The sequence below is a fragment of the Martinezella lusitana genome, from assembly GCF_900094565.1.
GTDB classification, from domain to species: Bacteria; Pseudomonadota; Alphaproteobacteria; order Rhizobiales; family Rhizobiaceae; genus Rhizobium; species Rhizobium lusitanum.
In genome coordinates this window covers 1-57,671 of sequence record NZ_FMAF01000004.1, presented here as the reverse complement: position 1 = coordinate 57,671, position 57,671 = coordinate 1, and the positions used below count along the sequence as shown (strand labels likewise).

Here is a 57,671-nt window from a genome sequence, read left to right as displayed (position 1 = left end):
CGCCCATTCCCATCAAGGCGCTGCCGGCAACAACGGCGCCGTAGCGAACTTTCATCGGGTTGACGCCCTGGGCTTCGGCGGCATGCGGATTTTCGCCTGTCATCCGGATGGCAAGCCCGACCGGCGTGCGAAAGATGATGTAGGCCATTACGAGCGCCAGGAGGATCGCAAGATAAGTCGGCGCGGTCTGCGTGAAAAGGGCAGGGCCGATGAAGGGCAGGGTCGAGAGCCCCGGAATAGCGATCGGCTGGAACGGCGTGATCGTCGGCGGCGTCCCGGCGACCGGCACGATCAGCCGGAAGACATAATAGCTGAAGCTGGAGGCGAAGAGCGTCACACCAAGGCCGGACACATGCTGCGACAGGCCGAGCGTCACCGTCAGCGCCGAATGCAGCAGGCCGAAAATGCCGCCGGCGAGCGCGGCGATCAGAAGTCCGGTCCAGAGATCGGCGCCGTGATAGACCGAGAGCCAGCCGATCATTGCGCCGAAGGTCATGATGCCCTCGATGCCGAGATTGAGGACGCCGGCGCGCTCGCACAGGAGCGCTCCGAGCGTGCCGAAGATCAGCGGCGTGGCTATGCGCAGTACGGCTGCCCAGAGCCCGGCGGAAGCGATGATGTCGACCAGCGTGCTCATCGGCGGATCCTGTATTGCGTGAAGAACAGCGCGATCAGCATGGTCAGCAGCGACAAGGCAACCGTGACGTCAGCGATATAGGTGGGAATGCCGAGGCTGCGGCTCATCCCATCGGCGCCCACGAACATCATCGCCGTGAAGATCGCGGCCAGCACCACGCCGAGCGGATTGAGATTGGCAAGCATGGCGACGACAATACCGGCATAGCCGAAACCCGGCGACAGATCCGTCGTGACATAACCCTTGACGCCCAGCACCTCGATCGCGCCGGCAAGGCCCGCGAGGCCGCCCGAAAGGCAGGCGACCTTGACCAGCGTCGATCCAAGCCGGACGCCGGCAAAGACGGCACCCGACGGATTGAGGCCGGCGGCACGAGACTGCATGCCGAAGACGGTGCGTGACTGGATGAAATAGACGAGTGCTGCAAGCGCGATGGCGATCGCAAAACCGATATGCAGGCGGGAGCGGGCGATCAGTTTCGGCAGCATGGCATGATCGACGACGGCCTGGGATTGCGGCCAGCCGAAAGCGGTCGGATCCTTCAGCACGCCATCGATCAGCATGGACACGAAAAGCACGGCGATGAAATTGAGAATGAGGCTGGTAACGACCTCATCGACGGAAAAGCGAAGTCTCAGCCACAGGGGAATGAGGATCAATACCATGCCGGCAATGGCGCCGATGACCAGAAGCAGCGGAATCAGGATCGGAGCCGGCAGGCTGGCGAGCAGTTTCGAGCCAAAGGCTGCGACCGCGATCGCGCCGAAATAGAACTGTCCCTCGGCGCCGATATTCCAAAGGCGGGCGCGAAAGGCGACTGCGGCCGCCAGCCCCGTCAGGATCAGCGGCGTCGCGCGTGTCAACGTCTCGGTCGCGGAAAGCCGCGAGCCGAAGGCACCCATCAGGATGCGCCAATAGGCTTCGAGAACGGGCGCGCCGGCAATGGCGATGAGTATCCCCGCCAGCGCCAGAGCCGCGACGATCGCCAGCAACGGCGCGAGGACCATCATGTAAAGAGGGCGATGTTCGCGCCGTTCAAACCGCATGGCCGGCCTCGCTCCCGCTTTTCCATTCTCCGGCCATCATCAACCCCAACGCGCGCGCATTCGCCTCGTCCGCATCGATGGGCGCTGAGAGCTTGCCGCCGACGATCGCCTGAATGCGGTCGGCCAGGGCAATGACTTCATCCAGGTCCTCAGAAATCAGAAGCACGGCCGTGCCCTGCCGGCGCGCCTCCAATATGCGGCCGTGAACGGCCGCCACCGCCCCTTCGTCCAGGCCGCGTGCCGGCTGGGCGGCGACAAGGACGCGCGGCCGTTCATGTAGATTGCGGCCGAGGATCAGCTTCTGCATGTTGCCGCCGGACAGAAGCCGGGTGCGGCTCGCCGGGTTGCCGCCGCGCACATCGAATGTATCGATGATCTCCTGCGCAAAGGCCATGCCGGCCCTGCGGTCGACCAGCCCGTGCTTCGAGAAAGATGGCAGGCGCTCCAGCACGGCATTTTCCCAGATCGCCATTTCGCCGATCGCGCCGTCCCGGTTTCGGTCTTCGGGAATACGCCCGATGCCGGCGCCAATGATCTCGGCCACATCTGGATTATCGATGGGCTCGCCAAAGAGCAGAAGCTCGCCTGCTGTGCGGGCCAGCGTGCCGGACAAGATTTGTCCCAGCGCCGCCTGGCCATTGCCGGATACGCCGATAATGCCGAGAATCTCGCCGGCGCGCAGGCGGAAACTGATCTTCTTCAATCGCTCGACATCGCCGATCTTCACGGTGATATCGCGCGCCTCCAGCGCAATTTCGCCCGGCGTGCTCGCTTCGCGGGTTGGCCGAGTGACCCGGTGGCCGACCATGAGTTCCGCAAGCTCCGCCTTGTTGGTCTCGGTCGCCCGTCGTTCGGCCTCAACCTTGCCGCCACGCAGGACGACGATACGATCGGCTGTCGCCATGACTTCATCGAGCTTATGCGAGATGAAGATCAATGACAGGCCCTGTGCTGCCATCTCCTTCAGCGTTGCGAACAGCCGTTCCGCTTCGATTTGTGTGAGCACTGCCGTCGGTTCGTCGAGGATCAGGATACGCGCATCGTTATAGAGCGCCTTCAGGATTTCCACTCGCTGTTGCTCGCCGACCGAGAGGTCACCGAGGCGTGCGTCCGGATCGACCTTCAGGCCGAAGCGCTCGGCAATCGCCATCAGTTTCTTGCGCGCGGCTCCGGTCTGCGATCGCAGGGACCAGAGCGTCTCCGTGCCGGTCATGACGTTTTCGAGCACGGTCAGATTGGGTGCGAGTGAAAAATGCTGGTGCACCATGCCGACCCCGGCGCGAATTGCGGCGCGAGGCTTGCCGCGCGGCAGCTCGGCGCCATCGACAAGGATGCGCCCGGAGTCCGGCACATAATGGCCGAAGAGAATGCTCATCAGTGTCGTCTTGCCGGCACCGTTCTCCCCGAGCAGGGCGACAATTTCGCCTTTGGCGAGCGTCAGCGAGATATTGTCATTGGCAACGGTATTGCCGAACCGTTTGCTGACACCTTCGATCGTCAGAACAGGCGTGTTCATGCGGCCAGCCCCGCGATCGGATGGCGGTGTTGCCAGCGCCCATCGGCTTCAAGCTGAGCCGCAAGCGAGAGAAGCAGCGCGTCTTCGCCCATCGGCGCCACGAGCTGGATCGGCAATGGCAGGCCATTGGCATCGGCGCCGAAGGGAAGCGTAATGGCCGGAAAGCCGGAGACGTTGGCAAGCGACGCAAGCGGCGCGAAAGCCGTCATCCGCTCGAGATGCAGGTCCGTATCGCCATGATCCGTTGGAAAGGATCCTATCGGTGGAGCTGCCTTAGCCAGCATCGGCATGACGATGACATCGACCTTCTCGAAGAGGTCCCACAATGTGCGGCTTGCTCTTACCGCGCCATTGAGGGCGCTCCAAAGTGCCGTCGCCGGCATGGCGCGTCCGCGCATGATGAAGGCCTGCGTCATTGCCTCTGTCGCCAGAATATCCAGTTTGAGGTCGTCCATCAGGCCAGCGATATTGACGGAAACGATGTGGCCGAAGGCGCGGGCGCCGGCTGCGACCGCTTCGTCGACATCAGCCCAGGCGAGCGGGACAAGCCGGTGCCCCTGCTTTTCGAGGAAGCCGGCGGCCGCTTCGACCGCCTCCAGCCGATCGGCCGCGGTCGGGTAACGCTCGCCGGTATCTGCGAGCAGACCGATGCGAAGGCTCCCCGGCTTGGCGGCAGGCTCCGCGATGTCGGCAAAGGGTCCCTTCGTCATGCCGCGCAGGGCAGCGAAGATTCGGGCTGTATCGCGTACGGAACGGGTGATGGCAAGCTCGCTGGCAATGCCGCCGAGATGATTGCCGAAGGCCGGGCCGGCGGGCATAGCACCCCGGGTCGGCTTCAGGCCAACCAAGCCGCAGCACGCGGCAGGCACGCGGATCGATCCGCCCGCGTCCGTGGCATGGGCAATCGCCACGATGCCGGCGGCAACGGCGGCCGCCGCACCGCCGGAGGAACCGCCTGCGGTGCGGCTCGGATCCAACGGATTTCGGCAGATCGGACCCATGGCCGGCTCGGAGGCGAGCGATAAGCCGAACTCGGGGCTGGTGCTCAGCCCGAACGCGCAGAGGCCAGCCTCGCGAAATCGTCTTGCCAGATCGCTGTCGGCCTCACTGCCTTTACGCTCGAAAAGACGTGAGCCGGCCGTCACCGGCAGCCCTGCAAAGGGGCCACCGAGATCCTTGGCGATGGTCGGCACGCCCGCGAATGATCGCGCCGCAAAACGCTCGGGCCGCTCCAACGCTTCTCCATCCATCACTTGCGCGGCAGCAAGACCCATCCCGGCGTCGAGATAGGCTATGGCACCGAGATCCTCATGGACTGCGCAAGCGGCAAGAGAGGCCTGCATGGCTTCCGTGCAGGTGAGCTTGCCGGATTTGATGGCGTCGGCGAGGTCCGTGGCGTCGGCCGATGACGGGCTGCTCATGACCAGGCCGAATTACTTCGGCTGATCCATCATCTTCGGCACTTCAAAAGTGCCGGCCTTGATGTCGGTGCGGACCTTCTCCATCGCGGCTTCGGCGTCCGCCGGCGCGACACCCTTGACGTAGACGATATCGCTGCCGCCTTCCTTCATAAGGCCATAGGCCGTGTAGCTGCGGCCGACCGGCTTGCCGGCGGCGGCATCGGCGATGGCGGCATTGAGAATGGGACGGAAGTACCACATGGCGTTGGCGAAAACCGTGTCCGGATAGCGCGGCGTGTAGTCGATGAGCGACCCCACGGATTTGATGTGGCGCTCCTTGGCGGCGTCGGCTGTGCCGATGCGCTCGCCGAAGAGAACGTCGGCGCCCGCATCGATCTGCGCAAGGCCTGCCTCGCGCGCCTTGGGTGGATCGAAGAAGGTGCCAATGAAGGAGACCAGATGCTTGCAGTCGGGATTGACCGCCTTGACGCCTGCTGCAAAGGCGTTGATCAGCATGTTGACCTCGGGGATCGGGATCGCGCCGACGGAGCCGACGACGTTGGATTTGGTCATCTTGCCCGCCAGCATGCCGGCGAGATAGGCACCGTCATGGTTCCATGTGCCGAAGACGCCGAAGTTGCTGCCGGCCGCTTCGCCGCTCGATCCAAGCACGAAGGCCGTGTCCGGGTAGTCTGCGGCGACCTGGCGTGCTTCCTTCTCCACCGCATAAGCCTCGCCGATAATCAGCTTGTTGCCCTGCTCGGCATATTCGCGCATGGCGCGAGGATAATCGGTGCCCGAAACGCCTTCGGAAAAGACGTATTCGATAACACCCTCCTTGGCCGCGTCCTGGAGCGCCTTGTGAAGACAGGAATTCCAGGCGTTTTCGACGGGAGAGGCATGAATGCCGGCCACTTTGAGCGGCGCGGCGGCACGAGCGGCCGGCGCAAGCGCGCTTACCCCCAGCGCGATGCCCGAAGCGATGACGGCACGACGTGACAGTATGATTTCATTGGTCATTTTTTTGATCCCCTGCTTTTTGATCATTTGGTAAAAATCATAGGTGGGGGCTAAAAATGTGTCAAGCAATCGGCATGCTTAAATAATATGCGCGCAACCAGCGCCTTCTTGTCACGATCAGTTTCCGACCCTCTGAGACAGCTTATATCCACCCGGCACTGTGGTATCCGATGGGACGGCCGACGCGAGTAAAGTCAGCCAGTTATATGCTCGATCATATGGGCAATGGCGGCACGATAGCGCGCCGCGTCCCCGCCGGCATCCACGGCGAGGGCCGCACGATCAAACGCGGCAGAAAGAATGTCTGCCAATGCATCGACGGGAATGCGCGAGCCGTTCCCCGGGCCGAGCGCGGCTTCAAGGCCATGTTTCAAGGTGAGGGCGGTGGTTTCCTCGTCCAGCTGCTTCATTTCCACAAAGCCAAGCACGGTCGGTCCCTCGATCAGGAGAAGCCTGGTGCGGCCGACAACCCGCATCGCGTCGAGATAAGCGTTGCCGCCGGCAATCAGCGCGTCGAGCGGCGCGAGGCGCTTCGGGGCGGCCCGCTCTATCTCACGAGTCACCGCAAGGGCTTCCTCCCGCACGACGGCGCGAAACAGCGCGCGCTTGTCTTCGAAATGATGATAGAGCGCGCCGCGGGTGATGCCGGCCGCGGTGACGATCTCCGGCGTCGATGTTTCGGCATAGCCCTTTTCCACGAAGAGCGTCCGCGCGGCTGCGATCAGCGCCGCCTTGGTCTTCTCGGTTCTTTCCCGATTGGAGCGATAGTCTTGCATGCATGCAGCCTGTATGTTATTTGCTGAAATACAGGCAGACTGTATGTTATTTTAAGGGAGATGGGAAGCATGAAGGTGACGAGCTATTATCCTGTCATCATGACGGAGCGCGTTGAGGAGACCGCAGCCTTCTACATCGAGCATTTCGGTTTCCAGCAAAATTTCGCCAGCCACTGGTATGTGCATCTGCAGTCAGCGCAGGACAGTGGTATCAACCTTGCCATCCTGGACGGGCGGCACGAGACGATCCCGGCGGAAGGGCGTGGTCGGGTCGCCGGGCTATTGCTTAATTTCGAAGTGGAAGATGTGGACGCTGTTTATGAGCGCACACGCGAAGCCGGCCTGCCGATCCTTCTTGCCATACGCGACGAAGCTTTCGGTCAACGCCATTTCATTACCGCCGATCCGAATGGTGTGCTGATCGACATCATCAAGCCTATACCGCCGAGCGCCGAGTTTGCGGCGCTCTATGCGGATGACGCCTTGCCGAAGGGGGAATAGGGCGGGTAAACCGCAATGTATAAAATCCGTCGAAGCAATTCTATCTTTCGTTAACTAGGTCATTTCACTCAATGTTTTCAGTTTTTGTGCAACAAAGCGAAACAAAGGTAGGTGACCCATGCAAGAGCTTCCAGTTTCGTCAAAGATCATTAAATCCGTCTTCTTCCGCCCCGATGACGGGCGCCTTTTCATTCGCTTCAAGAATGGCGAGGAGCGCCAGTTCACCGGTGTGCCGCAAAAGGCTGTGGCCGCCATGGTGAAGGCACCTTCGCCCGGCCAGCACTATATCGAGCATATCCGCACGCAGTTCGAGCGCGTCGCTTAGGCTTTCCTGCCGGTATGGACGATGGAACCATGATGCGTTCGCCGCTTCATGAGCGTGGTACTCTCGGTGGACTTCTTTCGGATGGCAAAGCATGGGCTGCCGCCTGTTGGCGGCCAATGCTTCCATAGCGCTCTTGCCGACTTTTCGCCGAAACCTGCATTGATAAACGCTGAGTTGCACTATCTACATCCCTCAATATCGTCTTGCAGGGAGGAAGAGACGTGGTTGATGAGAAGCAGCTTATCTCCAAGATTACCTGGAGGCTCATGCCCTTTCTGGGGATCCTCTATCTGATCGCCTACATCGATCGCCAGAATGTCAGCTACGCAAAGCTGGAAATGGTCGGTGACCTTGGGATGAGCGAATATGCCTATGGCCTTGGCGCGTCGCTGTTCTTCATCGGTTATTTCTTGTTCGAAGTCCCGAGCAACCTGCTTCTCGACAGGTACGGTGCCAGCAAATGGTTCGCCCGCATTCTGGTGTCCTGGGGGATCGTCACGGTCGCCTTGGCCTATACGCAGAACGCGACCATGTTTTACATCCTGCGCTTCCTGCTCGGCGCCTGCGAAGCGGGCTTCTTTCCCGGCGTGCTCTATCTGCTGACCCTCTGGTATCCCTCGGCCTATCGCGGCACCATGGTCGGCCTTTTCATGATCTTCAGCGCATTCGCCAATGCGATCGGCGCGCCGCTCGGCGGCGTCCTCCTGGATCTGAATGGGCTCTATGGCCTCGCCGGATGGCAATGGGTTTTCCTCGTCACCGGCATTCCCGCCATCATTGCCGGCATCATCACGTTTTTCTATCTGCCCGATCTGCCTCTGAAGGCTTCGTTTTTGAGCGATGCGGAAAAGACCTGGCTCAAGGACAGGCTCGCGGCGGAAAATTCAGGCATGGAGCAAAACGCTTCCGACGGTTTCCGCGCGCTCATCAATCCCCGCGTGCTGCTGATGGCTCTTTGCTATGTCGGTTTCCCGCTGGCCGCCTATGGGCTAAGCTACTGGCTGCCGACCATCGTCAAGAATTTCGGCGTCAGCAACACGACCAACGGCTTCCTGAACATCATCCCCTGGCTCCTCGTTGCCATTGCGCTCTATGCCGTGCCAGCTGCGGCTGACAAGGCGACCTCGAAGACGCCGTTCATCGTCATTCCTGCTCTCGTCGGCGCCGCGTGCCTGGTTCTCTCAGCTGTTGTCCCCGACCATACATTGCAGTTCACCTTCCTGTGCATTGCAGCAGCCGGCATCTTCGCAGGTCAGCCGGTGTTCTGGAGCCTGCCGTCGCGCTTCCTGCAGGGCGCAGGTGCCGCGGCAGGCCTCGCCGCCATCAACTCCGTCGGCAATCTCGGCGGTTTCGTCGCCCAGAACGTCGTTCCCTGGATCAAGGATTCCACCGGGAGTACCATTGCGCCGATGTTCTTCCTTGCCGCCTGTCTGTTTGCGGCGGCTCTGTTGGTTCTCGTGATCGGGCGCATGGCGCCAAGCACGCCGAAGTCGCACGACCTTGGCAGTCCAGGTGCCGCACGGGTCAAGTAATCGCAGTGGCTGCACTGCTTGTTGACTGAGACGGGCGGCCATAGAGCCGCCCGTCTCGTTTAAGGTGAGCGAATTGTCGTCACTGCATCCGAAGAGCCGCTCTCCGACGAACGGTCAGGCGAAAGCGTAGGAGCCGTCCGGGCGCTTGGGCACGCGCCGCTGCCAGTGAATATAGCCCTCTTCCTCCATCGCCTTCTCGTCCATGTCGACGCCCCAGCCGGGCCTGTCGGGGCGCAGCTCGAGGTAGCCGTCCTTCGGCAGATAGGGATCGACGACATAGCGGGTCTCGCCCTGGCGCTTTTCGATATCGTTGCCGCCATAGACATAGGCTTGCCCCTTCGGCAGTCGGTATTCGAGGATCTTGAAGTTCTGGGCGGCGGCCGAGAAGTGGACGTTGACGGCGGTTGCCAGCGGCCCCATCGGATTGTGCGGGGCGACGCCGACGAAGTGAGCCTCGGCAAGCGTTGCGATGCGCCGCATCTCGCTGATGCCGCCGACGACGCAGATATCGGGCTGGATGAGATCCGCACCCTTCACCTGCAGCAGGCGCAGGAACTCGTTGCGATTATAGAGCGACTCGCCCGTCGCCAACACGCAGTTGAGCCCCTGTTTCAGCTCGCCCCACATTTCGATGTTTTCCGGACGCAGCGGCTCTTCGTAGAAGAGCGGATCGTAAGGGGCCAGCGCATTGCCAAGCTGGCGCGCGGCAACCGGCTCGAAGATCTTCGCATGGGCGTCGAAGGCGATCTCGTAGTCGTCGCGCACCGTTTCGCGAAGCGAGCGGAAGTAGTCGGCCGAAGCCTTGACGACATTGCCCCAGCGATGGGCATGCATGTCGATGCGCCACGGGCTGAGCTTGAAGGCGGTAAAGCCCCATTCGGCGTTCAGGCGGTCGAATTCGTCCCGCGCCGCCGGCGCATCCGGTGCGGTATAGACGCCGGCATAGACCTTGATGCGATCACGCACCGCGCCGCCGAGCAGCTTGTAGACCGGAACGTTGACGGCCTTGGCCGAAAGATCCCACAGGCAATGGTCCAGCGCGGAGATCGCGGCCAAGCCCAGCGCGCCGGGCGGGAACCGGCTTTGCTGGATCAACAGGTTGACGAGATAGTCGATGCGGGTCGGATCCTGACCGGCGATGAAGGCATAGAGATAGTCGAGCAGCGGCGGAAGCGCCTTGTCAGGGCCGTGATTGTAGCATTCGCCCCAGCCCGTCAGCCCATCATCCGTGTCGAGCGCGACGATGACGCGCGGGCGGTCCTTGTCGCGGGTCATGAACACCCGCATGCGATCGATTTTCATCTCTATTTCCTTCTATCGATGCTTATGGATGCGGCGTGGGACGTGCCGCAGGTTTGGAAATCGTCGCCGTGGCGATCCGGTGCCCGACTGATCATCATCACGCCAAGCTTCCATTTTTCAGGACTTCCGGCTCGACATAGCGGAAGCGTCCTGAGCGATCCCGATCGCGCGGATCGGGGCGGGGGATGGCCGATATCAGTGCCTGGGTGTAGGCGTGTTCCGGGGCGTTGCAGACCTTCTCGGCATCGCCGACCTCAACAAGGCGGCCTTTGTACATCACCCCGACGCGGTCGCACATGTAACGGATGACGCCGATATCGTGGCTGATGAAGATATAGGCGAGGCCGAGCTCATCCTGCAGCCGCATCAGCAGATCGAGCACCTGCGAACGGACGGAGACATCGAGCGCCGACGTCGCCTCGTCGGCGACGATGATGCGGGGGTTGAGCGTAATTGCGCGGGCGATACCGATGCGCTGGCGCTGCCCGCCGGAGAAGGCATGCGGATAGCGCTCGCGCGTCTTCGGGTCGAGACCGACCTGCTCCATCAGGTGGCAGACCCGCTCATCGAGCGCCCGGCCGCGGGCAATGCCGTTGACGAGCAGCGGTTCGCCGATGATCTGCGCGACTGTCATGCGCGGATTGAGCGAGCCGAACGGGTCCTGGAAGACCATGCGCAATTCGCGTCGCGCCGCCGCAAGCGCGGATCCCCTGGCCGTTGCCAGATCGATGACTTCGCCATCCGTACGACGATAGAGGATTTCTCCGGCGCTGGGGTCGATGAGGCGCATGATCGAGCGCCCCATCGTCGTCTTGCCGGAACCGCTCTCGCCAACGATCCCGAGCGTTTCGCGCGGCAGAAGCGATATCGAGACGTCGTTCAGGGCGCGGACTTCGCCGAAGGCCATCGATACGTTGCGCAGTTCGAGAATGGGGGCGACGGTCCGGTCGAGCGGTGGCCGCGCCAGCCGGATTTCGGCCTTCTCCTCGAGCTTCAAGACGGAGCCGATCAGCATGCGCGTATAGTCGTCCTTCGGCGCATGGAAAATCTGTTCGACCGGGCCGTACTCCTTGACGAGGCCATTATGCATGACGAGCACATCGTCGGCGATCTGGGCAACGACGCCCATGTCATGGGTGATGAACAGCACGGCCATGCCATAGGCTTTTTGCAGGCGGGCGATCAGGTCGAGGATCTCGGCCTGGGTCGTCACGTCGAGCGCAGTCGTGGGCTCGTCGGCGATCAGAAGCTGCGGCTTGCAGGCGAGCGCCATGGCGATCATCGCGCGCTGGCGCATGCCGCCGGAATATTGGAAGGCATAGCGGTCGATGGCCTTTTCCGGTGCCGGGATTTCCACCTGTTTCAGCAGCGAGATCGCCTCGGCGCGGGCCTCCTTCTTGCTCATTCTCGTATGCAGGCGAAGCGCTTCCATGATCTGGTCGCCGACCGTGTGGACCGGCGAGAGCGAGGCCATCGGCTCCTGGAAGATCATGGCGATGTCGCGCCCGCGGATTGCCCTGATCTCGCGGCCGCGCGGATTGAGCTTGACGAGATCGATGGAGGTGCCGTTCGCGGTATTCAGGATGATCGAGCCGTTGCTGATGCGCCCCGGAGCATCGACGATCTGCAGGATCGAGCGTGCGGTTACCGACTTGCCGGAGCCGCTTTCGCCGACGACGCACAGTGTCTTGCCCGGTTCAATGGCGAAGGAGAGGTTGTCGACTGCGCGAAAGGTGCCTGTTCGCAAAGGGAAGTCGACGGTTAGGTTCCTGACCTGCAGCAGCGGGCGGGTGGTGGCCATGGAAACGATATCGGTCATACCCGCCTCATTTGTTGTAGGGATCGGCCGCGTCGCGCAGGCCATCGCCAAGAAGGTTCAGCGCCATGACGGCGACGACGACGGCGACGCCGGGCAGGAACAGCCATGGCGCCGTGGCAATCGAGCGGATGTTCTGCGCCTCGCGCAGCAACACGCCCCAGGAAATGGTCGGCGGCTGCAGGCCGAGCCCCAGGAAGGAGAGGGATGTTTCGGCGAGGATCATCGCCGGCACGGCAAGCGTGATGGAGGCGATGATATGGCTGGCGAAGCTCGGCAGCATGTGGCGGAAGATGATGCGTCCTTCGCTCGCGCCGTCCAGTCTGGCGGCTGCCACGAATTCCTCGGTGCGCAGCGACAGGAAACGGCCACGCACGACGCGGGCAAGCTGCGCCCAGCCCGTCAGCGACAGGATGATGGTGATCATCATATATTGAAGTGCGGCCGGCCAGCCCTGCGGCAGTGCGGCAGCCATGGCGAGCCAGATCGGGATCGTCGGCAGCGACAGCACGAAGTCGATAAGGCGTTGGATGAAGAAATCGAGCTTTCCGCCGTAATAACCTGAGATGCCGCCGAGAACGATGCCGAGCAACAGCGAGAAAAATACACCGACAAGGCCGATCGACAGCGAAATCTGCGCGCCCTGTATCGTGCGGCTGAAGACGTCACGCCCGAGCCGGTCTGCTCCGAACAGCAGCAGAGGCGTCGATTTGTCGGAGGATGCGAGCAGATGGATGTTTGTCGTAAAGAGGCCCAGCACCGAATAGTCGTAGCCGCGTCCAAACAGGCTGATGGAGACCCGCTTGGTCGTATCCTCCTTGAAGATCGCCGCGAGCGTTTCCGGATCGCGGGTAAGCTTCAGCGGATAGTAATGCAGGCCGAGGGAGAAGCCGTTGTCGGTGTCGATGAAATGCACCCTCTGCGGCGGATGGAAGGTTGCCCGCGCATTCTGCAGAGTGGGATCGTTGATGGCGAAAAACCCTGGCACGAGGGCGACGATGTACATCAGTACTGTGACGATGAGAGCGACCATGGCGAGCCGGTGGCGGCGGAATGCCCACCAGATCAGCTGCCATTGCGATGCCACCGCAGCACGATCAGGGCGGAGGTTTGTGACGGCGATGTCGGCCATGGGCTGCTCCTACTCCAACCGTATGCGGGGATCGACGAGAGCAAGCAGGATGTCGCTGATCAGCGACCCGACCAGCGTCAACGCGCAGATCAACAGCACGAAGGCGCCGGCGAGGTACATGTCCTGTGCCATCAGGGCCTGTAGCAGCAGCGGTGCTGCCGTCGGCAGGTTAAGGACGATTGCGACGACGACGGACCCCGAGATGAGATTGGGCAGCAGCCAGGCGATCGTCGAGATGAATGGGTTGAGCGCGATGCGCAGGGGATATTTCACCAGAAGCCTGAACTCCGACAGGCCCTTTGCCCGCGCCGTCGTCACATAGGGCTTCGGCAGCTCATCGAGCATGTTGGCGCGCATGACGCGGATGAGGCTTGCGGTCGACGAGACGGCGAGAATGATGACGGGCAGCCAGAGATGCGACAGCAGATCCAGCATCTTGGCGATGCTCCAGGGCGCGGTCTCGTATTCGGAGGAAAACAGGCCGCCCACATCCTGGCCGAATTCCACCGCGGCGACATACATCAGCACCAGCGCCAGCAGGAAAGACGGGATGGCAAGGCCGAGAAAGGTGAAGGCGGTGAAGAGGTAATCGCCGATCGAGTATTTCTTGACTGCGGAATAGACGCCGATCGGTAGCGCGATCGCCCAGGTGGCGATCAGGGCGGCGAGCGCCAGTATGAGCGTCAGCGCCATGCGCTCCCAGATGAGGCCGGAGACCGGTTGCTGCCATTCGAACGAAATACCGAAATCGCCGCGCGAAAGAATGCCCCACATCCATTTCAGATATTGGATAAGCATCGGCTGATCGAGACCGAAGCGTTCGCGCAGCTGTGCTGCCGTGTTCTGGTCGACGACCTCGTTCGAAGAGGCGAGGGTGGCGATATAGGTCGTCACATAATCGCCGGGCGGCAGCTGGATCAGCACGAAGGCGAGGAAGCTGATGGCAAAAAGGGATGGGATCATCCACAAAAGGCGTTTTCCGATGAAGACGAGCATAGCAATCTCTCGCATTGAGCGCGGTCGCAGGCAGCGCCGCACGAAGGAAAGCGCCGCCCACGGAAGGCGGCGCTTGATCAGTCCGATCAGCTGGTGAAGAAGAACTGCTGTGGCATGGCAGGTCCCGGATTGGGCCATGACCAGCTGTCCGGCTGCTTTTCCGGAACGTTGCGCAGATTGTTGCGGATGATGCCGAAGCCGCCGACGGCAAGGCAAAGCCCAACGGTTTCGAATTCATCTGCGGCGATGTCGAAGATCTGCTTCATGACGGCGCCGCGCTTATTGAGATCAGCCGTCGAGCGCGCTTCGTCGAAGAGCTTCATGCGCTTCTTCTGGCTTTCCGGCGGTTCTTCGCCTTGCTTGCCGTTCGAGGTGTACCAGACCGACCAAGGAATGGCGTAGCGCGAGCCTTGCGGATGGAAGGCGAAGAAATCGCGCGGATCGAGCATCGGATCGAGACCACCGGGTCCTGGCCAGACCTGGGCGTCATGGGCATTGTCGTCGCCGCGCGTGTAATACAGCGCCCGCTCGATCGTATTGACCTTCATGTCGACGCCGATCTGCGCCCAATGCGCCTTGACGAGTTCCAGCGCGTCGACAAGGTCGGGATAGAGGGTCGGAATGACGTCGACGGCAAAGAAGATCTTCTGGCCGTCGGGCCGCAGGCGAAAGCCGTTCGCATCCTTCTTGCCGTAGCCGGCCTGATCCAGCATGGCGCCGGCCTTGTCGGGATCGTAGTCGGTGAATTGACGTGCCAGCTTTTCATTGTACCAGGGATGCTCAGGCCGGGGGCCGGCCTGATAGCCCTGGCTCTGGCCGAAATAGACGATGTCGATTATCTCCTGCCGATTGATGCCGAGCGAGAGCGCCTGCCGGACCGATTTGTCGGCAAACATCTTGCGCATGGCCGGATCTTTGTGGGTGATGTTGAAGTAGATCTGGCACTGCTGCGAGGTCGAAGGGATCAAGGTTAGAAGGCGATAGTCGCCCTTCTTCATGTTTTGCGACAGCGTCGGCTTGTTCGCGAGCACACTGATATGACGCTCCTGAATATCGATCTTGCCGGAGATGACGTTCAACATCAGCGATTCCACATCCTGTGAGATGCCGAAGTTGATCTCATCGACATAGGGAAGCTGGTTGCCTGATGTATCGACCTGCCAGAAGTACGGGTTGCGGGTCATGACGACGCGTGTGGCGCCGCCGGTATAAGGTTCCTTGACGACCCAGGGATCGAGCGTCGGCTTGTCCGGATTGCCCCAGCGCGACGGGATCTCGATATCGCCGCAGCGGGCGCGGAAAAGTTCGGGCCAGCTGTTGGAACCTGCCTTCTTGGCGTCGTCAGCGACATTCGGATTGTATTTCGGCAGGAACTGGCTGCAATAGTGCTTGGGAAACAGTGTCGGATGCTGGCCAAGCGGGGTCGCCAGGTTTTCCAGATAGAGCGCATTTGGCGCCGCAAAGGTGAATTTCACCGTATAATCATCGATCTTCGTGACATCAACGGCCTTGCCGGCGACGGAGAGTTGTGCCGGCGTCGCGCTGTAAAGATCTGTGTTCTTGACGCAATCCTCGATCGCGAAAACGACGTCGTCGGCGGTAAACGGATGGCCGTCCGACCAGCGGACACCCTGGATCAGGTGGAAGGTGAACTGCGAGGCGTCGGCATTGACGTCCCAGCGTTCGGCAAGATTGGGCAGGACTTCGGTGAAATCGAGGTTCCAGCGCACCAGGCTCTGGTTGCCCACCATGCGCAGAATGCCGTTATGATCAGACGAGCCCCTGAGGCCGCGCCGCAGCGTGCCACCATAGGTTCCGACCTTTTCGTAAGGGGTGACGACCATGGGCTTTTTCGGCAGCCGGTCGGCGAGTGGCGGCAGTTTGCCTGCCTTGACCAGATCAGCCAGTGCCGGAGCTTCACCGCCATCGGCGGCGCTGACGCGGCCAGCTAAAGACAAGGCTGCCATACCCGCCATGCCTCCAAGAACAGCACGCCTGCTCACACCGCGAGACAATATCTTATCGCGCATCGAATCCCTCCCGTTGAACGCCGGCCCGACTTTGTCTGAACCGGCGCGACAAGCTCCCAACCCGTCGCAATGCACCGTCCTGGCGCAGCGGCACGACCATAAGTTCGTTCTCAGATAATTACAAGAGTTGACAGATATTTACAGATTATATAGCCCTAACGCGCAGGAAGTGCGCTATTGCTTGCCATCCGGCAACATCAAGAAGGACGATAATGACACTCTCGGTCGCCAACGATTCCAGCGCGGGCCCGACCCGTTTTGGCGACATCATCTACGAGAGGATCGTCGCCATGATCGCCGATGGCAAATTTCCGGTGAACGAGCGCTTGCCGTCCGAGGCCAAGCTTGCCGAAACCTTCGGCGCGTCAAGGCCCGTGGTGCGCGATGCGCTGGAGCGTCTGCGTGCCGACGGCCTGATCGTCTCTCGTAAGGGATCAGGTTCCTACGTTCGACAACGACCGGATTCGTCGGTGTTGAACATGGTGCCTGTGGGGTCGCTCGCGGATGTCCAGCGCTTCTTCGAATTCCGGGCAGGGCTTGAAGCGGAGGCAGCCGAGCTTGCCGCGCGCAATTGGCAGCCTGCCGATAAAGAGCGCATCACAGCGGCGCTCCAGAAGCTTGAGCAATGTCTTGGTGAAGGCAGGCTTGGTGCCGAGGAGGATCAGGGGCTGCACGATGCCATTGCGATCGCGACCGGCAATCAGTTTCACATTACCGTTCGCGAATGGTTCAAGCCGCATTTCGCCATCGGGCACTCTGTGACGCGCAGTCTGAGCCTCAAGCGCACGCCGGAGCAGATCCGCAGCGTGCAGGACGAGCATGCGGTGATCGTGGAGGCGATTTTCGCACGGCAGGAGGCCGAGGCCCATGACGCCATGAAGAGGCATATTTTGAATGCACGCGCCCGTATGTTCCAGGGCGTTTGATGGGATGTTCGAAGCGAGGAAGGTGAGGCGGTTGACGCCCCCTTAGAGCTTCGATTGACGATGAAGAGGTAAAGGGTAGGACCATGAGTATTGCAATCATGCGCCAGGCGCTGACCGGTGTGTCTGGAGTCCCCGTGACGGCCTATGATGGAAACGGCGAGGTGGAGCCACGCGTGACCGCCAAGGTCTATGAGCGGGTTGCCGTCGCCGGCATTCACAATATCGTCGCGGCTGGAAATACCGGCGAGTTCTATGCGCTGACGCCGGAAGAGATCCGCCGCGTCCACGAAGCTGCCATATCGGGCGTCGACGGCAAGGCGCCGGTGACGGCGGCGATCGGCCGCTCCCTGCACGAGGCGATCCGCATGGCCAAGGACGCGGCCGCGATCGGCGCCACCGCCGTCATGTCTCATCAGCCGGTGGACCCTTTCGCCGCCCCTGCTTCGCAGATCGACTATTTTCGCAACCTGGCGGAAGCCTCGCCGCTGCCGCTGGTCGCCTATGTCCGTGCCGACGGCTTCAGCGTCGACGACATGGTTCGCCTGGCCGGTCACGGCAACATCGTCGGCATCAAATTCGCCACGACGGATCTCATGCTGCTTTCAAGGGCGATTGCAGCTTCCGATCCGAACGGCGCGCTCTTCGTTTGCGGCCTCGCCGAAAGCTGGGCGCCGAGCTTTACGGCGGCGGGAGCGCGCGGCTTCACCTCCGGCCTCGTCAACGTCGCGCCGCGACTGTCGCTCGCAGTTCATGCGGCTTTGGCCAAAGGCGATTTCGCCGGTGCGCGCGCGATCGTCAACAAGCTCGAGCCCTTCGAGCGCATGCGCACGAAGTTCCGCAACGGCGCCAACGTCACGGTCGTCAAGGAGGCGGTCACCTATTCCGGCCTTGATGTCGGCCCAGTCCGCGTTCCGGGATTGCCGCGCCTCGACCAAAAGGATCGCGAGGAGTTGTTCGCGCTGCTTTGCGGTTGGCAGGAGACGGGCGATGCATTTACCCTCTAGTGCTTCGGGTTCCGCCGTTCATATGTTTGCGGCGTGCTGCATCAAAATCTGATTGCTCGTTCGATGATGCGCCGATCCCTCGGATAAGTGCAAACGCGTCAAGGGATTGGCCCTGCGCTGACTACGCGTCTTTTGACCGGGACTACAAGCGAGTGGAGCTGCTCCGCACCTCGATGTGGCGGGATATGGCAAAGCTTTTCGAAAGCTACGACGCGCTGCTGTGTCCGACCTGCTCGATCACCGCTCCACCATTGAACGAATGCGACGACGACTATGTCGCGACATTGCCGGACGGCAGCTTCGCGGGCCTTGATATGACCTGTCTATTCAACCTGCTGCCCCAGCCTCCCGCTCTATCGCTGCCTGCCGGACGCGCGTCCAACGGCTTGCCGGTCGGGCTTCAAATCGTCGGCCGACGCTTTGCGGACGAACAAGTCTTGTCTTTGGGCGCAGCAATGGAATCCTCTCTGTCACCGCCATGATCATTGGCGTCGTGTCCAGCCGCGATAGCTGATGCCGTGGACCTTGCCGGCGATCCGCACCGGGAGAGCACATTGCGCGGCGGTCATGGGAACCCCTGTCTGGTACTCAGACGATGATGTAGCCTCCGACGATGAGTGCAAGGACTCATACGGAGGAACTGTGCATGGCTATCGAGGAGACAATCATCATCGGTGCAGGCCCGGCGGGGCTGGCATGTGCCTCGGCACTTCGCGCAAAGAGCTGTCCTTCGGTCGTCCTTGAAGCCGCTGACAAGCTCGCAGCTTCGTGGCGAAGGCACTACGATCGGCTCCATCTACATACGGAAAAAAGGCACTCGGCACTTCCGGGAAGGCCGATGCCGACGGGTTTTCCAAAGTATCCGTCACGACTGCAGATCATCGACTACCTCGAGGACTACGCGCGTGCGAATGACCTTCACGTAATTGCTGGAAAGATGGTCACATGCGTTCGCAAGAAAGCGAATTGGATCGTCGAGACCGCGGACGGCGATGTACTCGAAGCGAGAACCGTCATAATCGCTACCGGACTGTCAAACTCGCCAGTCCGACCACACTGGACTGGCCAGGACACGTTCAAGGGGAATATCATCCACTCTTGTGAATACCGGAATGCGTTTGACCTCAACGCAGGTCGAATACTGGTGGTCGGCTTTGGAAACTCGGCGGGAGAGATCGCGCTCGAATGCGCCGAAGCGGGTCTTGAGGTCGCCATGTCGGTTCGCGGTCCGGTCAATATCGTTCCGAGGGAAATGTTCGGCGTGTCGACCGCGACAATCGCCATTGCTCAACAACACCTGCCGTACAGATTGGTCGATGCAGTCAATGCGCCTCTTCTGCATTTGCGCTACCGCGATATCGAGGGAATGGGGCTCACGCGCTCCAAGCAGGGACCTCTGACCACGATGATAGAGCGAGGCCGAACGCCCTTGATCGACATCGGTACGATTGCAAAGATGAGAGATGGCCGGATAAAGGTGTTCCCCAGCATCGAAATATCGGACGGTTCGAGCGTGCTCTTCACGAACGGCCAATCCGCGGAATTCGATGCGATTGTGCAGGCGACGGGCTACACGCCGTCTCTCGACACGCTATTGCCCGACCTGGCTGAACGACTTCCAGATGGGGGCAAGCCGGCAAGGAGCGAGCTACACCCGGCAAAGGATGGCTTGTATTTCTGTGGCTTCAATGCCGCCACAACGGGCCTCCTACGCCAGATAGGTATCGAGGCGCGGTTAATCGCGAACTCGATCGTCGAGACAAAGTCCGCGAGCATTTGATTGCGACATACGGCGTCGCCTCGACCCGTGCACGGCCTTTCTCTAGTCGACAGACGGCGCGGCAGTATGGTCAAGATCGGCATAAACCAGATAGCGCAGCGGACCCGATGTCATGGCATCGAAGGGAAAGCACGTCGTGAGAACGAGATGAACGCCGCGCGCGTTCGGGTCGATCTCAGCTTCATCCCAACGCGCGACGGCCATGCGGGTGACGCGGAACGTGAAAACCTGACCGTCACTGCGCGTGATGCGGATGCGATCGTTCTCCTTTATGTTTTTCAGGAAGGCGAAATGCGTGTCACGATGTGCGGCGTAGACCGCCGTGCCCTCCTCGCCCGCCTCCGGCGTATTGTCGAGATGGCCGGGACCGAAGGCCAGCGCCTGGCCGCTTGCACCCTTGAGCGCTATCGCGGAAGCTCCAAGCCGTGGAACCTTGATGCGAGCCACGGGCCAGGTGTCGGCCCAGCTCCAGGGTTTGACCGGCGAACCTGACGTGAGGGTTTGCGCAAAGGCGCGCTCCAGCAGGATCTGCGCAATACCCGCCTTGGCATATATCCATCCTCCCTGGGCCGCGAGGAACAGACCTGTCGCGATGAGGATGCATGCTGCGAAGGCGGAAAGGGAGCGCGCTGGCGCGCTCCCCAAGGCTTGGCGAGTACCGGTGTTCATGCTTTGCTCCTTCGTGACGCGCAGGCCAGAAGCGAAGCGCCGAGCAACAGAGTAAACAACCCTTGAAGAATGAGAAGCGTCGCGGGCGTTGCGGTCTGTGGCAGCGGAACATTCGCCGAAGCCGGTGCCGAGATCGCCTCGATGTCCGCATCGCCGTCGAGGCTGCGTGGCTTGTCGGCGGCCTGATGGCGCTTGGTGTCCACGTTCGCATCGCGGGTAGTCCCGATGCCGAGAAGCGTCTTGTAATCCCAGCCGGCGGGAAGCTGCAATGGAATGTTGGCCTCAGCCAGCGGTGCGTTTGTCGGGCGCAGACGCTTGGTATCGACCGCAACAAGGCTGGTCAGGCGCGTGACCAGGTGATGCTCCAGGGCCAGTTGAAGGATGCGCTTGTCGGCGTCTGCCTGCGTGATCTTGCCAAGGGTCTGATTGACCTCCGCATCATCGATCTGGCGACGCGCCCAGATCTTGGAAATGCCCTTGGCACTGCTTGCCTGGTCAAGCGGCAGCGAAAGTGTCCACGGACGATCGCCAACCATCCCGCTGACGGTCAAAGTGCCCTCTGCCTTCCCCACACGGGCAGCCAAGACAAGCGGTTCACCGTGATAGATATCGGGAAGGAGGCTCGGCGACAGGCTGACATTCTTTTCCGGAAAGACCGCCGCTATATCGGTGACGGCAGGGTTCTCCAGCTTGTCAAAGAGTGCGCGCATGCGTTCGTTCACCTCGGCCACTGATCCGATGTGGGTGAAGCTGCCGCGACCAAGTTCAGCGGCACGGCTCATCAGATAGGTGTTGGGCGCGGAGCCGATGCCGACCATGAAAATGCGCGAGCGTCCGCGCGATGCAGCGATCGCATCGAGAAGCTGCTGCTCATTGTTGACCTCGCCATCGGTGAGGAAAACGACCTGACGCAATCCGCCCGCCTGATGGCTGTCATCGAGCGCGGCATGGAGCGGCGGCAACATTTCCGTTCCGCCGGCAGCCTCCAGGCCGGTAACGAAGCGGCGTGCCGCGGCGACATTGTCAGCCGTCGCCATGACCGAATCCGGGAAGAACTTGGTCATCGTATTGTCGAAACGAATGACGTTGAAACGATCATTCGTTTCGAGCCGGGACAGAGCGTAGTCGAGGCTCGCCCTTGCCTGCTCGATGGAGGTACCGCCCATGGAGCCGGAATTGTCGATGACGAAGACCACTTCTCGGCCGGCCTTTTGCGGTGTCGTCACTGCCGGCGGCGTCACGTAGGCGAGCACGTAATCATCCTTGCCGACATGCTCGCGAAACAGGCCGACGCTCGGCACATTACTCGCGATGGCGTTCCATTCGAGCACGAAGTCGCGGTCGGCCGTCGCGTCACCGTCAAGAACGATCCGCCGCGCAGTATCGTTCAGCCTATCGATCTTGACCGTGTGGTAGAGGCTTTTGACATCGTCAACCGGAAAACCGGCATTGAGATTGATCTTCAGCGTGACAGAATTGGTGCGGTTGCTGCCCGGTGCCATCAACGGCGCAGAGACGGGCGTATCGGCGGAGTTGCGCGATGGGCTGTTCTCCGTCCGTCCCCAGCCGGCTTTCAGGTCAGCATGCTGTGTGATGGCAGAGGCATCCTGCGGGGAGTAACGCGGCGCAACGACCAGCGGAACCCGCAGGGAAAAGCGGCCATCCGTCAGGCGCACCGCCTGTTGATATTCGATCTGGACGACGACCTTTTCATGGGGACCTATGTTTGCGACCGTGTTGGTGAACACGTTCGGTCGCTGCTGCTCCACGAGAGCCGCCTTCTTGCCCTGCCTGCGGGCTTGCTCGTAGACGGCGCGCGCCGCCTGCTTTTCCTTGATGTCGGCGACAACAACCCGATTGCCGACGATCATCTTGAGGGAATAAACGGCACTATCTTCCGGAAGCGGGAAGACATAGAGGGCTTCGACCCACTTGTCGCTCGGGTTTTCGAAAGCCTGCGTCAGAACCGCCCGCGCCGTCGGACCATTGACGTCGATGTCGACATCGGTCGCAAGCCGCGGCGCCTCGACATACTGCCCGGCTTGCGTCGCCTGAAGGAGCAGGCTGCCTGCACCCACCTCGTTCGGCGTGACGAATGCTGCCGGCTGAGCATGTGACTCTAAGGGGTGCAGCAGCGCGAAGATGACCGCAAGCACCGGCAGCAGGATCGCATGGCTGAACCATAATAGCTGGCCGAATCTTGTGAGGACAGTCTCCCGGTGTCGGCGAGATGAAATGCTTAGCGAGGCTGACATGACAGGCTCCTTATTCGCTGTGGAATGACAGAAGCCATTGTGAATAAAGGCTATTTTCTTGCCAGCGTAAGCTTTGCCCTGTTTCGTCCGCATCTTGCCGTAAACGGTATTGTCGGTGGCGGGTATGTGTGGAATTGTGAAGAAAATTACGCAATCAGGAAATGAACGAATGGTCCAGGGCGACCCGTATTTGTCGGACAGTCAAAATAGTGCCGTGGCGGCGCGGGTTCGCGAAGAAATTGCCCGACGGCGCATTTCCAGGCAGCGCCTGGCCAACGATGCACGCATCAGTCTTTCGACATTGGAGAAGGCTCTTTCCGGACATCGCCCTTTCACGCTTGCGACCATCATTCGCCTGGAGCAAGCGATGGGCGTTGTTTTGCGCGAGCCGGCAGGAGCGCAGCCGGCATCGGGCAACGAGAAGTCCGGGCATGCCCCGGAAGAGCTTGGTGCCTATTCGCGTGCTTCGGTTTCATGGCTCGAGGGGGTCTATCTCACGCTTCGGCCATCCTTCGGGGATCAGAATGCGATTTTTGCCTATTGCACCGAGATCGCCTGGGATAGCGAAAGCACGCGCCTGAGTTTCAGGGAGCGCGAGCGCAGCGACGCCTCATTTTCACAGCAGGGCTCGGTATCGGTTCCGCATCTATCGGGGCATATCTATCTCGTCACGAATTCGTCCGGGCAGTATCGTATGGCGATATTGTCCCGCCCCAGCATCACCGGCGAGATGTTCGGTCTCCTGACGACGTTGCGCGCCGGGCAGGGCTCCCACCTCACTCCTGTCTCAACGCCACTGGCCCTGTTGCCGATATCGACCTTTGAGAAACCGTCCTATGGTCGCGTTTCGACCAGCGACCAAAATCACGCGGTCTATTCTTCCATTCTAAGCAAGGCTATCGCAGAGAAGTATGCGGGATTTGTTGCGCTAGCCTGAATCGCCGTATTTCGCGCATCAAAATAGAGAACCGCGGAGCCGGCAAGCGTTCGATGGGCGTCGCACGCGCCGCAGTCGTGATGTGTTCCGATGGCAGGATGCCAGCGGTTGTTTTCTGTTGCCGCTCGAATGTCTGTTTCGGAAAAATCATTGCCCTTGAACGGCAAGGGCTCGCTGGTCAGCTTGGCTAGGGCTATGGTCGGCAGAGACCGCCACGATCTCGGCGTTGAGCCGATGGAGCCAAAGATCCAGCTCACTTCCCCCTGCTCTCCGAGTCGGCTTTCAAGCACCATTGACGCTTCAAAGACGGTCGCCGCCGAGATCAGTTCTCGCGCACGGGTGCAGCGTTGCCGGGTAGGGCAGGGAGGCATCCAATAAAAAGCAAAAGCGGTCCAGTTTAGGGAAATAACTGGGCCGCCTTCTGCTGGACTGGAGGTTAATCAAATTCAGCACGCTAATAGTAAGCGTAGCTTAGCAAATGTCAACGGAGATAAAACAGCGGGATGTATCCGCGCATCGAGCATTGGACTCTATCGATCGTCGAGGGTCCTGCCCGGCAGTGCCGGATCCGTTGCTGCTGCTTGCATTGCCGAACATTTGGGCGTCTAGATCTCTCCTGTACCTTGTCGCACGAACGCTGAGAAACGAACGGATAGGTAGAATACTAACCTCTCGATCTACAGCGGCTTAAGGCTTTGGCTGTATTGGATTGTGTGGAGGAACGCCCCCGATGCTCGTCAAGCTGCAGAACCAAATACTTGAGATGATTGCTTCCGGTCGGCGACTGGATACCACGCTTGACCGTCTGTGCCGCCTGATCGAAGAGCAGGTTCCTGGTATCGCTTGTTCGGTCTTGCTCGTGGAGGACGGTGTAGTTCGTCCGCTCGCCGGTCCGAAGCTTCCGGCGGCCTATACGCGCGCCCTCGACGGTGTCGAAATCGGCCCAAATGTAGGCTCCTGTGGAACAGCCGCATATCTTGGGCGACCAGTGGCGGTCCATGACGTTTTCCTGGATGAAAAGTGGGAGGCGTTCAGGGATTTGATCGAACCGCTCGGCTATAGAGCGTGCTGGTCGAGCCCGATAAAGAAGAGTGATGGAGCCGTTGTTGGCACCTTTGCCTTTTATTATGAGGAGGCACGCGGCCCATCCAAGATGGAAGAGAAGCTCGTTGAAGCCTCGGTTCATCTCTGTGCCATTGCCATAGAGCGTCATACTCGAGCGATGGAGCGGCATCGGCTTGCCTACCACGATGTTTTGACCGGCCTGCCGAACAGAGCGGCCTTCGATCGCCATGCGAGCCAGACCACCCGAGACGGGCTGGGCCTCATACTGCTTGATCTCGATAATCTGAAATTTACGAACGACACCTTTGGCCATCGCGCCGGCGACGATTTGATCAAGGAAGTGGCAGTAAGATTGCGAGGCGTTGCCCACCGTCTGTTCCGCGTCGGAGGCGATGAGTTCGCAATTATATGCCGGGCCCGTAACGCCAACGACCTCAGGCAGGTAGCTGAAGCATGCCTCCAGGTTCTCAAGGCGCCGGCATGCTGCGGCGGGCACACCGTGCTGCCGCTCGCGACCGCCGGCGGAGCCTTGTGCCAGGCAGGCATGAGAATGGATGTTACGCGACATCAAGCGGACATTGCACTTTATCATGCCAAGGACGTCGCGAAGGGACTGTTTCAGATCTTCGACGATACGGTTGCAACGGCAATCACCGCCCGCTTTGACGCGATCCGTGATGTTACGCTCGCTCTCGCAGAGAACAGAATCGTACCGTTTTATCAGCCTGTCGTGGACCTGGAGACCGGGACGTTTGTCGGCGCAGAGGCGCTCTGTCGCATCAGACGGCCTGACGGAAGCCACGCATCAGCCGCCGAATTCTTTGAGGCGATGCATGATGCTCATATCGCCTCGGAAATCACGAGTCGCATGCTTGATCAGATGGTGTCCGATCTCGTCGGCTGGCGCAGGGGAGGCATTGACATCGGCCACATTGCCATCAACGTAACCGCGGCCGATTTTCAGGCAGGCGTTCTCAAGGAACGACTATTGCGTTTCGCTGATCGGGCCGGGCTTGAGCCGCAAAAAGTAATCGTCGAAGTGACGGAGACCGTCTATCTCGAACAAAGGGCGGAATCTATTCGCAACGCCATCATCGATCTGAGGGCGATAGGCTTCAAGATTGCTCTCGACGACTTCGGGACGGGATATGCGGCGCTTTCACACCTGTTGAAGGTCAAGGTTGACATCATCAAGATCGACCGATCATTCACCAAGCTAATGCAGAGTGACAACGGTGCTGCTGCAATCGTCGAAGGAATGGTCGGCATCGCACGACGTATGGATATCGATGTGATCGCAGAAGGTGTCGAGACATCTGTGGACGCTGCGCTGTTGAAAGAGATGGGATGCAAGCTGGCGCAAGGATATCTTTATTCGAAAGCCGTTGATGCCAAAACTTATGCAACGCTCTCCTTACCGGCAAACTCGGGCAATTGGCACCAGCCAACAAGACATAAAGCGAGCCGCTCCTCAAGACGCTAGCGATTGCCGAGAAGAGACCCGCGCCATGCGGCGATCCAGATCGGAATGACGGACAATATGGTGACCAAGAAGAAACAGATCCTGCTCAACGCCTTCAACATGAACTGCGTTGGTCACATCAATCACGGATTATGGGCTCACCCACGGGATCACTCCGATCACTATAAGACATTGAATTACTGGACCTCGCTCGCCACGACCTTGGAGCGCGGCCTCTTCGACGGCATATTCCTCGCCGACATACTCGGCGTATATGACGTCTACCAGAGCTCGGTCGATCTGACATTGCGCGAGTCCATCCAGCTGCCGGTCAACGATCCATTGTTGCTCGTTTCCGCGATGGCGGCGGTGACGCAACATCTCGGTTTCGGCGTTACCGTCAATGCCAGCGCCGATGCGCCCTATATCTTTGCCAGACGCATGTCGACGCTCGATCACCTGACGAATGGGCGCATAGGCTGGAATATCGTTACCGGCTATCTCGATAGTGCAGCGCGAGGACTGGGCCTGGACGCCCAAGTCGAGCATGACAGCCGCTATGATCGCGCCGATGACTATCTCACCGTCCTCTACAAGCTCTGGGAGGGTAGCTGGGAGGACGATGCGGTTCTGGCGGATAAGCAGAAGCGTGTCTATGCCGACCCGACAAAGGTCCATCCGATAGACCATCAAGGGCAATTCTATCGCTCACAAGGCTATCACCTCGCCGAGCCGTCGGTGCAGCGCACCCCGATTCTCTATCAGGCCGGTACCTCCGGTCGCGGTCGGCAGTTTGCCGCCCGTCATGCCGAATGCATCTTCATCACCGCGACCGACAAGAATGCGGCGCGCGCAACCACCCGCACATTGCGCGAAGCGGTCGCAGCTGCCGGACGAAAGCCTGACGACGTGAAGATATTTCTCGGCATGACCGTCATAACCGACCATTCTGCCGCCGCGGCGCAGGAAAAACATGCCGAGTATGTGCGCTACGCCAATCCGGAGGCGGGTCTTGCACATTTTTCGGCGAGCACGGGCATCGATTTCTCGCGCTACGATCTTGATGAGACCATCGCCTACGGAGCGTCCAACGCCAGCCAGTCGGCTACGCAAATCGCGCAGCAGCGCGGCTGGACGAAGCGGCAGCTGCTGCAAGAGCTCGCCATCGGTGGTCGCTATCCGGTTGTTGTCGGCGATGCCGCAACGGTCGCCGACGAGCTCTCGGCATGGATCGACGAGGGCGAAATCGATGGCTTCAATCTTACCCGCACCGTAGTGCCGGAAAGCTTCGAGGATTTCATCGATATCGTCGTGCCGGCCCTGCAGGATCGCGGTATCTACAAGACAGCCTATGCGGAAGGCGCGCTTCGGCGAAAACTCTTTAGCGAAGGCGACCGGTTGCCGGATCGGCATATAGGCGCGTCCTATCGCCGCCCCAGAGGGTAACACGCCAAGTTGGATCTGCCCGAAGCCAGACCCTTCGTGTTTGACAGAGCTCCCGATTGATGGTGCCTGGCGCTAGCCAAGCTCATCTCCGCTCAAGTCGCGGATATCAGAGCCCACCGCTCGGCCGCCTGCGCGTCGGTAGTTGCCGAGGCGGCCTCACGCCGCCTCTTGCACGCGGTGGAAAATGTCGAGGTGCGAAAGACGGATGGTGTCGTCGACGGCCGAAATGCTTCCGATATATTCGTCAACCACAAACGCAACATATCCTTCCTTCATTTTCACGATGACGATCTGACAACTGTTCGAGGGCTCCCGGCCCAGCATGACCGCCAAGTCATAGACCGGTACCAATTCGCCGCGATATGAGGAGTGACCGAAGGCACGGCGCTTATCGTGGGTTTTGCCGAGCGGTCGCCAATTGTCCGCGCGAGCGACAATGGTTCCGTCAACGAACATATACAGAGTGTCGTGCACGCGCACGGCTGTGGCTGCGCGAAAATAGCCTGATAGAGGCATGGAAAACACCTGGACCTCTTTTGAGATTATCCGGTCAAAAGTGCAGCCGACTGAGGCAACCCTGCTTAAGGGCGCCTAGGCACAATCATGATGCCGCCGAACTTGTATCGGCCAGACACGCTCAAAATAGAATGCCCGCATTGATTAGTGTTTTATAATTTACATAAAAGTTTAACGACTGATTGCCTTTTCGGAAACGACCCGGCACATCGTCCCGGATAGTGGCCAAATCCTTCGGATCGACGATGCGTCCACCTCGTTCTCACCGATAGATCAGAGCTGTCGGCGGGTCGCGAGTTCGGCGTCATGTCGTCAGCGACATGGCGCCTCGCCGACCTTTTCGCCAAGAACGCTTTTCTTCTCAATGGGCTGGGTTGGGGCGGCATGCCGCTGCATACCGTTCAGCGCGATATCGCGAAGGCCGTTTGGTGGAGCTGTCGATCGAGGACGTGCCGCAGGGCAGTCTCAACTTGCCGATGTCTGCCGTCTATCCGACATCCGCACCGCCAGGGCCTGCCGGCCGCTGGCTCGTCGAGCGGCTCAAGCAGTGCCCGAGTAAAATGGCGAGCCTGCCCTAAAAGGACCGAGCCCGGTTCGTTGTGAAAAAGCATCCAAAAGTGCCACGATCCCGGCGGTTGGAAGCTATTTCGAGCCGTATTGCGGGTGAAGATTAGCCAGCCTTAGATTCAGGCGATGCCGCCGAGGCAGACATATTTGATTTCGATGAATTCCTCGATGCCGTAGCGGGAGCCCTCGCGGCCCAGGCCGGAGAGCTTGACGCCGCCGAAGGGGGCCTCGGCAGTCGAGATCAGCCCGGTATTGACGCCGACCATGCCGTATTCCAGTGCCTCGGCGACCCGGAAGACACGGGCAAGGTCCTTGGCGTAGAAATAGGAGGCGAGACCGAACTCGGTATCGTTGGCCTGGGTGATCACATCGGCCTCGTCCTTGAAGCGGAAGAGGGGAGCGACCGGCCCGAAGGTTTCTTCCTTCGCGACGGCCATGGCCGGCGTGACGTCGGCAAGTACGGTCGCCTCATAGAAGCGTCCGCCGAGCTGGTGCCGATGGCCGCCGGCAACGATGCGGCCGCCCTTGGCGAGCGCATCGGCGACATGCTCCTCGACCTTGGTGAGAGCCGCCTCGTCGATCAGCGGGCCGAGATTGATGCCTTCGTCGAAACCGTTGCCGGTCTTCAGCGTGGCGACGGCCTTCGAGAGCTTGTCGGCAAAGGCGTCGTAGACGCCGTCCTGAACATAGAGGCGGTTGGCGCAAACGCAGGTCTGGCCATTGTTGCGGAACTTGGCAATCAGCGCGCCTTCGACGGCGGCATCGAGATCGGCGTCGTCAAAGACAATGAAAGGCGCGTTGCCGCCCAACTCCAGCCCGAGTTTCTTGATGGTCGGCGCGCTCTGCTTGTAGAGCTCGGCACCGACTTCGGTCGAGCCGGTGAAGGTCAGCTTGCGCACAACGGGGCTTGAAGTCATCTCCGCGCCGATGGCACGCGCCGAACCCGTGAGCACGCTGAAGAGGCCCTTCGGCAGGCCGGCACGCTCAGCAAGGATGGCGATGGCGATCGCCGAGAACGGCGTCTGCGAGGCCGGCTTCAGCACCATGGCGCAGCCGGCGGCAAAGGCCGGACCGGCCTTGCGGGTGATCATGGCGTTCGGGAAGTTCCAGGGGGTGATGGCGGCAACGACGCCGATCGGCTGCTTCATGACAAGAATGCGCTTGTCCTTCTGGTGGCCGGGAATGATATCGCCATAGACGCGGCGCGCCTCTTCGGCAAACCATTCGATGAAGCTCGCCCCATAGGCGATCTCGCCCTTGGCCTCTGCGAGCGGCTTGCCTTGTTCGGCTGTCAGGATGCGTCCGAGATCATCCTGGTTTTCCATCATCAGCTCGAACCAGCGGATCGGCTTCGATCCACTCGCCGCCGACCAAGGCAGCTTGCCGGAACAATGATGAGTCATTGAGATGAGAGAGCATTCTTCCTCCTCTGGGCGCTCCAGTTCCATGGAGCCTATTATGAACCGGGCGGCGGCAATCTGTTTGCCAGAGCCTTGCCGGACTTCATCAAATGCAGTGCTTGCCAAGTTTTGCCGACTTTACGCAGCTCTCTCAAGATGTCGAGCGGCACGTTGCCGGATGTCCTTGGCGTCCTGTTCATACTGGGCATATAGATGGGGTGGCGGCGCCATCAAGCTGTATTCGTCGCAGATGCCGTGACGCGTCAGCTTCGCCGGCATGCCTTCACTGGCGATCACCTCGGCAACCGCGTCTCCACGCCCGCCCCCCACATTCGCAGCAGGGATGCAAAGTGCACGACCCAGGGATGGATCCGAATGATCGACGCCGATGCAGCGCTCGGCCATCATGTCCTTCAGGTCGCGCACGCACAACAACATCACAGGATCCTTGCCAGCCCGACGCTGGAGGTTCATTCTCGATGCAGACGTAGGCCAGCCCGAGGCGCCGAGGAATTGAGCCGGCGCTCGGTGGGTCTTCGGGAGATTGGCTTCGATGGACTGCTCCGCCTGCGGTTTTGCGATTGAGAGCGGCTTTGCGTTTTGCCCGAAATGCGGGGCAAGGCAGCCGATCTCTTGCGCCAGCTGCGGCCAAGCTTGCCTGCCGGACTTTGCCTTCTGCCCGAAATGCGGCAACGCCGTTGCCGGTGGTGCACGCGCGCAATCCGTGGTTCCTGCCGAGGTCGCAATTCCTACCTCGTCCGTTGGTCCCCCGCAACGGGCGGCGTCCGACACGGAAGCCGACCGGCGCCCGCTCACCGTTCTCTTTGCGGATCTCTGCGGTTTCACCACGCTGAGCGAGAGGCTCGACCCCGAGGTCATGCGAGCTCTGCAGAACGAACTCTTCGACGAGCTGACCGAGGCGGTCGAAAGCTACGGCGGCTTCGTTGACAAGTTCGTCGGCGATGCATTGCTTGCCCTGTTCGGCGCGCCGGTTGCTCATGAAGACGATCCGGAACGGGCGCTGCGCGCCGGCCTCGACATGATCGTGCGGGCGGGACGCGTCGGGGATCGCTGGCAGTCTCGCGCCGGCGTACCGTTGCGCCTGCATGTGGGGATCAACACCGGGCCAGTGGTGACCGGCGGCTTCGGCGCCGCCAACGCCCGTTCCTATTCCGTGACGGGCGATACGGTGAACACGGCCCAGCGACTGCAATCCATGGCTGGACCGGATGAAATCCTCGTCGGCCCCCTGACGCACCGCCTCGCCCGTCATGGCTTCGCATTCGAAAGCCTCGGGTCTCAAGTCCTGCGGGGCAAGAGCGGCAACGTGCTCGTCCACCGCCTGCTTGCACCCCTGGAGGCGCCGAACACGGCACGCGGCCTCGAAAGCTATGGCCTCCAGGCGCCGATGATCGGGCGGGACTCGGAGCTTGCGCGGATGCTCGGCTGCCTCGATCTTGCGTGCAACGGCAACGCCCAACTCGTCCGCTTGATCGGTGAGGCCGGTATCGGCAAATCGCGGCTTGTCGACGATTTCGTCGAGGCGGCGGCACAGGACGAGCGCTTTCAGGCGGTCGTGGTGCGGCGCGCGATCTGCTCCCCTCTCGGCGAACAATCCTATGGCGCCTTGGCCGCTGTTCTGCGCAGCGCGTACGGCATTGCAGAACGGGACACGGCGGCGAGAACCGAAGAGCTGCTCGCGGCCGGTCTTGGAGAACTCGGCTTCGGCGTGGAGGATGTCGCCCGGCTGACGCCTCTGTTCTTCCACGTGTTGGGCTTAGGCGACCCGAGCGGCACACTCAAGCATGTCGAGCCCGAACAGCTGCGGCGGCAGATCCTCTATGCGACAAGGACGATTTTCGAGCGGCGCCTGTCCCGCAGCCCGCTGCTGCTGATCGTGGAGGACATGCATTGGGCCGACGCGGCATCGCTGGTGGCGTTGCGATTCATGCTCGACCGGCTGGAACGCAGCCGGCTGATGATGCTGACGACCTGTCGGCCGACGCTTGAAAGCGACGGGCTTGAATCGAACCGCACCAGCCTGACATTCCTGCGCCTTGCTCCCTTGCGCCATCAGGATGGCGAAGGACTGCTGAAGGCCTTCTTCCGTGGGGCGAACGGCATCCCGGCCGCAACGCGCAAGCGGATTCTCGATCGGGCTGGCGGTAACCCGCTGTTCATCGAGGAAATCGTCCGCGGATTGATCGAAACCGAAGCCTTGCGTTTCGATGGCAAAAGCTGGAGCGCGACAGCCGCCGATATCGGCAACGAGATCCCAATGAGCCTGCAGGCGATGTTGCTGACCCGCGTGGACCGCTTGCCGCCCGCGGTGCGGCGGCTGGCGCAGCAGGCGTCGGCGATCGGCCCGCGCTTCGACAAAAAGCTCCTCGGCGCCATCGCGGCGGACCCGGCATCGCTCGACACCAGGCTCGATTTCCTTTGCCAGGCCGAGATTATCGATGAGGTAGCCGAGACCTCGGCGCAATCGTCGCCCGGCTATCGCTTCACGCAGACGCTGCTGCACGATGTCATCTACCACAACCTCTTGCTCGAACGCCGCAAGGAACTGCACGGTCGCATCGGCAGCAGCCTGGAGCGTTTGCACGGTAGGGCACCGGACCGGCTGGAAGACCTGGCGCAGCTCGGCCATCATTTCTGCAAGGCCGCTCAAACGCGCAAGGGCGCCGGTTATCTGATGGCGGCCGGCGATCTGGCCCGCAAGATCTATGCGAATGACGATGCGATGCGACTCTATCGCCAGGCGCTCGCCGCCTTCCCCGAGCAACCGGAGAGGATGCCCGAACAAGCGGCGCTCGACGAGCGGCTGGCCGATCTCTGCGGCCCCAACGGCGAGCGCGATGCTGCTCGTGATCACTACGGCCTTGCGCTGGCCGTCCATCGTGCTGCCGGTGACCGGGCCGCTGCCGCCCGGATCTTGCGCAAGCTCGGACGTCTCAACCTCGACACCGGTCGACGCGACCTGGCGGATGCCTTGTTCGCCGAGGCTGCCGGCCTGCTCGACGGCACCGACGAGCCGATCGAGCGCGCGCATCTGCTGCAGGAGCGCGGCCACCTCGCCTTCCGGATGGGAGACCAGGCGGTTGCGGCGCAGTGGGCGGACGAAGCCTTGATTTGCCTCGGCGCCGTATCCGCAGAGGCCTCGAGCCCCGTGGGCCTCGAGGCAGCACGGGCCGGTGCCGAGGCGTTGAACACCAAAGGCGTGGCGCTGGCCAGACTTGGCCGTCATCGCGACGCCGTGGCAGCCGTCGAGAAAAGCCTTGTGGTTGCCGAGGCTGCAGGTCTGCTGAGCGCCGCCTGCCGTGCCTATTCCAATCTCGGCGTGCTCTACACGATCGTGGACCCCAAGCAAGCGATCGCCGTGTGCCGGCGCGGATTGGAGGTCGCCATCCGCATTGGCGATCTCGGCTTCCAGGCCCGCCTCTTCGCCAATCTTGCCGTTGCCTGCTGCACCTTCACCGACAATTGCGCCGGGGAGGGCATCCCCGCAGCCGAGAAAGCGATCGAGATCGACCGCGCTCTTGATCAGCGCGACCATCTCGCAGTGCCGTTGATCGTGCTCGGGCAAATCCACCAATGCCACGGCCGGCCGGATCTAGCCCGCAGGTATTACGAGGAGGCCCTCGACCTGGCTCGTGAAATTGGCGAGCCGCAACTGTTGTTTCCATGCTATGATGGCCTGGCGACATTGAATCTCGAACACGACGACATGGCCGAGGCCGAGCGGTATTTTGCCCTAGCGCAGGAGGTGTGCAGCCGACATCAGCTCGACCCGGGCGCGTTGGTCGTGTTGCCGTTTCTCGACTAGAGCCGACGGGACCTTGGGATCGAATGGACCCCGAAATCCTCATCGGATCTGGAATGAAAGAAATAGCGCATGGTGGCGTGCGAAACCGCTTCGTAGAGTTCGACATCATGCTCAAGACCGCCGTCGAGAGCCATTGCGTTCGGGCGGCATCACCCGCGGCGAATGATTTCGCCTCGATTGGAAGAGCTGGAGCGCCGTTTCCAAGATCATTTGAACAGGCGGCGCTCGGAGAGGGAGGATGACATGCCGGACAGCTTCACTGATAGGCCCCTGCAGCCGGGCGATCACGCGCCCAACGTCGTACTTGACGCAATTACCCGCCAGGGGAAGGTCTCAATCGACGAGTTTCGCGGGCAAAGGCCCGTGCTGGTCGGCCTGTTTCGCGGGCTTCATTGCCCGTTTTGCCGGCGCCAGATCACGTCCATGGCGAGCCTTGCCGGCGACCTGCGTGAGCTGGGCATCGACAGCCTGACCGTTGTCAACACGCCGATCGAGCGCGCACGTCTGTATTTCCGCTATCATCCGTTGCCCAACCTGTTGGCCGCATCCGATCCGGACCGTATCTCGCACAGGGCATTCGGACTGCCGAATGTTGAATTCACCGAATCTGAAACCGCGTGGCCGCACAAGGTGGGAATGGATGTGCTGACGTCGATGAAGATCGACATGCCGAAGGAACTTCCCGAGCCGATGGGCGTGATGGCTGCGACCGAGTATCTCGACAAGGCCGACGGCTACGAATTCACCGAGGACGACCGGCAGATGATCGCCGGCGGCGAAGGCCAGCTCGTCGGCGAATTCCTGCTCGATCGCAATGGCGTCGTCAGGTGGTGCTTCACGGAGGTTGCCGACAACGGTCGGCAGATGTTCGGCGTGCCGGCGGCGCAAGATTTGATGTCGGCCGCGTCCAACGTGGCCGCGTAGGTCACGGGGACTCCGGGGATTTCCAAAGCTGAACAAATCGGATTCAAGACTGTTTTTTAGGGGCAGTCACGGGTGTGTTGGATCGTCTGTCATGTTACGGACCGCCCCCAAAAAAGGCCAGTCGGGTGAGCAACGTGTAATGCGATTCCGACACCATCAATGCGGCGAAGACAAGCACGAGAACTGGGGGGAGCAGGATGGCGTAGATCAACGCCAGCCGCTCCCAGGCCATGTGCATAAAAATCGCAACGATCAGCCCTGCCTTCAGGACCATGAAGAGGAGGATCAGAGACCATCTGAGATAGCTCTGGATGCCGAGGTAGTCGACGAGGTAGGAGAAGGTGCTGAGGACGAAAAGCAGCCCCCAAACGACCATATAAAGTCTTATCGGATGCTGTTGTCCCGAATGCGCCTGTTGTTGTGCCATGATGCCATCCTCACCACAGATAGAAGAATGCAAAAATGAATACCCAGACCAGATCCACGAAGTGCCAGTAAAGCCCCGTTATCTCCACGATCTCGTAATGACCCTTCCGGCTGGTGAAAAATCCCCGCCTTTCCTGATCGAAGTCCCCCCGCCACACCTTGCGTGCCATGATCAGGAGGAACAGGACCCCGATCGAAACATGGGTGCCGTGAAAGCCCGTGATCATGAAGAAGGACGACCCGAATTGCGCCGCCCCCCAAGGGTTCTCCCAGGGACGAACGCCTTCCCTGATCAGTTTGGTCCATTCGAATGCCTGCATTCCGACGAATGTCGCGCCGAGGGCTGCCGTCGCCAACATCAGCGCGGCAGTCTTGCGGCGATCGTGGCGGTATCCGAAGTTGACGGCCATGGCCATTGTGCCGCTGCTGCTGATGAGGACGAAAGTCATGATGGCGATCAGGATCAGCGGAATTTCCTTGCCTCCGATCGTCAGGGCGAAGACCTCGCTCGGATTGGGCCAAGCAACGGTGGTCGACATGCGCGCCGTCATGTAGGCCAGCAGAAAACACCCGAAAATGAAGGTGTCGCTCAGGAGAAAGATCCACATCATCGCCTTGCCCCAGGAGACGTTCTTGAACGCCCGCTGGTCCGATGACAGATCAGCGGCAACGCCTCGCAGTCCCGCGGACCGCAGATGCGGATCACTTACCGGTCTTTCCATGGATTCGGTCATCATCGAAACTCCTCAGGTGACCAATTGACGGCAGAGATCGACGAAACTATTCGCCCAGCCGGCAAAGAGCGCAAAAAGGATCAGCCAGACAGCGAGCATGAAATGCCAATAGATGGCGCATAGATCCACGCTCAGGCGAACTCCAGTCAGCACAGGACTGATCCGGGCGCGAATTACGGTCCGTCCGAGTACGAAAAGCCCGCCCAGAATGTGCAGACCATGCAATCCGGTGATCATGTAGAAGAAGCTGTTTGATGGGTTGTCGGCGAGCAGATAGCCTGCCGACACCAGTTGTCGCCACGCCAAAACCTGCCCGGCGAGAAAAAGAACGGCCAGCACGAACGCCACCGCAAGAGCTGTGTTCAGCATCTCGCCGCGATCAAGGCGGGCTTCGGTTTTCGCCCATTGCAGCGCCACGCTGCTGGCGGCGAGGGCCGCCGTATTCACCCATAGCAGCCGCGGGATCGGGATGGCCCACCAGTCGGCGCCGCCCATGCGGCTGAGATAGGCGCTGATAAGGAGCGTGAACAGCGCACCGATGACGGCAAGAAAAATGCCGAGCCCGAGTTTCGCTATTGTCGCCGATGATCCCTGCATCTCCGGCGCATCGCCTGCCAGACCCACTTCCAGCCAGGGCTTGGAGGTCAGCCGCTGCCTTGCCATCCACCAGGCAATGATGCCGGCGACCCCGGCCAGAAAAATGAGAATGGCGCTCATGGCGACACTCTCTCGGACGGCTCGCCCAAAGCCGGCTGGTTTTGCGGCAGGAAGTCCTGGTCCGCTCCGGGAACGCTATAATCATATGGCCAACGATAGACGATGGGCAGCTCCTTGCCCCAATTTCCGTGAACCGGCGGCGTTTGCGGCGTTTGCCATTCCAATGTCGTTGCCCGCCACGGGTTGCCGCCCGCTGGCCTGCCCCAGCGAAGGCTCCAGGCGAGGTTGAACAGGAACAGAATTTGAGCGGCGCCGACGACCAGCGCGGCGACGGTGATGAACATGTTCAGCGTGTGCGCCGATGGTGGAATGAAAGCAGTTTCGCCCAGCTCGTAATAGCGGCGCGGCACGCCCATCAGGCCGAGATAGTGCATCGGGAAGAAGATCGCATAGGCGCCGAGAAAGGTGATCCAGAAGTGGATATGACCCATCACCACGTTCAGCATGCGACCCGTGACTTTCGGATACCAATGGTGGATTGCGCCGAAGATCACCAGGATCGGTGCGACCCCCATCACCATATGGAAATGGGCAACGACGAACATGGTATCCGAAAGCGGCACGTCCACAACGACATTGCCGAGAAATAGACCGGTCAATCCGCCATTGATGAATGTGACGATGAAGGCCAGGGCAAACAGCATCGGCAATGTCAGATGGATATCGCCGCGCCAAAGCGTCAGCACCCAGTTGTAGACCTTGAGCGCCGTCGGGATGGCAATGATCAACGTCGTGGTCGCGAAAAAGAACCCGAAGTTCGGATTCATGCCGCTCACATACATATGATGTGCCCATACGACGAAGCTTAGTGCTGCGATGATGACGATCGCCCAGACCATCATCCGGTAGCCGAAGATGTTCTTGCGCGCATGGGTGCTGATCAGATCCGAGACGATGCCAAAGGCAGGAAGTGCGACGATATAGACTTCAGGGTGGCCGAAGAACCAGAACAGATGTTGGAACAGGATGGGACTGCCGCCCCCTTGCTTCAACTGTTCGCCCATCTCGACGATGGCGGGCATGAAGAAACTGGTACCCAGCAACCGGTCGAACAACATCATGACAGCGGCGACGAAGAGGGCCGGGAAGGCAAGCAGCGCCATGACGGTCGCAGTGAATATACCCCATACTGTCAATGGCATTCTCATCAGCGTCATGCCCCGGGTGCGTCCTTGCAGCACGGTGACGACATAATTCAGCCCACCCATGGTGAAGCCGATGATGAACAGGATCAGCGATGACAGCATCAGGATGATGCCCCAATCACGCCCTCCCGGCGTCCCCGATAAAAGAGCCTGCGGCGGATACAGCGTCCAGCCGGCGCCCGTCGGCCCGCCGGGCGCAAAGAAGCCGACGACCAGGACGATGACTGCGAGCAGATAGAGCCAATAGCTCAGCATGTTCGCATAGGGGAACACCATGTCGCGGGCGCCGAGCATCAAGGGGATGAGATAGTTGCCGAAACCGCCGAGGAACAGTGCCGTCAGCAGGTAGATCACCATGATCATGCCGTGCATGGTGATGAACTGATAATAATGTTCCGCGTCGATAAACGAAAAGTAGCCGGGAAACCCGAGTTGCAGCCGCATCAGCCAGGACAGCACCAACGCCACCATGCCGATCGAGATAGCGGTCAAGGAATACTGAATGGCGATGATCTTGGCATCTTGGCTGAAGACATATTTCGTCCACCAGCTTTTCGGATGATAAAGCTCCACGTCCTCGACTTCAGCGGGCTGGATGACCTGCCCAGCGCCGGATCCAATGTCGACCATATTCCATCCTCCCTGTTCCCTCCGATGCGGCTTTTCCCCTCAAGTACGCATGGCATTTATTTGGCCGCCGACTTTTCCGCCGACGCCAGTGATTTCGAGAAAGTCGGTTGCTGCTGCAGCCAGGCTTGATAGGCGGTCTCGGTATCGACGATAACGGTGCCGCGCATCTGCGGATGACCGACGCCGCACAATTCTGCACAGAGAACCTCGAATGTTCCTGTCCGTGTCGGCGTGAACCAATAATAGGTGACCGTACCAGGGATCATGTCCATCTTGGCCCGGAATTCCGGCACGTAGAAATCGTGCACGACGTCGATCGAGCGCAGAAGCATTTTTACCGGCTTGTCTGCGGGCAAATGCAGTTCACCGCCTTCGACGATGACGTCGTCCATTCCGGCGGGATCGCTCTTGTTCAAGCCGAGCGGATTGTCCGGGGTCACATCGCGCGTGTCCGCCCGACCGAGCCGCCCGTCGGCGCCCGGCAGCCGGAAGCTCCATTGCCATTGCTGAGCGACGACTTCAACCTCGCTGGCATCGGCCGGGACCGTAACGAACTGTTTCCACACGAAGAGCCCCGGCGCGAGCATTGCAGCCACCCCGATCGCAGTCCCCGCCGCGAGCCACCATTCCAACCGCTTGTTTTCGGGCTGGTATGCCGCCTGATTTCCGGCGCGGTGTCTGAAGCGGAGGACGCAATAGGCTATGAACAACACGACAGCCGTGAAAACAAAGCCGGTGATCCAGAACGTGATGACAATCGTATTGTCGATGTAGCTCCAGTTCGACGCGATCGGCGTCCACCACCATGGGCTAAGCAGATGGAACGCAATCGATCCCACCACCAGCAGAACGAGAATCACTACGACAGCCATCGTCTCCTCCGTGACCCGGCAGCGAATATTTCCACAATCCCATCGCGAAGCGTTTTAGTATTATCTCATGAACAAGTCAGGCGAGCAATTGCGGTAACGGCAGCGGTTCATCCCGGCAAAACGCCCGGGGCATATCGGCGCCGCGGGAACGGATGGGCGGCGTCAGGTTGCTGAGCCGAGCCCCCCGATCCAACCGGCAACGCGGGAAACAGCTCGTCCACGCTTGGCATTTCGCTATTTGGAGTACTGCTTCAGATAGGCGATCAGATTGGTAATCTCGGTATCGTCCTTCAACCCGACGAAAGTCATTTTCGTGCCCTTCACTTTCGCCTTGGGGTCGTGCAAATAATCGCGGAGCGACGTCTCGTTCCATACGAGGCCGGCCTTGCCCGCCTCCTGCATCGCCGGCGAATAGGCGAAATTTGGATGTGTTCCAGCGGTTCTGCCGAACAGACCGTTCAGCGAAGGGCCGACCTTGTTCTGGTCGGTTTCGGCTATGTGGCAAATGGCGCATTTCTTGAAAACGGTGGCCCCTGCGGTGGCGTCGCCCTCCTGCGCCGTAGCGTCAAGCGGGATGGCAATGGCGAAAAGCAGACAGATCGGAAGAAAACGGTAAGACATGGCAATCCTCATTCTCTTCATCGCTAACCCAACCAACACGACTCCCATCATGCAGATCGCAACGGCTCGGACGATGATCTCTGGGTAAATTTCCTTTGTGAATTCAAGGCATGCGGTTCGGATAGACGGGTGCAATCAATTTTCGATACAGGTGCCAGGTCGAATGCCCGAGGATTGGCATGACGACCGCAAGGCCGGCAAAAATCGGGATAGTGCCGACGACGAGCAGCGCCGCGACAATCAACCCCCAAAGTGCAACTGGTCCTGGATTGCTAAGCGTAGCGCGTATGCTCGCGTCCACGGCTGCAATTGCGCCGACATCCCGATCCAGCATCAGCGGGAAGGTCACTACCGTCGTCGCCAGCACTATTATTGCGAAAATGAAACCGGCCAGATTTCCCCAAAGCATAAGTGAGAGGCCTCGCGGGGTCGTCAGCACGTCTGACAGGAAGGTCGAGATCGAGGTGAGGCCTGCCTCGTCGAAGGTCATGGTGTAGATGCGCTGTGCGATAATCAGCCAGGCGACGAAAAGCGCCAACAGCATGAGGCCTACCGCAATGATCGACGGCAGCGCCGGCGAGTGACGGACCTCCAGGGCGTGATGCCATGAGCTATCCAATCCCTGCTCGCGGCGTCGACTGATTTCATAAAGGCCGAGGGCCGCAATCGGACCAATGAGCGCAAAGCCTGATATCAAGGGATAAAGCAGCGGCAGCAGGTCAGCGCCGGAACTCCACATGGCCAGAAAAATGCCCGCGATCGGATACATAAGACAGAGAAAAACGTAATGAGATGGCTTCTCTCCAAAGTCATTAAGCCCCGACTTCAGCGCATCGACAAGATCCGCGACACCTATCTTCCGGACTTCCGGGCGCGTAAATTCACCGCTCGCACCGGCCATGACATGGAATGTCGCCATAGCGTCTCTCCTCCTACGCCATAATCCGGCTAGCGGTGCAAAGACGCCTGGCAAATTTTTATCTACACGCCAAACCGCAACCGGCTATCGTAAATCTATCAAATCTTGTTGCCTTTGTCGCCTATTCTTTAAATTAGAAAAATTAAATACTCATCATTTCTTGCGCTGCTACAACTGGCGATTTCCGGCGTGGATACCTGGAAGACGATGCTTGCCTATCACAAGACGGTCTCGAATAGAGGGATCAAGGCCGCTCCGATTGCGCCAGGGGCATCAATTACCTCCGCCACGGCAAGCTTGGGGACGTCGCGTAAGGCGCCATGCCGAGGTAGATTATTAATTTCAGTCCGTTCGATAAGCATTCTTGCCAGTGAATGCGGGAGTTCACCGCCAAGGACGATCAAGGCGGGGTCAAATACCGCGCAGAGCGCGTTGACGGTGCGATTATGCGCCGGTGCGACGCGGTCTACCCACTCCGCAACACCCTGCCATTGCGCCAAATCTTCGCTTTTCAAGTCCTTCAGCGTCAAGTCCGGGCGGCCGTTGGCGTGAAGATGCCGAAGCAAAAGGCTAGGAGCAGGACGCTCCTCGTAATCCTGCTGCCCAAAGAGAACGGAAAATTCGCCCGCGTTTCCGAAACTGCCGCGAAATGGCATGCCTCCGGAAACCAGGCCGCCGCCGTAGCCATGAAGATGGGCAATATAAGCGAAATCCGCAACCTCGCGGCCGACACCGAAGATTGCCTCCGCTAAAGCTGCTGTTCTGGCGACATTGTCCGCCCAGATCGGCAAGCCGAGTTTTGCTCCAAGCAAAGGAGCCAGGTCGATCAGTGACCAATGGGCGAGCGGCAGGGGGCAATTAAACGCCGACTCCAGCATACGGTGACCGGCGACGGCAAGACCAACGCCGAGGACATCCCGCCGATTGGCGCTTCGGCGGGCGAGAATGTCTTTGACCGCCGCGCCAATTCGGTCCATCTCCTCGGACAGCGAGGATCCAGCCTGTGGAATTTCCGTGTTCTCCAAAGGCTCTCCGAATCCCATGAGGCAGAGGCCGATCGAACCGACATTTATGGAGATGCCGAGCGTCAAACACCAATCCTTTTGCAGGCTTAGCTCCGGACTGGGTGGTCCAGGGCGTCGGTTCTCTGACGGGGAAAAAGCAATCATTCCTCGGTCGTGAAGCCGCGCGACAATCCTATGCAGAGATTGCTGGGTAAGGTCGAGCGGTTCGGTCAGGTCAGAACGCTCAATCCCGGGAGATTTCCAGATCAGCCGCAACAGGTCGCGTTCGTTGCGAGAAGCAACCCGTCTAGGTTGTAAATCCCGCAAAAAATGTGCCGCAACGTGGTCTAACGGATCATACTTCATTTTCAGATCATTTTGATTTACACGGCAAGCGTGAAATCCGCCTGGAGGTGTCTTGCTTCTATCAAACTGACGAATTCAATCGCTAATTTGATGGTCCTGCTTACCTCATCAAGAACGGCCGATCCAGCCGCGATGACGGCATTTTACGGATGGCAGAGGGGATGCTGTCCGAGTGTTGGGAACTCGATATCGGCGTTGCGGCGATCTCTGGCTTTCGTCTCGAGATCCGACAGAACCTGCTCATTCAGGCCGCCCCTTGTGGCGAACTCTCGGCTGAGCATGCTGAACGTTTCCGCGTTTGGCCGGTTCGCCCGCTGTGCAAGACTTTCGAGAAGCGGAGAAAATGAGGAGATTTATCGAAAAACTTGCTGTAAGGACCAGTGGGGCGGTGGCATCGGGTCGGCGATTTCCCCGCCGGCGGGCCGATGAAGGCGCGCTGGTGGTGGTCACCGATGCCAAAGCTGTCACTGCAGTGGAAGTCGCGGCAACTGTCGAGGCAGGCGGCTGCGATTGCTTCCAGCTTGAGGCTTACACAAGAAATCAGGCGAATTCATTAATTTGTTCAGGGTATTTATGGCGTTCGCATCAATGATTTTTGTCAGGATTGGTGAAGAAAAGCGATTAACCGAGGGGGAGCTTATGAATTCCAATCGAAATTTCTGTAATGCACGCCGCAATCGTCATTGGATTAAACGTTCCATATCAGCAATTTTTCTGATTGCCTTCCCGTTAGCTCTGTCTGCCAATGCGAACGCGTCTGAACTTGCGCATGCAAAGCAGAAGACCATTCAACTGTATATGAAGAAATACGAAAAGAATAATGTCGTCTTCTATAGTGGAAGTTCACTGGCAAAGACGACCAAAATTTCTTCCGAGGAATACTTTAAGGGTGCGCCGTATGTTTGCACGCCTAGCGGCTTCGGCAGAACATCGCATTGTCACAATCGCAGTGCTTTTTGAGGTAAGCCCAGCGCTCCCTCAGACTGCTCTCGAAAGAGAATAGGGGTTGCTTCTCGGATGGTACTCGGACAGAACTGATAGCGAGCAGGCTGTCCATCCATCCTAGCGATGGCCCCTATTTGAGTATTCAACTTCAACCGGGCAGATGTTTGCGGACATTATCGCCCCGTCGCAGTTTCAGAACCTCGTCATCATGCTTGATTGGATTATGACGGAACACATACCATTTTCCGCCTGACGCTCGTTTCTGATAGATTATCCCGGCTTTCTCACGATGCAGAAAGCAGGAAACATTGCGTGCAGCAGTTTTTCCGCTGTACCATAAGGCACTCATGCAGAGCTTGCCGCGATCGGTCACATACCAGGTGCCTTTTGCATAGGATTTTTGGGAACCCTTGTGCGACCAGGCGGTAAAATGGTTGTGGTTACGGGAGAAGAACCCTGCACCATCCTTCCAGATCCAGGAGCGCCCCGAATAGAGTCTTTTTAGAGCGGCGGCGCTCATCGGATCTGCTTGACTGGCCGCGCGTGCGGTCAGTCTATCGATTTGATGTTGTGTTGCGGCGTTTGCCGGGCCGGTCAGCAACAACATCGAGATCGCGGCGTTTAAGATGACGAAACGGAACGAAAACATTTTGTTTCTCCTTCAACTGTTCGCCGCGGCAGTCAGTTCAACAGAGGGCTGGCAACGCGCCAGTCCGGCCGACCCAGGCCATCCGGCCAGGGATAGACTTCACGGTCGTTGAAATAGACGACTGCTGTCAGGTCGGGAAATTCGGCGTGCGGTTTGGCGGCTTCCTCAGCCCATGCGTGAACATAGGCCTCATTTCCCTGATAACCCAACTCGGCAATAACGATCGGCTTCTTGAAGGCCTTGACGCGGTTGTAGCCGGGCTTGGTTGCTTCCACGAACGTCGAATCCCGTCCGAGCTTGCGTTGATCGAACGGCTGGTAGCCGAACACCGAAAGCCCGATGACATCAACATATTGATTGCCGGGATAGTAGGCTTCGAGCCCCTCTTTTCCCATTGGCGACCACATGTACTTGGCCGACGGAAGATATTGGCGGCATACGGTGATGGCGTGCCGATATGCTTTTATATAGCCGTCCGGCTTCCAGTAGGCCCAGGTGAATTGCCCGTTCTTTTCATCCATTTCCTGCGCCCAGCGGATGGTGACGGGCCTGTCGAGCTTGGCTGCCGTGGAGCATATCGCTGCCATGTTGGCATCGTAGCGACCCGCCAGAATTCCGTTGAGAAGATCGTCCGGTGCCACGCGCCAGTCGCGGGCCCAGGACCAGGGCTCAACCGTAATCAGCAATGAACGGCCGCGCTTGCGTGCATAGTCATTTGCCGTGCTCAGGGTTGAGAGATCGACATCCTCCCAAGGGAGGAAGAGATGCTCGATCTTGGGGTCGGGGTCATTGGTAAAGTCCCCATTTGGATCATAGGCACCGGAAGCAAGCGATTGCGGTGTGATGATCGGCCTCTTGTCGTGGAACAGGCTCTCGGCCCGTGCGTCAAGAACATCGCCGGCCGCGTAGACCACGCCGCAGAGCGCGACGGTGCCAAGCATAGCTGCCGTTAGTTTGGTTAGGGTTCTCATTGGATTGACTCCTCCTTATTCGGTCTTGTGCGCGTCTAAGGTGGCTTTCACCACCTCTAGTCGCTGCGAGACCAGATCGTCGGCGATTAATTTCGCCGCCTCATCGGTTTGTTTGGCTACAGCATGGCGAAACACGTACCAGGCCCCGCCTGCCTCACGCTTCTGGTAGATAGTCCCATCCTGAATTCGATGAATGAAGCAGGTTTTGGCTGGAAACTTGCCGTTTGTCGCATGCCAGGCCGCCTCGAAGCACAAGAGGCCTGTATCCGTCACGATCCACCGACCTTCAGCCCAGGATTGGCCTCCTGTTCCGTCGACCCAGGCGGAAAACCGGCGATCGGTATTCTGCATTCGCCCGGCGCCATCGGGCCACTGCCAGGTTTTGTCACGATAGAGCGTGTAGAGTTCGAACGCCGTCATGAGCCTTGTACCTTCAGGCAGTTTTGTGCCTGCAACGGCGGCGGTAGCATTGCTCCACCCTGCAATTCCCATGGCGATAGCGAATGCCGTCGCTGTTACACGGGCAAAGGTGGTCTTGTTGTTTGATGGCTTCATCTTATTTCCCCCGCATTGCAATTGAGACGAGCTCTACCGTTTCTGTTTTGACTGCCTGCCGTCTGTCTCGTCGCTTGACGATTTCCTGTAGGCTGCCGTCGGTGCTGGCAGGCCGGCCCACGGCCGAAATGTGAAATCCGAGTTCTTCGGCGGCGTCCGCGTCCAAGGCGTTTCTCAGGTCTATGAGGACCGGCTGGCGCAGGTGATGTTTGAGCTGAACCAGGTCGATTTTCTTGATGGTCTCCCACTCCGTCACGATGACGGCGGCATCGGCATTCCATGCGCATTCATAGGGATCTTCAAAGAAGTCGACTCCGTCGAGAACCTTTGCAGCATTCTCGATGCCGACGGGATCGTAGGCCCGGATGCGGCCTCCCATACGCTGCAGCGCTTCGATGAGCGGCACCGAAGGTGCATCACGCATGTCGTCGGTGTCGGGTTTGAAGGTGAGGCCAAGGACAGCGATGGTCAGACCGTCTATGTCTCCGCCAAATGCCTCTGCTACCTTTAGCGCCATGCGCCGCTTGCGTGCGTCATTGGCAGCAACGGTTTCCTCTACGATACCAAGTGTTACCCCGTAATCCTCCGCCGTCCGCAGAAGCGCCAGGGTATCCTTCGGAAAGCAGGAGCCACCATAGCCGGGCCCGGCTGTGAGGAAGCTCGCGCCAATGCGTTTGTCGAGCCCCATGCCGAGCGCCAGGTCGCTCACATTGCTGCCCACCTGTTCGCACAGATCGGCCAGCTCGTTGATGAAAGTGATCTTGGTGGCCAGAAATGCGTTCGCGGCATATTTGATCAGTTCGGCAGTGCGCCGCATGGTGATGATAACGGGCGTATTCTGTAGCGTGACCATGCTCTCATACAGTTCGATGAGGCGCTTGCCTGCCCGCTCGTCTTCGACACCAATGACGACGCGATCCGGTGCGAGGAAATCACTGACGGCGACGCCTTCGCGCAGGAATTCCGGATTGGAGGCAATGGAGAAGGTGTCGGCCTTGCGGACCGAGCCGATGATCCTCTGCACCACATCCCCGGTTCCGACAGGCACCGTCGATTTCACCACCACAACCGTGTCGTCGGCAATGAGCGACGCGAGCTCGCGCGCTGCCATATAGACGAAGGAAAGATCGGCATCCTCGTGACCGGCGCGTGTCGGCGTGCCGACGGCTATGAAGACGATGGCGGCTCCTTTGACTGCTTCGGCCAGGTCGCAGGTGAAGTCCAGCCGTCCCGCGGCGTAGTTTCGTTTGACCAGGTCGTCGAGGCCGGGCTCATAGATCGGCATCCTGCCTTGTCGGAGGCCGGCAATCTTTTGAGCGTTCTTGTCCATGCAGACGACATTGTTGCCCCATTCGGCAAAGCATGTGCCGCTGACCAAGCCTACATATCCAGTTCCAATAACAGCTATTTTCATCTGAGTTCGCGCCAATGGCGTCCTTCTTGTCATGAACCGTTGTTGTCGGTGTCGCTCAGCCGCCAGCGCGGATTGAACGTCAGCCTGTGCAATCCGCGTCCGCCGATTCCGGCGCCCGCTACTGAGAAGCGATCTTCGAACAGCATGTAGCCGTCCGTATTCCAGGCCAGCGACCGGATGCCGTCATGGCCATGTTCGATGGTGCCCACACATGGCAAGGCGATCAGGGCAAGCAGACTGCTGGCGAGCACCGGACGATAGAAACGCCTGCTCACGCACACGGTGTTTTCGCGCGTGTGCTGTAGGATGATGACGAGCAGGAGCAGCGTGTAGATGGCGGCATTCAGCGTGGCGAAGATGTAAAAGCCGCCGGTTTCTTCCGCTGTAGCGACGGATAGTACCGGGAGGATGGAAATCAGCGACAGCAGACCGTAAGCCGCCAGGATTCGCAGAGGCAGCGGATCAACTTCGGACGTGCCCTTCGGCGTGACGCGAAAATCCACGAAAGATCCCGTTGCCCAGTCGCGAACGGCTGCCAGGCCTCCGGCGAGCGCCCACGGCCAGCGGGCGAACAGAAATAGCGTCATTTCCCAGCTGAGGATCTTGGCGTCCACCGGCCTGAACGTGCCGGTGCTGCGCCAGCGATAGGCGAACAGGATCAGCAGGACCGACTGCGGTACGAAGTGCAGCAGAAAACCGGGGTAGGAGACGTCAACGAAACTCCTTCCGCGGAAAAGCGCAATCACGGGCAGGATAAACATCAGCCCCATGAACAGCGAAAAAAGAGAATACCAGAGCTGGGAAAACAGGAACTGGGCCTTGAGGCGCAGCGGCAGTCGTCCGATCAGCTTCGGCGAATATTGCAGCAAGATCATCATCAGGCTGCGCGACCATTGGAACTCTTGCGTAATGAGATCGGCGAAGGTGCGCGGACCGTCGCCATGGGCCACGGCATCGAGCGCATGAACGCCGCGCCAGCCGTGGGCATTCATCATCAGCGTGGTCGAATGATCCTCGGCCAGTTCAGGGCCAAGGCCGCCGATGTTCTGCAGGGCGACGGTGCGAATGGCATAGTGCGAGCCGATGCAAAGCGGCGAGAGCCCGCCATTGAAACCAGCCTGGAGCGATCCATGCATACTGGCTTCCGCGTAGAGGCGCCCACGCGCCGACCAGCTTTCACGTGCGTTGTAATCGCAAATGCTGGGCGCGGACACATAACCGACCGCCGGATCGGCGAACGGGCGCAGCATCTGGAAAAGATACCCTTGTTCGGGCACATGATCGGCATCGAGCTGGACGACGAAGTCATAGCCTTCATAACCGTAATGATCGTAGAAGAAGGCGAGGTTGCCTTCCTTGCATCGGGTGCGCCGCGGCCATGTCTGACGGTGATAGTCTTCACGCCCCTTGCGGGTGGAAACATGAACGCCATGCCTATGGCACCAATCGAGCGTCGCGGGCGAAGGATCTTCGTCGGCAAGCCAGGTGTCGTGCGGCACCTCTTGCTCCAGCATGGCGCGCAAAGTCCGCGCCACCACGGCAAAAGGCTCCGATGGTGCCTTCGTCACCACCATGGCGACGCGGCTGCCGGCGGGCAGGCGCAAGCGCCCGTGTGGCTTCCGGGCACGATAGAATACCACGATAAAATAGGCGGGAATGATTGTGACCCAAGCCAACACCAGGGTCACCAGAATGGAGCCGGAGAGGTCCACATAATGTGCTGGTTCGAACCACCAACGCCAGAAATAGACGAGCGCAGCAGCCCATAATGCGGCGCCGACCAAATATTCGGCGCGTCGATAGCCTTGCAGGACCGGCGTCATCAAGGGTTCGTCCTGCGGGGCTTGAACCTGTGTCTTGTAAGGGTTCATTGCCGCACCTCCAGTCCGAAGAAGGGGGCAGCAGTTCGAATGATCGTCTCTATATCCGAATAGAGAGCCCGGAAGCCGAGCTTCTCGGCGGCAAGGTCCGAAGCTGCATAAAGTGCGGGTGGATCGCCTGCCCGACGGGCACGCATTGCGACAGGGACCGGGTACCCGCAAACGCGTCCGATCGCATTCACAATTTCCTTGATGGAGGTTCCGTGTCCGGTGCCCAGATTAACGGCAAGGTCGGCGCCGCCGGCCAGCAGATATTCAACCGCCAGCACATGGGCCCGCGCAAGATCGACGACATGAATGTAATCGCGGATGCATGTGCCATCTGGCGTGTTATAGTCATCACCGTAAACTTCAAGAACGTCGATGGAGCCGGATGCCGCCAGCAGTGCGCGGGGGATGAGATGTGTCTCCGGATCATGCCATTCACCGAGTTCCCGTTCCGGATCCGCTCCGGAAGCATTGAAGTAGCGCAGCGCCACATAGTGCAGCCCATAAGCCGCCGAATAATCGGCGAGCATGTGCTCCGCGATCAGCTTCGTCCGGCCATAGGGATTTATCGGGCGTCTGGTCTCGCATTCGCGGATCGGCAGATGATCAGGAGTGCCGTAGACCGCGCAGCTCGACGAAAAGATCAGTTTGTCCGCACCCGCGCGCCGGCAGGCCTCCAGCAATGAATGCGTGCCGTTCACGTTGTTAGCGTAGTATTTTGCCGGGTTTTCGACAGACTCGCCGACATAAGCCGAAGCAGCGAAATGTATGACCGCTACAGGGCGATAGGTCTCGATCGTCTCGGCAAGAGACTGCGTGTCGAGAATATCCCCCTCGATGAAAGGCCCCCAGCGCACCGACGACAGATGGCCCGTCGAAAGATTGTCATAGACAATCGGCTCGAAGCCTTGCTTGTACAGGAGCTTGGCGGTGTGGCTGCCGATGAAGCCGGCGCCACCCACAACGAGTACTCTGCGTCTGGACATCACGCAACCTCGACAAGCTCGCCGCTGGGCCGAACCAGTTGACGTTCGAAATAGGAAACGGTGGACTTCAGGCCATCTGTCAACGCAACCGACGGCTCCCAGCCCAATTCCCGTTTCGCAACCGTGATATCGGGGCGACGCTGGCGGGGATCGTCGATCGGCAGTGTCTTGTAGACAATTTTCGACGAGGATCCCGTCATCGTGACAATCTGTTCGGCAAGCTCGCGCACGGTAAATTCGACCGGATTGCCAAGATTGACCGGGGTATGAATAGCCGACTGGTCACCCATCAACCGGACGAAGCCCTTGATCAGATCATCGACGTAGCAGAAGGAGCGTGTCTGCGAGCCGTCGCCATAGACGGTAATATCCTGCCCCTTGAGGGCTTGGACGATGAAATTGGAGACAACGCGGCCGTCGTCAGGGCGCATGCGCGGCCCATAGGTATTGAAGATGCGCGCAATCCGGATATCGACGCCATACCTTACGTGAAAGTCGCGGAAAAGCGTCTCTGCAGAACGCTTGCCTTCGTCATAGCAGGAGCGTGGACCGAAGGAATTGACGTTACCCCAGTAACTCTCCGGTTGCGGGTGCACCTGCGGATCTCCATAGACTTCCGAAGTGGAAGCCTGGAATATCCGCGCTTGATGACGCGCGGCGAGCTCCAGAAGATTCAGCGATCCGAAAACGCATGTTTTCATCGTATGGATTGGGTCTGCCTGATAGTGCGGCGGCGAGGCCGGGCAGGCTAGATTGTAGATCTCGTCCACCGGCACATCGAACGACGAGATGATGTCGTGGCGGATGAAACTAAACGTGTCGAAGCGCAGCAGATGCCATAAATTTTCCATCCGTCCGGTCGAGAAATTATCTACACAAATGACTTTGTGACCGGCATGTAATAGGTGGTCGCAAAGGTGCGAACCAAGAAACCCTGCGCCTCCTGCAACAAGAATTGTGCGTCTTTCTGTATTTTCCAGAGACAAAGTCGTAGATTTGAACGCGATGTTCATCAAACCCTCCCAACAAACTTAACTAACGACCAAAGATCACAGGAAAAAAGACTTGATAGTCTTCACCTATATGTATCCGTGGCGGGAAATTATTGTCTCAATTTCCGATTATAATTTACTAATATTTAAGGAATGTGTCGTTATCCGGGAATTCTAAAAGTTTGCAATCTGTCCATTTATTCGTCTGGATCTGATTTAATTTAGATAGCCGATTGAACCGCATCAGTGCAATTTTATTGCAATTTTCGATGGTTAAAATGATAGAGCATATTGAATTTATTATATAATTAAGAATAATTCGAATTTTTTACTATGAAATAGATCAATATTATTCCGTGACGTTTCTCAAGTTGAGCCACTACTCGATCAGATTGGCAATCCGATCGGACAATTTACTGTTCGACGGTGCCTATGACGGAAAACCGGCATACGACGCAGTTATCGATGATAGCGGGGCGGCGGCCATCGTCATTCCGCCTCGCGCCAACGTGGTCAACCAATCGACGACGGACGTGTCGGACAAAGGGACCGGCATATCCCGGCATATCGCTGCTATCAGCAGAGGCGGCCAGATGAAATGGCAGGGTTCCCGCGGCTACGGAAAGCGTTGGCTGCCCGAGACGGCGATAGGGCGATACAAGTCCGTCATCGGTTGCCGTCTGCGGGCACGGTCGCTGACTGGTGAGCAGACCGAAATCGCCATCGGCTGCGCCGCCCTCAACCGAATGCTTGACTGCGCGCGCCCGAAATCCGTCCGTCGTAGGGTCGATTGCATAATCAGCCGTTTCAAAGGTCGCCATTCCCCTTAAGGCCCGATCCGTGCACCAGCGGCCGAGACTAGGCAAATACCGCGACGAGAACGGACAGCCAGATCAAGACGACTCCCAGCGCCAACGCTCGCCTGGCGGCTACGACCTTCTCCTCGCCCTCTTCGGCAACAGGGGTCGTGACAATCCAAGGCACCGAGCCAAGCGCTGCAAATCCGATGAGCGCCAAAATCACGACGACATAGTCGAAGCTGCGCCAGTGCCCGGGCTCATACACACCCCAGTAGCCAAGGAACGCCATCCCTACCGCGAACATGGTGGCGGAGGCGGAGCAAAGTCCCGTAACAGAACCTGACGGCGCGCGCATCTCGTATCCTTTCCGTGCCGGTCAATCCATGAGACGATTTCCATGACGGCGCAAATCGCTTTCGCAAATCGGTCCCTCATGAACTCTCGCTTGATACATCTGCTTCAACGAAGAAAGGCCTATAGGGCGCTGGGAGCATATGGATCATTGAAGAAAGTGTCATCAGTGGTACATCGGAATTTTGATGCCCTGTTCTGACAAAACGCTAAGTACAGGTCTCCTCAGGCGGGCGTTGCTGAAGAATTTTGGCATGTCACGCCATCGGATAGGGTGTGTAGACCGTTCGTCGAGAAGATTCAGTGAGAATACCAGCGGTGAAATACACGCGATTTTTGGCCAAAGCCGATCTGGCAATAACTCAGTCTACGCCCTTTATACTCAGAAAGGATGATGAGCATTCCAGAATTGCCTATGCTAAAACATAGATAAGCCTGGAGGGTGGGATGTTGTATCTGCGCCACGCCGCGACCGTTGTGCTGAGCGTCATGCTGCTCGCACCGTTGTCTTCGAAAGCCGCCGAGAAGGTCGGCCAGGCTGTGCTGATTAATACCGAAGTTACGGGCGCAGGCGGTCCGCTGGCGGTCGACGACCCCGTCCACCGGGACGAGCAAATTCGTACCTCCCTTTCGGGCCTTGGACAGTTCACATTTCGAGACGGCACGAGACTGGCTGTCGGAGCGGGTTCGTCGGTTATCATCGACAAATTCGTTTTCGATGACTCGGGCTCAGTCAAAAAGCTTACGATAAATGCCGCAAAGGGCACTTTCCGCTGGATGAGCGGACATTCAAACTCTTCAGCCTATCAAATCGTGACGCCCGCCGGAACGATCGGGGTGCGCGGGACGGTATTTGATTTTTATGTCGGGGCTAACGGCACGACGGCGGTCGTTCTTCTGAATGGCGCCGCGCAGTTTTGCGGCGCGGGTGGCTGCAGGCAGTTGAAGCAGCAATGCGACTGCGTTGTCGCTAAACGCAATGGTCAGATAAGCGATCCCCGCCGGGTCAACCGCGACATTCTCAAGACGCTCGGCAACCAGCGAGCTTTGCCGTTTCTGTCCGGGGATCAACAACTTTCGGGACGAATGGGTTTTGGCGGCAACTGCGGTCTGTCGACGGCGATGAAAGATCGGCCCAACGGCGTATCTCCACGCAGCGTTCCGGCAAACAATCCTGCTCCGGCACAGCCCGATACACCCAGCGTATCCCACACGCCGGAATCGCCAGGCACCGAGGCGCCTGCTGCTCCGCAGGAAACTCCCAGCACGCCGAATGTTCCAAATCCGCCAAGCACGCCCGACAAACCGCAAAAGCACGACGATGACGGCGATCATCATCACGATCATCATCATGGCAGAGGCGACCACGGATGGGGTGATCACAATCCGGGCGACCGAGACAGCGATGGCCATGACGGCGATCATGGCGATCACGACGGCGGGCACCACCGTCGGTAGCACAGGCGGAATTGCGGACGACGGCTGCAAATCAGCTAAATATCGGCCGCCTTGTCTGCGGGCTCGTCGACGAAGTGTCCGGCACGGCGCGAAATCTGGCCGTAAAACTCCTGCAACAGTCCTGTCGTCACGACCTGCGCCTTGAGTTTTGCGGCGCCGACAAGTTTGCGGCTGCTCGTCGACCGTGTTCGCAGGGCAGCGACAAGTCGCCTGTGCATGGCCTCAAGTTCGACGAAATCAGCAGATTTTGCCAGGCGCGCATCACCGACCACCGCAAAAAGTTTGGTTCGCATACTCTTACCCTTCAGCATCAACGCTCCCGCCTCGAGCAGGGCGCAATCGGGCAGCAGGCGTGCTGTCGGTTCGGATACCAGAATGTCGAAATTGATGTCCTTGCAGGTAGATTCGATACGCGCGGCAATATTCACGGCATCGCCGACCGCGGTGTAGTTGAAGCGTGTCTCGGCGCCCATATTGCCGACGCATGCAAGCCCCGTATGTATGCCGATCCCTATTCCGACCTGCCGCGCGTCTCCGAAACCGAATGCATCGCTGTTGTTGAGGCGGGCGAGCGTTTCCCGCATGCCCAGGGCTGCACGTACGGCCTTGCCGGCATGGTCGGAGACATCGACGGGAGCGTTCCAGAAGGCCATGATCGAGTCTCCGATGAATTTGTCGAGCGTGCCTTCGTTGACGATGACATGGTGGCTCAGCGCATCGAGCAGCGTGTTCAGAAACGCGACGACGGCGCTCGGTGTCATCTCCTCGCTGATCTGGGTGAAGTTTCGCACATCGACGAACATGACGGTCAGCTCGCGCTCGTCTCCTCCAAGGCGCAGGGCATTGCGCGTATGCTCGATGCGATGGAGCAGCGATGGTGAGAGATAGTGGCCGAAAGCTCGCCGCACGTCGCGCCGTTCCCGATCGATCACGAGAAAGCGGAATCCCGTCGCAGCGAAATGCGTGATCGATCCGGCGACGATCGGTGCCAGCGGGTCGAAGAGAAGCCCCCCATAAAGGAAGGCAAGCCAGGAGGCCACAAGGGCAAAAGAGGTAATCAGCAGGCCGCACGCAAGTGCGACGGCCGGATTGACGAAGGTGGTGAGGATCACCAGAAGGCCGCCCAACACGGCGATGGACAGGATTTCCATCCCGTCTGCCCAATCCGGCCGGGAAAGGAAGCGGCCTGAAAGGATCTGCTCGACGATCTGCGCATGGATGGAGACACCCGGCACGTTTTCACCAAGGGCCGTCGTGCGGACATCCTGGAGCCCGGAAGCAGAGGTTCCGACGAAAACGATACTGCCTTCGATAGCGGTTCTGATATCGGCGGAGGCGTCTCCGGTCGCGAGTACCTTGCTTGCCGAAATATACCGTTTTGTGGTGTCGGGGCTGACATAGAGCCACAGCTCTCCCGCCGCCGTTACCGGCACCACGAAATCCCCGATCTTGACCCGGGTCAATGTATTCGGCCTGTCCGGCGCGGCGTCGAGTACGTAGGTGGAGGCTCCCTGTGCGACACGGAGCGCTTCGAGCGCTAGATTGGGGTAGAGCTGCTTGCCGTCGCTGAGGAAAAGCGGAACTGCGCGCACCACTGCTGATGATGCACCCGGATTGAGGCTGATATGACCGAGGCCGGCGGCATTGGCTTCCAATTGCGGCTGCAGCGGCGTCGCGGCCTTGATTGCGGGCGGCGCACCGAATGGACTTTCGCCGGTATAGGCAAAGCCTGCCTTCACCGATGGCAGATAGTTTCCCTGGTTGGAGAGGCCGAAACCCAGCACCATCGGCCTTCCCGACAGCGATCGGGAAAAAATCTCATCATTATCCGGTAGCTTGCCCAGCAGTGAGGGATCAATGCCGGTGACATCGCGAACGACATTGCGAGGCGACAGGCGGTCGGGCTCGGCGAAGAGGATATCGAAAGCGATAGCCGACGCGCCCATATCGGAAAGCCTGTCCACAAGGGCGGCAATCCGGTTTCTCGGCCAAGGCCATTGACCGAACTCGCGCAGTGACGCTTCGTCTATGTCGATGACCCGGACAGGCTGGTTCTCAAAAGTTCGGGGCACCAGGCGCTGATACTGGTCAAATGTCAAATCGCGGGCGAGCCTTAGCAACGGAGGATCGCTTGCCCGCAGGATCGTCAATGCTGTGACGAAGGCCAGGCCGATAACGACGCCAATTTGCTGCGCACGCGTCACCATTATGGTGTCAGCCCCTTTGCCCTGCACCCCCCGGCATAAGTAGCGATTAGAAGAAATACGAAAATCTATTGATCTGCTGCTGCGCCAAGGAAGAATATGCTGCCTTGTTCCAGGGAACGATGCAATGATCAAAGTATCGAAGGGCATCGTAAAGTTATCAGGTCGGCGATTGATCTGCGCGAATCTTTTAGCATGACACAAGCCGCGGGTGATCCACTTTATCGCTACCATCGGTTTCCGACTGATCGCACCAGACTATGTGTCTCTGAGCGGAGAAATCCCCGCCGGCACTTTGCCGGAGAAATCCGCATGCGATCCGCCGGTCGGTTTGGCGACAAGTGGCACATTGATAGGGCCATCATCTGCCCCGGATGGGAAGAGAGTGCAGCTCGTCTCATCGATGTTCTGCTCGCCGAACTATCCCGCAGGACGGCCGAGGACAGCTCAGCTGTCGGAACGGTCCCGTTGGTCGAAAAAGCTTGTTGCCGTGTGCCGGCCAATGCGTTTCAGTAGGACGGGGGTAACGTGACGCAAGGCCGTAACGGCGGTGCGGTAGTAAACGCCGGTGAGCTGCGGCGGCAGCCGCGTAAAGGACGTCGAATGGATAGCTTGCCCCGAAGGATATACTCGTTCCCGCCGTGTTCGGTGTGTCGCTTGTCGTTCTCGCGCTGTTGGGCGCCATTGGCGCTGGGGCTGGAGGCGCCCAGATAGTAAAACCCACAGTCCGCGTCGCTTTCTGGGGTGCTATCGCGATGGCCGTTACCGCGGGTGTCGGTGCGCTGATAGGCAACTCCGTGTAACGCCGCTATTGAACTAGCATTACAGTTGCATTTTCGCTTTCAAATGCGCTCGTCGAGCGGCAGCCTGATGGGCGCGCCTCCAGCATGACCACGCGATGACGTAGGCGGGCTTTATGCGACGCTGGGCAAGCCTTGTGGCGATGCGCCGGACTTCCTGGATAGACCAGCGGATTAAATCCTGATGGTCGGCATCCGCGGTCTTTTTTGGGGCGTCACGTCATTGGCGCGATACCGGATCACCGCCATCATGGCGAAGGCGAGCATGACCAGGGAGACGTGGCGATGCCAGCCATGCCATGACCGGGTTTCGTTGTGATCGAGTCCGAGCTCGTTCTTGGCGGTCTCGAAGCTATCTTCGATGGCCCAGCGATGGCCTTCAACGGAAACGAGCGTCTGGATGCCCGTTCCGGCCGGGCACCATGTGGTGAAGAATGCGAGATCGCCGTCGCTGATATTGCGCCGGATCAGGAGGCCACGGGTCCAAAGGCCCGTTTCCGTCTCGTTATATTCGTCGGCATGGAGATCGGCGAGTTCGCAGTAGGCCCAGTCATGAAGCCGCGCGCCTTTGGTGCCATCACCGGCGGAAAGACGCTGCCATGCTTTTGGATCGAGGTCACGGGCGATCTCCTGAGCTGTGCCGGCGACCGGAGGCTTGCCCGACCAGGAGCCGAAATGGTGGTCCGATTTAACCCCAAGAACGTAGCCTTTGCAGGCTCTGCGCAGGGTCCCTTCAACGTCCCCGACGCCATAGACCGCATCTGCAGCCACCCATGAAAACGGCACATCGGCTGAAAGCGCACGCCGTATCATATCGACAGCCAGGCCTGGCTTGGTAGCGAAGGCTATAGCCTCAGGAACATGGGTGGCTGCAAGCCTTGCCGGATCACCGGTCCAGCTCTTGGGCAAGTACAGGGCTCGATCGATAAAGGCATGACCGCGAACGGACACATAGGCGGCGAACACACCGATCTGGCAGTTCGTTATCTTGCCTGCCGAACCTGTATATTGACGCGAAACACCGCACGATGTCTTGCCCTGCTTGAGGAAGCCCGTCTCATCGATGACCAGGACCGCATCATCGGCGGCGAGGTTTTCCACAACATACTCTCGCACGATGTCGCGAAGTCCATCCGCGTCCCAGCGTCCGCGACCCAAAATGGCTTGCTGCCGCCACGGACCGGGATCACCGGCCGCCTCAGCGCGCATCCAACCTGTCTTTCGCCGCTCGTCACCCAGCAAGCCGTCCAGGAAAAGGTTCGCAGATGCTGCAACTCGCTCCTGCGTAAACAGTCGCCGCATACGAGCCTTCACGTCACGCAGCGACGATGCCCAAAGTTCCAGCGTCGTCTCGATTGATGCACCCATCATCCATGACCTCCGAATCATGGAGACCCATAGATTCAGAGTTTATAGAAATATGCAACTGTAATGCTAG

At 59.5% G+C, this 57,671-nt stretch carries 49 protein-coding genes and 4 pseudogenes (1 of these 53 running past the window's edge); 18 read left to right on the top strand and 35 right to left on the bottom strand.

Translation table 11 applies throughout. The annotated features are described in order from the left end of the window. From GA0061101_RS09640 to GA0061101_RS09615, 6 genes are all read right to left on the bottom strand, one after another. Positions 1-637: the 5' portion of an ABC transporter permease gene (locus tag GA0061101_RS09640; protein WP_037192161.1), read on the bottom strand. Its footprint begins 305 nt before the window's first position; the window shows 637 of its 942 coding nt (coding positions 1-637); its start codon is at positions 635-637; its stop codon lies off the left edge, out of view. Next, on the bottom strand, positions 634-1,683 hold the full coding sequence (locus tag GA0061101_RS09635; protein WP_037192159.1) for an ABC transporter permease: 1,050 nt from the start codon (positions 1,681-1,683) through the stop codon (positions 634-636). Before GA0061101_RS09635 ends, GA0061101_RS09640 begins: the two co-directional genes overlap by 4 nt. Next, a complete protein-coding gene (locus GA0061101_RS09630) occupies positions 1,673-3,199 on the bottom strand; it encodes an ABC transporter ATP-binding protein (protein WP_037192157.1) in 1,527 nt (508 codons plus the stop codon). Before GA0061101_RS09630 ends, GA0061101_RS09635 begins: the two co-directional genes overlap by 11 nt. After that, on the bottom strand, positions 3,196-4,620 hold the full coding sequence (locus GA0061101_RS09625) for an amidase (RefSeq protein ID WP_037192155.1): 1,425 nt from the start codon (positions 4,618-4,620) through the stop codon (positions 3,196-3,198). Before GA0061101_RS09625 ends, GA0061101_RS09630 begins: the two co-directional genes overlap by 4 nt. Before the next feature lie 12 nt (positions 4,621-4,632). Beyond that, the gene (locus tag GA0061101_RS09620) at positions 4,633-5,619 is read right to left on the bottom strand and encodes a BMP family protein (protein WP_037193134.1); all 987 of its coding nucleotides are present in this window, start codon (positions 5,617-5,619) and stop codon (positions 4,633-4,635) included. Between the two features lie 194 nt (positions 5,620-5,813). Then, positions 5,814-6,395: a TetR/AcrR family transcriptional regulator gene (locus tag GA0061101_RS09615; protein WP_037192153.1), complete on the bottom strand. Its 582-nt coding sequence runs from the start codon at positions 6,393-6,395 to the stop codon at positions 5,814-5,816. Between the two features lie 69 nt (positions 6,396-6,464). Between GA0061101_RS09615 and GA0061101_RS09610 the strand changes: the two genes are divergently transcribed. The 3 genes from GA0061101_RS09610 (at position 6,465) to GA0061101_RS09600 (ending at position 8,753) form a co-directional block, all read left to right on the top strand. Next, positions 6,465-6,896: a VOC family protein gene (locus tag GA0061101_RS09610; protein WP_037192151.1), complete on the top strand. Its 432-nt coding sequence runs from the start codon at positions 6,465-6,467 to the stop codon at positions 6,894-6,896. 118 nt (positions 6,897-7,014) lie between these two features. Then, positions 7,015-7,221 (top strand): KTSC domain-containing protein, encoded by a 207-nt coding sequence (locus tag GA0061101_RS09605; RefSeq protein ID WP_034506791.1) that lies wholly within the window; start codon positions 7,015-7,017, stop codon positions 7,219-7,221. Between the two features lie 221 nt (positions 7,222-7,442). Beyond that, positions 7,443-8,753 carry an MFS transporter gene (locus tag GA0061101_RS09600; protein ID WP_037192147.1) on the top strand — a complete coding sequence of 437 codons (1,311 nt, stop codon included), beginning with the start codon at positions 7,443-7,445 and terminating at the stop codon, positions 8,751-8,753. Between the two features lie 114 nt (positions 8,754-8,867). Here the strand turns inward: GA0061101_RS09600 and GA0061101_RS09595 are convergent, their stop codons facing one another. The 5 genes from GA0061101_RS09595 to GA0061101_RS09575 form a co-directional block, all read right to left on the bottom strand. Then, on the bottom strand, positions 8,868-10,055 hold the full coding sequence (locus GA0061101_RS09595) for a galactarate dehydratase (protein WP_037192145.1): 1,188 nt from the start codon (positions 10,053-10,055) through the stop codon (positions 8,868-8,870). Between the two features lie 97 nt (positions 10,056-10,152). Continuing rightward, positions 10,153-11,874, bottom strand: coding sequence for an ABC transporter ATP-binding protein (locus GA0061101_RS09590; protein ID WP_092573569.1), 1,722 nt, complete (start codon positions 11,872-11,874; stop codon positions 10,153-10,155). Between the two features lie 7 nt (positions 11,875-11,881). Then, on the bottom strand, positions 11,882-13,003 hold the full coding sequence (locus tag GA0061101_RS09585) for an ABC transporter permease (protein WP_047554862.1): 1,122 nt from the start codon (positions 13,001-13,003) through the stop codon (positions 11,882-11,884). Positions 13,004-13,012: 9 nt separating this feature from the next. Continuing rightward, complete coding sequence (locus GA0061101_RS09580) at positions 13,013-13,999, bottom strand: ABC transporter permease (RefSeq protein ID WP_037193131.1); 987 nt, start codon at positions 13,997-13,999, stop codon at positions 13,013-13,015. An 86-nt stretch (positions 14,000-14,085) separates the two neighbouring features. Then, positions 14,086-16,029: an ABC transporter substrate-binding protein gene (locus tag GA0061101_RS09575; RefSeq protein WP_047638528.1), complete on the bottom strand. Its 1,944-nt coding sequence runs from the start codon at positions 16,027-16,029 to the stop codon at positions 14,086-14,088. 212 nt (positions 16,030-16,241) lie between these two features. Between GA0061101_RS09575 and GA0061101_RS09570 the strand changes: the two genes are divergently transcribed. From GA0061101_RS09570 to GA0061101_RS09555, 4 genes are all read left to right on the top strand, one after another. Continuing rightward, positions 16,242-16,955 carry a FadR/GntR family transcriptional regulator gene (locus GA0061101_RS09570; RefSeq protein ID WP_047638529.1) on the top strand — a complete coding sequence of 238 codons (714 nt, stop codon included), beginning with the start codon at positions 16,242-16,244 and terminating at the stop codon, positions 16,953-16,955. 83 nt (positions 16,956-17,038) lie between these two features. After that, positions 17,039-17,959 carry a dihydrodipicolinate synthase family protein gene (locus GA0061101_RS09565; protein ID WP_092573568.1) on the top strand — a complete coding sequence of 307 codons (921 nt, stop codon included), beginning with the start codon at positions 17,039-17,041 and terminating at the stop codon, positions 17,957-17,959. Then, positions 17,959-18,441 carry an amidase family protein gene (locus tag GA0061101_RS40745; protein WP_280951428.1) on the top strand — a complete coding sequence of 161 codons (483 nt, stop codon included), beginning with the start codon at positions 17,959-17,961 and terminating at the stop codon, positions 18,439-18,441. The genes GA0061101_RS09565 and GA0061101_RS40745 overlap by 1 nt, the downstream gene beginning before the upstream one ends. 164 nt (positions 18,442-18,605) lie before the next feature. After that, on the top strand, positions 18,606-19,739 hold the full coding sequence (locus tag GA0061101_RS09555) for a flavin-containing monooxygenase (RefSeq protein WP_092573566.1): 1,134 nt from the start codon (positions 18,606-18,608) through the stop codon (positions 19,737-19,739). A 42-nt stretch (positions 19,740-19,781) separates the two neighbouring features. On the opposite strand, the gene GA0061101_RS09550 is transcribed toward GA0061101_RS09555, so the two are convergent. Further along, positions 19,782-20,408 carry a class GN sortase gene (locus GA0061101_RS09550; RefSeq protein ID WP_081999524.1) on the bottom strand — a complete coding sequence of 209 codons (627 nt, stop codon included), beginning with the start codon at positions 20,406-20,408 and terminating at the stop codon, positions 19,782-19,784. Beyond that, positions 20,405-22,663, bottom strand: coding sequence for a marine proteobacterial sortase target protein (locus tag GA0061101_RS09545; protein ID WP_047638532.1), 2,259 nt, complete (start codon positions 22,661-22,663; stop codon positions 20,405-20,407). Before GA0061101_RS09545 ends, GA0061101_RS09550 begins: the two co-directional genes overlap by 4 nt. Before the next feature lie 169 nt (positions 22,664-22,832). Here GA0061101_RS09545 and GA0061101_RS09540 point away from each other — a divergent pair, with 169 nt between their 5' ends. From GA0061101_RS09540 to GA0061101_RS09525, 3 genes are all read left to right on the top strand, one after another. Beyond that, positions 22,833-23,600, top strand: a complete 768-nt coding sequence (locus GA0061101_RS09540; RefSeq protein ID WP_047638533.1) for a helix-turn-helix domain-containing protein — start codon at positions 22,833-22,835, stop codon at positions 23,598-23,600. Between the two features lie 730 nt (positions 23,601-24,330). Further along, entirely contained in the window at positions 24,331-26,148 is a 1,818-nt protein-coding gene (locus GA0061101_RS09530) for a sensor domain-containing phosphodiesterase (protein ID WP_052224164.1), read from the top strand. 57 nt (positions 26,149-26,205) lie between these two features. Next, a complete protein-coding gene (locus tag GA0061101_RS09525) occupies positions 26,206-27,573 on the top strand; it encodes an LLM class flavin-dependent oxidoreductase (RefSeq protein ID WP_047638591.1) in 1,368 nt (455 codons plus the stop codon). Positions 27,574-27,729: 156 nt separating this feature from the next. Here the strand turns inward: GA0061101_RS09525 and GA0061101_RS09520 are convergent, their stop codons facing one another. Further along, entirely contained in the window at positions 27,730-28,089 is a 360-nt protein-coding gene (locus GA0061101_RS09520) for a chemotaxis protein CheW (protein WP_037200491.1), read from the bottom strand. 249 nt (positions 28,090-28,338) lie between these two features. On the opposite strand from GA0061101_RS09520, the pseudogene GA0061101_RS40050 reads away from it, so the two are divergent. Further along, positions 28,339-28,667, top strand: a pseudogene (locus tag GA0061101_RS40050) (LysR substrate-binding domain-containing protein); the annotation flags it as partial. Positions 28,668-28,775: 108 nt separating this feature from the next. Here the strand turns inward: GA0061101_RS40050 and GA0061101_RS09510 are convergent. Next, entirely contained in the window at positions 28,776-30,182 is a 1,407-nt protein-coding gene (locus GA0061101_RS09510) for an NAD-dependent succinate-semialdehyde dehydrogenase (protein ID WP_376774269.1), read from the bottom strand. Positions 30,183-30,194: 12 nt separating this feature from the next. Next, positions 30,195-30,494: a hypothetical protein gene (locus GA0061101_RS09505; RefSeq protein ID WP_092573565.1), complete on the bottom strand. Its 300-nt coding sequence runs from the start codon at positions 30,492-30,494 to the stop codon at positions 30,195-30,197. Between the two features lie 115 nt (positions 30,495-30,609). Here GA0061101_RS09505 and GA0061101_RS09500 point away from each other — a divergent pair, with 115 nt between their 5' ends. Both GA0061101_RS09500 and GA0061101_RS09495 read left to right on the top strand, forming a co-directional pair. Then, positions 30,610-33,882, top strand: a complete 3,273-nt coding sequence (locus tag GA0061101_RS09500; protein ID WP_092573564.1) for an adenylate/guanylate cyclase domain-containing protein — start codon at positions 30,610-30,612, stop codon at positions 33,880-33,882. Between the two features lie 243 nt (positions 33,883-34,125). Next, positions 34,126-34,806: a peroxiredoxin-like family protein gene (locus tag GA0061101_RS09495; RefSeq protein WP_037200486.1), complete on the top strand. Its 681-nt coding sequence runs from the start codon at positions 34,126-34,128 to the stop codon at positions 34,804-34,806. 94 nt (positions 34,807-34,900) lie between these two features. On the opposite strand, the gene GA0061101_RS09490 is transcribed toward GA0061101_RS09495, so the two are convergent. The 9 genes and pseudogenes from GA0061101_RS09490 to GA0061101_RS40045 all read right to left on the bottom strand — a co-directional run. Continuing rightward, the gene (locus GA0061101_RS09490) at positions 34,901-35,233 is read right to left on the bottom strand and encodes a cytochrome C oxidase subunit IV family protein (RefSeq protein ID WP_092573563.1); all 333 of its coding nucleotides are present in this window, start codon (positions 35,231-35,233) and stop codon (positions 34,901-34,903) included. Positions 35,234-35,243: 10 nt separating this feature from the next. Continuing rightward, the gene (locus GA0061101_RS09485; RefSeq protein WP_037200512.1) at positions 35,244-35,966 is read right to left on the bottom strand and encodes a heme-copper oxidase subunit III family protein; all 723 of its coding nucleotides are present in this window, start codon (positions 35,964-35,966) and stop codon (positions 35,244-35,246) included. Between the two features lie 12 nt (positions 35,967-35,978). Further along, positions 35,979-36,683, bottom strand: a complete 705-nt coding sequence (locus GA0061101_RS09480; RefSeq protein WP_047554892.1) for a cytochrome c oxidase subunit 3 — start codon at positions 36,681-36,683, stop codon at positions 35,979-35,981. Continuing rightward, positions 36,680-38,458 (bottom strand): cbb3-type cytochrome c oxidase subunit I, encoded by a 1,779-nt coding sequence (locus GA0061101_RS09475; RefSeq protein ID WP_037200480.1) that lies wholly within the window; start codon positions 38,456-38,458, stop codon positions 36,680-36,682. Before GA0061101_RS09475 ends, GA0061101_RS09480 begins: the two co-directional genes overlap by 4 nt. A gap of 56 nt (positions 38,459-38,514) precedes the next feature. Beyond that, positions 38,515-39,330 (bottom strand): cytochrome c oxidase subunit II, encoded by an 816-nt coding sequence (locus tag GA0061101_RS09470; protein WP_037200479.1) that lies wholly within the window; start codon positions 39,328-39,330, stop codon positions 38,515-38,517. Between the two features lie 234 nt (positions 39,331-39,564). Next, positions 39,565-39,951, bottom strand: a complete 387-nt coding sequence (locus GA0061101_RS09465; RefSeq protein ID WP_037200477.1) for a c-type cytochrome — start codon at positions 39,949-39,951, stop codon at positions 39,565-39,567. Between the two features lie 103 nt (positions 39,952-40,054). Next, positions 40,055-40,870 (bottom strand): DUF2189 domain-containing protein, encoded by an 816-nt coding sequence (locus GA0061101_RS09460; protein ID WP_047554895.1) that lies wholly within the window; start codon positions 40,868-40,870, stop codon positions 40,055-40,057. Positions 40,871-41,088: 218 nt separating this feature from the next. Beyond that, positions 41,089-42,240, bottom strand: a complete 1,152-nt coding sequence (locus GA0061101_RS09455; protein WP_092573562.1) for an ROK family transcriptional regulator — start codon at positions 42,238-42,240, stop codon at positions 41,089-41,091. 212 nt (positions 42,241-42,452) lie between these two features. Continuing rightward, positions 42,453-42,581: pseudogene (locus GA0061101_RS40045) on the bottom strand (pyrroline-5-carboxylate reductase); the annotation flags it as partial. Between the two features lie 2 nt (positions 42,582-42,583). Here GA0061101_RS40045 and GA0061101_RS38565 point away from each other — a divergent pair. Continuing rightward, the gene (locus GA0061101_RS38565) at positions 42,584-42,832 is read left to right on the top strand and encodes a hypothetical protein (protein WP_141694059.1); all 249 of its coding nucleotides are present in this window, start codon (positions 42,584-42,586) and stop codon (positions 42,830-42,832) included. Continuing rightward, complete coding sequence (locus GA0061101_RS09450; RefSeq protein WP_244655269.1) at positions 42,829-43,200, top strand: hypothetical protein; 372 nt, start codon at positions 42,829-42,831, stop codon at positions 43,198-43,200. The genes GA0061101_RS38565 and GA0061101_RS09450 overlap by 4 nt, the downstream gene beginning before the upstream one ends. Positions 43,201-43,333: 133 nt before the next feature. On the opposite strand, the gene GA0061101_RS09445 is transcribed toward GA0061101_RS09450, so the two are convergent. The 7 genes from GA0061101_RS09445 to GA0061101_RS09415 form a co-directional block, all read right to left on the bottom strand. Beyond that, on the bottom strand, positions 43,334-43,834 hold the full coding sequence (locus GA0061101_RS09445) for a DUF995 domain-containing protein (RefSeq protein WP_047554901.1): 501 nt from the start codon (positions 43,832-43,834) through the stop codon (positions 43,334-43,336). A 32-nt stretch (positions 43,835-43,866) separates the two neighbouring features. Then, entirely contained in the window at positions 43,867-44,805 is a 939-nt protein-coding gene (locus GA0061101_RS09440; RefSeq protein WP_047554906.1) for a glycoside hydrolase family 26 protein, read from the bottom strand. A gap of 15 nt (positions 44,806-44,820) precedes the next feature. Next, positions 44,821-45,297 (bottom strand): DUF995 domain-containing protein, encoded by a 477-nt coding sequence (locus GA0061101_RS09435; RefSeq protein WP_376774271.1) that lies wholly within the window; start codon positions 45,295-45,297, stop codon positions 44,821-44,823. A 64-nt stretch (positions 45,298-45,361) separates the two neighbouring features. Next, a complete protein-coding gene (locus GA0061101_RS09430) occupies positions 45,362-46,774 on the bottom strand; it encodes a UDP-glucose dehydrogenase family protein (protein ID WP_092573561.1) in 1,413 nt (470 codons plus the stop codon). A 29-nt stretch (positions 46,775-46,803) separates the two neighbouring features. Continuing rightward, entirely contained in the window at positions 46,804-48,645 is a 1,842-nt protein-coding gene (locus GA0061101_RS09425) for a glycosyltransferase family 2 protein (RefSeq protein ID WP_092573560.1), read from the bottom strand. After that, positions 48,642-49,628, bottom strand: coding sequence for a UDP-glucose 4-epimerase GalE (gene galE / locus GA0061101_RS09420; protein WP_047638545.1), 987 nt, complete (start codon positions 49,626-49,628; stop codon positions 48,642-48,644). Before galE ends, GA0061101_RS09425 begins: the two co-directional genes overlap by 4 nt. Then, complete coding sequence (locus GA0061101_RS09415; RefSeq protein ID WP_092573559.1) at positions 49,628-50,641, bottom strand: UDP-glucuronic acid decarboxylase family protein; 1,014 nt, start codon at positions 50,639-50,641, stop codon at positions 49,628-49,630. Before GA0061101_RS09415 ends, galE begins: the two co-directional genes overlap by 1 nt. Positions 50,642-50,978: 337 nt before the next feature. Between GA0061101_RS09415 and GA0061101_RS09410 the strand changes: the two are divergent. Next, a pseudogene (locus GA0061101_RS09410) lies at positions 50,979-51,450 on the top strand (transposase); the annotation flags it as partial. A gap of 28 nt (positions 51,451-51,478) precedes the next feature. On the opposite strand, the gene GA0061101_RS09405 reads toward GA0061101_RS09410, so the two are convergent. Beyond that, positions 51,479-51,775 (bottom strand): hypothetical protein, encoded by a 297-nt coding sequence (locus GA0061101_RS09405; RefSeq protein WP_092573558.1) that lies wholly within the window; start codon positions 51,773-51,775, stop codon positions 51,479-51,481. Between the two features lie 443 nt (positions 51,776-52,218). Here GA0061101_RS09405 and GA0061101_RS09400 point away from each other — a divergent pair, with 443 nt between their 5' ends. Continuing rightward, entirely contained in the window at positions 52,219-53,229 is a 1,011-nt protein-coding gene (locus tag GA0061101_RS09400) for a FecR family protein (protein ID WP_092573557.1), read from the top strand. A 35-nt stretch (positions 53,230-53,264) separates the two neighbouring features. On the opposite strand, the gene GA0061101_RS09395 is transcribed toward GA0061101_RS09400, so the two are convergent. Next, a complete protein-coding gene (locus GA0061101_RS09395) occupies positions 53,265-55,436 on the bottom strand; it encodes a CHASE2 domain-containing protein (RefSeq protein WP_174157170.1) in 2,172 nt (723 codons plus the stop codon). A gap of 608 nt (positions 55,437-56,044) precedes the next feature. Here GA0061101_RS09395 and GA0061101_RS40040 point away from each other — a divergent pair. Next, a pseudogene (locus tag GA0061101_RS40040) lies at positions 56,045-56,236 on the top strand (VIT1/CCC1 transporter family protein); the annotation flags it as partial. A 171-nt stretch (positions 56,237-56,407) separates the two neighbouring features. On the opposite strand, the gene GA0061101_RS09380 reads toward GA0061101_RS40040, so the two are convergent. After that, positions 56,408-57,622: an IS701 family transposase gene (locus GA0061101_RS09380; RefSeq protein WP_092573555.1), complete on the bottom strand. Its 1,215-nt coding sequence runs from the start codon at positions 57,620-57,622 to the stop codon at positions 56,408-56,410. Positions 57,623-57,671 lie beyond the last annotated feature (49 nt).

Bases quoted from the DNA above. Each gene is read 5' to 3' on its own strand.
- GA0061101_RS09635 (WP_037192159.1), bottom strand. From the start codon at position 1,683: ATGCGGTTTGAACGGCGCGAACATCGCCCTCTTTACATGATGGTCCTC.
- GA0061101_RS09630 (WP_037192157.1), bottom strand. From the start codon at position 3,199: ATGAACACGCCTGTTCTGACGATCGAAGGTGTCAGCAAACGGTTCGGC.
- GA0061101_RS09625 (WP_037192155.1), bottom strand. From the start codon at position 4,620: ATGAGCAGCCCGTCATCGGCCGACGCCACGGACCTCGCCGACGCCATC.
- GA0061101_RS09620 (WP_037193134.1), bottom strand. From the start codon at position 5,619: ATGACCAATGAAATCATACTGTCACGTCGTGCCGTCATCGCTTCGGGC.
- GA0061101_RS09615 (WP_037192153.1), bottom strand. From the start codon at position 6,395: ATGCAAGACTATCGCTCCAATCGGGAAAGAACCGAGAAGACCAAGGCG.
- GA0061101_RS09610 (WP_037192151.1), top strand. From the start codon at position 6,465: ATGAAGGTGACGAGCTATTATCCTGTCATCATGACGGAGCGCGTTGAG.
- GA0061101_RS09605 (WP_034506791.1), top strand. From the start codon at position 7,015: ATGCAAGAGCTTCCAGTTTCGTCAAAGATCATTAAATCCGTCTTCTTC.
- GA0061101_RS09595 (WP_037192145.1), bottom strand. From the start codon at position 10,055: ATGAAAATCGATCGCATGCGGGTGTTCATGACCCGCGACAAGGACCGC.
- GA0061101_RS09590 (WP_092573569.1), bottom strand. From the start codon at position 11,874: ATGACCGATATCGTTTCCATGGCCACCACCCGCCCGCTGCTGCAGGTC.
- GA0061101_RS09585 (WP_047554862.1), bottom strand. From the start codon at position 13,003: ATGGCCGACATCGCCGTCACAAACCTCCGCCCTGATCGTGCTGCGGTG.
- GA0061101_RS09580 (WP_037193131.1), bottom strand. From the start codon at position 13,999: ATGCTCGTCTTCATCGGAAAACGCCTTTTGTGGATGATCCCATCCCTT.
- GA0061101_RS09575 (WP_047638528.1), bottom strand. From the start codon at position 16,029: ATGCGCGATAAGATATTGTCTCGCGGTGTGAGCAGGCGTGCTGTTCTT.
- GA0061101_RS09570 (WP_047638529.1), top strand. From the start codon at position 16,242: ATGACACTCTCGGTCGCCAACGATTCCAGCGCGGGCCCGACCCGTTTT.
- GA0061101_RS09565 (WP_092573568.1), top strand. From the start codon at position 17,039: ATGAGTATTGCAATCATGCGCCAGGCGCTGACCGGTGTGTCTGGAGTC.
- GA0061101_RS09555 (WP_092573566.1), top strand. From the start codon at position 18,606: ATGGCTATCGAGGAGACAATCATCATCGGTGCAGGCCCGGCGGGGCTG.
- GA0061101_RS09550 (WP_081999524.1), bottom strand. From the start codon at position 20,408: ATGAACACCGGTACTCGCCAAGCCTTGGGGAGCGCGCCAGCGCGCTCC.
- GA0061101_RS09545 (WP_047638532.1), bottom strand. From the start codon at position 22,663: ATGTCAGCCTCGCTAAGCATTTCATCTCGCCGACACCGGGAGACTGTC.
- GA0061101_RS09540 (WP_047638533.1), top strand. From the start codon at position 22,833: ATGGTCCAGGGCGACCCGTATTTGTCGGACAGTCAAAATAGTGCCGTG.
- GA0061101_RS09530 (WP_052224164.1), top strand. From the start codon at position 24,331: ATGCTCGTCAAGCTGCAGAACCAAATACTTGAGATGATTGCTTCCGGT.
- GA0061101_RS09525 (WP_047638591.1), top strand. From the start codon at position 26,206: ATGGTGACCAAGAAGAAACAGATCCTGCTCAACGCCTTCAACATGAAC.
- GA0061101_RS09520 (WP_037200491.1), bottom strand. From the start codon at position 28,089: ATGCCTCTATCAGGCTATTTTCGCGCAGCCACAGCCGTGCGCGTGCAC.
- GA0061101_RS09505 (WP_092573565.1), bottom strand. From the start codon at position 30,494: ATGTTGTTGTGCGTGCGCGACCTGAAGGACATGATGGCCGAGCGCTGC.
- GA0061101_RS09500 (WP_092573564.1), top strand. From the start codon at position 30,610: ATGGACTGCTCCGCCTGCGGTTTTGCGATTGAGAGCGGCTTTGCGTTT.
- GA0061101_RS09495 (WP_037200486.1), top strand. From the start codon at position 34,126: ATGCCGGACAGCTTCACTGATAGGCCCCTGCAGCCGGGCGATCACGCG.
- GA0061101_RS09490 (WP_092573563.1), bottom strand. From the start codon at position 35,233: ATGGCACAACAACAGGCGCATTCGGGACAACAGCATCCGATAAGACTT.
- GA0061101_RS09485 (WP_037200512.1), bottom strand. From the start codon at position 35,966: ATGACCGAATCCATGGAAAGACCGGTAAGTGATCCGCATCTGCGGTCC.
- GA0061101_RS09480 (WP_047554892.1), bottom strand. From the start codon at position 36,683: ATGAGCGCCATTCTCATTTTTCTGGCCGGGGTCGCCGGCATCATTGCC.
- GA0061101_RS09475 (WP_037200480.1), bottom strand. From the start codon at position 38,458: ATGGTCGACATTGGATCCGGCGCTGGGCAGGTCATCCAGCCCGCTGAA.
- GA0061101_RS09470 (WP_037200479.1), bottom strand. From the start codon at position 39,330: ATGGCTGTCGTAGTGATTCTCGTTCTGCTGGTGGTGGGATCGATTGCG.
- GA0061101_RS09465 (WP_037200477.1), bottom strand. From the start codon at position 39,951: ATGTCTTACCGTTTTCTTCCGATCTGTCTGCTTTTCGCCATTGCCATC.
- GA0061101_RS09460 (WP_047554895.1), bottom strand. From the start codon at position 40,870: ATGGCGACATTCCATGTCATGGCCGGTGCGAGCGGTGAATTTACGCGC.
- GA0061101_RS09455 (WP_092573562.1), bottom strand. From the start codon at position 42,240: ATGAAGTATGATCCGTTAGACCACGTTGCGGCACATTTTTTGCGGGAT.
- GA0061101_RS38565 (WP_141694059.1), top strand. From the start codon at position 42,584: ATGAGGAGATTTATCGAAAAACTTGCTGTAAGGACCAGTGGGGCGGTG.
- GA0061101_RS09450 (WP_244655269.1), top strand. From the start codon at position 42,829: ATGATTTTTGTCAGGATTGGTGAAGAAAAGCGATTAACCGAGGGGGAG.
- GA0061101_RS09445 (WP_047554901.1), bottom strand. From the start codon at position 43,834: ATGTTTTCGTTCCGTTTCGTCATCTTAAACGCCGCGATCTCGATGTTG.
- GA0061101_RS09440 (WP_047554906.1), bottom strand. From the start codon at position 44,805: ATGAGAACCCTAACCAAACTAACGGCAGCTATGCTTGGCACCGTCGCG.
- GA0061101_RS09435 (WP_376774271.1), bottom strand. From the start codon at position 45,297: ATGGGAATTGCAGGGTGGAGCAATGCTACCGCCGCCGTTGCAGGCACA.
- GA0061101_RS09430 (WP_092573561.1), bottom strand. From the start codon at position 46,774: ATGAAAATAGCTGTTATTGGAACTGGATATGTAGGCTTGGTCAGCGGC.
- GA0061101_RS09425 (WP_092573560.1), bottom strand. From the start codon at position 48,645: ATGAACCCTTACAAGACACAGGTTCAAGCCCCGCAGGACGAACCCTTG.
- galE (WP_047638545.1), bottom strand. From the start codon at position 49,628: ATGTCCAGACGCAGAGTACTCGTTGTGGGTGGCGCCGGCTTCATCGGC.
- GA0061101_RS09415 (WP_092573559.1), bottom strand. From the start codon at position 50,641: ATGAACATCGCGTTCAAATCTACGACTTTGTCTCTGGAAAATACAGAA.
- GA0061101_RS09405 (WP_092573558.1), bottom strand. From the start codon at position 51,775: ATGCGCGCGCCGTCAGGTTCTGTTACGGGACTTTGCTCCGCCTCCGCC.
- GA0061101_RS09400 (WP_092573557.1), top strand. From the start codon at position 52,219: ATGTTGTATCTGCGCCACGCCGCGACCGTTGTGCTGAGCGTCATGCTG.
- GA0061101_RS09395 (WP_174157170.1), bottom strand. From the start codon at position 55,436: ATGGTGACGCGTGCGCAGCAAATTGGCGTCGTTATCGGCCTGGCCTTC.
- GA0061101_RS09380 (WP_092573555.1), bottom strand. From the start codon at position 57,622: ATGATTCGGAGGTCATGGATGATGGGTGCATCAATCGAGACGACGCTG.